Source organism: Olleya sp. UBA1516 (assembly GCF_002323495.1).
Classification (GTDB): Bacteria; Bacteroidota; Bacteroidia; order Flavobacteriales; family Flavobacteriaceae; genus Olleya.
Genome location: NZ_DCQO01000020.1, coordinates 173,821 through 231,491, shown reverse-complemented (window position 1 = coordinate 231,491; position 57,671 = coordinate 173,821). Strand labels below are relative to the sequence as shown.

Below are 57,671 nucleotides of genomic sequence, written 5' to 3'. Positions count from 1 at the left end.
ATTCATCTAAATTAAAATCTTCAATTTGCTTTAGTATTTGAGCTAAACAGATACCACCACTTGAAGGAGGTGACATGGATATAATATTTAAATTATCGTATTCAAATGTAATAGGTTTACGCCATATGGCTTGATAACTTGCTAAGTCGTCAACCGTAATTACGCCACCATTAGCTTGTATAAAGCTTGCTAATTTTTTAGCGGTTTTACCTTTATAAAATTCGTCACGACCATTTATCATTATGGCTTCAAGTGTTTTTGCTAAGTTTGGTTGTTTAATGGTGTCTTTTGCTATCCAATTTTTTGTGAATAATATTTCGCTTTTATTGACTGCTAAAAAAGCTTCTTTTTTTTCTTCTAATACAGCTTGATCTTTTTGTGAGACCACAAAACCACGATTTGCTAAATCAATGACAGGCTGCATAATGTCTTGTATAGGTAAAGAACCAAATTTTTCGTGCACTTCAAATAATCCTGCGATTGTACCAGGCACACCAACAGCAAGTCCACCTTGAGTACTTAGATTAGGAATAACATTTCCTAAACTGTCTAAATACATATTTTTGGTTGCTAGCTTTGGTGCCTTTTCGCGATAATCCAATGCGCCAATCCTACCATCCTCCAACCGATAAACCATAAAACCACCACCACCAATATTGCCAGCATAAGGGTAGCAAACAGCTAATGCTAAATCTGTAGCTATCATGGCGTCAAAGACATTTCCACCTTGTTTTAAAATAGCAGTTCCAATTTTAGATGCTTCTTCTCTTGCTGAAACAACCATAGCCTGTTTGGTAATTAATCCACGTTTGTTGTTGTTTTTACAACTAAAAAAAGTAATACAAATTACAAAAAGTATGGCTAAATTTTTCATTGGTCCTTAGTTTGTAAAGTCTTTAATGTTTGTTTGGTAAAAGTGATAAGCTCATCAAAAAAGCTAGTAAATTCTGTTTCAAATTCGTTGTAAAATTCTTCTAATTCATTGACAGCTAAATTCATTTTAGAACGGTTTTTAGTACGTCTATTCATGCCTTCCAATACTTTTGTTATTCCCTCAATGGACGCATAGCTTAGCAGCCAATTGTCTGCTAAAAGATGAGGCATCATTTTTTGAATTCGGGAAGGTAAGATTTCAAAATTATTTTCAAGCGTATCGTAAAAGTCATCTACATAGTCTGCTAAAGGCACGTCTGAGTATTTTGGCCAGTTTTTTGCTAAATAATGGTCGTATAAAATATCGACTATCACACCAGAATAATGTCCATAATTTTTGTGTAGTCGTTTTGTGCTTTTTCTTACTGTAGGATGTGCATCAGTAAAAGTGTCGATTTGTCTATGTAATAAAATGCCAATTTGGATGTCTTGTGGGTAATCTTTATATTTTTTTCCTCTTATACCATCTGCTATAAAGTTACCAATGGTAATCATTTTGTCGTTTCCGGAAAGATAAATGTGTGCTAGAAAATTCATCTTATAAATATATGTATTTTTACCCTGTAAATTTTATAATTTGAAGCGATTACCCAATTTAGATGTATTACGGTTTGTGTTAGCCACATTGGTTGTGTTTTTTCATTTACCACAATTGTGTCGTAATCAAGGACTTCCGTACTTTTTGGATGCACCTATATTTAATCGAGGAGTAGAAGCAGTATATATGTTTTTTGTATTAAGTGGTTTTTTAATAATTAAAACTATTTATAGTAGTAAACAGCGCGATGCTTTTTCTATACGTAAATTTTACATGCGTCGTGTATTACGGATATTTCCGTTGTATTATTTGGTAGTCATTTTTGGTTTTGTGTTTTATTGGATTATTTTACCAGAATTAGAAATACCATTTGCAAATAATTATCCTTTATGGGATGGTTTATTAATGTCCATGTTTTTTTTACCCAATGTATTTGCTAAGCTTTACATGCCTGGAGGTATTTTGGAGGTGTTGTGGTCTATTGGTATTGAGGAGCAATTTTATATTATAGTTGCTCCAGCTTTATTTTTGGTAAATAAAAATAGGGTTTTACAATTTTTAATAGGACTAACGGGTTTGTACTTTTTAATATTTCATTTAAGCCTTTTTAGTGTTCTTAAAAGTTTTAAAATGGTTTTTTTCTTTTTGTTTTTTGGCGGAATTGTAGCAGTTTTAGAAGAAAAAAAGAAGCTTCAGTTTTTTAAAAATAATAAGATTTACCCAATAATAATAGGCGTTTTGGTATTGGTGTATTTTGTAACAGATATATTTCATTCAACAGACACTTATATATTTAACCTAATAACTATGGTGTTATTTGGGATGTTTATCCACACGATAGCGTATAATAATCTAGGTGTTAACATCCAAAATAAATCACTCAATTACTTGGGGCAAATATCTTATGGATTATATATGTTTCATGTAATCGCATTAAACGCTGTAGTTTTCTTATTTTTGAAGCTACAAATAGATACAATTTTTAATGACTGGTTAACAATAGTTTTAATTTATATGTTAACTTTTGCATTTACTATTATAATGGCACATCTGTCTTATAAATATTTTGAAACCTATTTTTTAAAATTAAAAAACAAATTTAGAGAATGACACTTATAAAATCTATATCAGGAATTAGAGGAACAATTGGAGGATCAGTTGGTGATAATTTAACACCAATAGATGCAGTAAAATTTGCATCAGCTTATGGTACTTGGCTAAAACAACAACGCGACAAAAAGGATTATAAAGTGGTCGTTGGTCGTGACGCACGTTTATCTGGAGACATGATTCAAAACTTGGTAATGAATACATTAGTAGGATTAGGTATTCAAGTTGTGGACTTAGGTTTATCAACAACACCAACAGTTGAGATTGCTGTGCCAATGGAACATGCAGATGGTGGGATAATATTGACTGCCAGTCATAATCCAAAACAATGGAATGCTTTAAAATTATTAAATGCTAAAGGTGAATTTTTAGATGGTGCAGAAGGACAGAAAATTTTAGAGATTGCAGAGTCTGATAGCATGACTTTTGCTGAAGTTGATGATTTAGGAGAGATTACTAAAAATGATGCTTATATAGACATACATATTGATGAGGTTTTAGAATTGGAATATGTAAACCAAAAAGCAATAGAAAACGCAAATTTTAAAGTAGTTGTGGATGGTGTAAATAGTACAGGAGGAATTGCAATACCTTTATTGTTGGAGCGTTTAGGTGTTGAGGCAGTAAAATTATATTGTGATCCAACAGGTCATTTTCCGCATAATCCAGAACCTTTAAAAGAGCATTTAGGAGATTTATCTAATGAAGTTAAAAAGCATAATGCCGATTTTGGAATTGTTGTCGATCCAGATGTTGATCGCTTAGCTTTTATGGATGAAAATGGCGAAATGTTTGGTGAAGAGTACACTTTAGTTGCATGTGCTGACTGGGTTTTAAGTCAAAATCCAGGTAATACGGTAAGCAATATGAGCTCAACCAGAGCGTTGCGTGATGTGACTGAAAAACATGGAGGTACATATGAAGCTTCTGCAGTTGGAGAGGTTAATGTAGTTACTTTAATGAAAAAAAATAATGCAGTTATTGGAGGAGAAGGTAATGGCGGAATTATATATCCAGATTCACATTATGGACGTGATGCATTAGTTGGTGTTGCTTTATTTTTAAGTTTGTTAGCCGAAAGAAAATTAAGTGTTAGTGAACTTAGAAAAACTTACACAAGCTATTTTATGAGTAAGAAAAAAATAGAATTAACGCCAACTTTGGATGTTGATGCTATTTTAAAAGCAATGGAAGATAAATACAGCAATGAAAATTTAACAACCATTGATGGTGTTAAAATAGACTTTGCAGAAAGTTGGGCACACTTACGAAAAAGTAACACAGAGCCAATTATTAGAATTTATACAGAAGCTAAAAGCCAAACAGAAGCAGATAGTCTAGCAGATAAAATTATTTCAGAAATCAAGGAAATTGCTAATATTTAGTATTTTTATTTAACAAGTAGTTAGTTATGCACGTTACAAAAGCCCAAAGAACAGAGAAATCAGAATTAGAAGCTTATTTTTCTAAATTTAGACAGCATATTGTAGGTATAAATCAAGAGTTTGAATCGCCTTATGGATTACAAAAAATGGTCTATACAGATTGGACAGCTTCTGGACGTTTATATAGACCAATTGAAGATAAACTATTAAATCAATTTGGACCTTTTGTAGCTAATACACATACCGAAACTACTGTCTCTGGAACAGCCATGACAAACGCCTATCATAAAGCTAGGCAGATTATTAAAGGACACGTTAATACTAATGCAGACGACGTTTTAATTGTAGCAGGAAACGGAATGACAAGTGTAGTCAATAAGTTTCAGCGTATTTTAGGATTAAAAATTCCAGAAAACTTAAAAAGATTTACAACTATTCCTGACGAGATTCGTCCTGTGGTATTTGTAACACATATGGAGCATCACTCTAACCACACATCTTGGTTAGAAACTATGGCTAAAGTGGAGGTTATTCCTGCAGGAGAAGATGGGTTATTTAGCTTGAGTAATCTTGAAATATTATTAGAACAATATAAAGATTATCCACTTAAAATAGCTTCAGTAATAGGAGGAAGTAATGTCACAGGAATTGAGACGCCTTACCATCAAATTGCAAAATTAATGCATAAAAATGGAGGTGTATGCTTTGTGGATTTTGCATGTTCTGCACCTTACGTAAATATTAATATGCATCCAGAAGATGAAGACGAAGCTTTAGATGCTATATTCTTTTCGCCTCACAAATTTTTAGGAGGTCCTGGTACTTCTGGTGTTTTAGTTTTTAATAAAAAACTATATAAAAACATGATACCTGATTGTCCAGGAGGAGGTACTGTTAGTTGGACAAATCCTTGGGGAGAACATAAATATATTGACAATATAGAAGATCGAGAAGATGGTGGTACTCCAGGTTTTTTACAAACTATAAAGACTGCTTTGGCCATAAAGTTAAAGGAGCAAATGGGAGTAAAAAATATGTTAGATAGAGAGCATGAGTTGCTAAACCAAGTATTTTCTAACTTGGATCATGTAGATAATATTAAAATATTAGCAGGAGATCAAAAAAAACGATTAGGAGTGGTTTCCTTTTACATCGATAATTTACATTTTAATTTAGGCGTAAAATTATTAAACGACAAATTCGGAATTCAAACACGTGGTGGTTGTAGTTGTGCAGGTACTTATGGCCATTATTTATTACATGTAGACCAAGAGCAATCACATAGTTTGGTAAATGAGATATCATTAGGTGATTTAATTCGTAAACCAGGTTGGATACGTATGTCAATACACCCAACAACAACCTGTAATGAAATAGATTATGTGTGCGAAAGTTTAATAGCTTTAGCAGAAAACCATGAAGAATGGGCTAAAGACTATGAATACAATAAAGCAAATAACGAGTTTATCCATAAAACGTTTGTGCCTAAAAACGATGTAAGAGTCAATGATTGGTTTCAGCTTTAATTAAAAAACGAATAAGATTTACTAAAATTAATCAGTTTGTCGTTAAAAAAAACACTCACAACTTTAAAAATTGTGAGTGTTTTTTTTATTTAAAATCCTCAGGAGTTTTATCACGATGTTTCCATCGTTTATGTGTCCATAAATAATATTGAGGTGCTTCGTGTATTTGTTTTTCTACTAATTTAAAAAAAGCATCAGTAATCTCGTAGTCTTTAAAGTCGTTTGGGTTTTCAGCTAGAGTTGTAAAAGTGGTTTGGTAGTAACCTCTTTTAATTCGTTTTACAGCAAAATATACAACAGCCATATCCAATTGCTTAGCTAAAAGTTCGGCTCCTGTATGAGCAGGTACGTTAATACCCATAAATTCTAACCAATGGTGAGCTTTCCAAGGTTTTGGGCTTTGGTCAGATACAAAACCATTAATAGTTAATTCACCATTATTTTTTGCACGTAATAAGGTGCTAAAGGTTTCTTTGGTGGTAATTAAATGAGAATTATATTTGGCTCTAATACGTTTAACTAGTTTGTCAAAATATTTATTTTCTAACTTTTTATATACTGCATAACCTTTGTGATTTACATGGTTTTGTAATATAAAAATCCATTCCCAACTTCCATAGTGCGCACACATTAACACAATACTTTTATTAGATATACTGTATTGATTAACTTCTTCAATGTTAGGAAAAGTCATGCGTTTCATCATTTGCTTTTCTGTAATAGTTAAAGACTTAATAGCCTCTACAACCATATCACATAAGTGATGATAGAATTTTTTTCTTATTTCTTTAATTTCGTCCTCAGACTTATCAGGGAAAACTAGGTTTAAATTCTCTTTAACCGTTTTTTTTCTGTAGCCAATGATGTAATAGATTAAAAAATATAAACCATCAGAAAATGCATATAAAAGCCTAAACGGAAGTATAGAAATTAACCATAAAAAAGGATAAATTAAAATATAAGCTAATAATTGCATGAATACTTGTTAATTTTGCGAGAGCAAATATATGCTATATTTGATATAAAGTTAAACTAGACAATGGGTAATTTAAATTTAATAACTATAATAATAATTGCAGCTAATGTTATTATCTCTTACAAAGGGTTTGAAGATTATAGTTTTTTTGAAAAATATAAATTTAATGTTGGTGCTATAAAAAGAGGTGAACAGTTTAGAATATTTAGTTCTGGATTTTTACATGTTAATCCACAGCACTTGCTGTTTAACATGATTACGCTTTACTTTTTTGCTTGGTTGGTCATTGCTAGGATTGGCGAAACTAAATTTATAATCATCTATTTAGTTAGTTTAGTAGCAGGAAGTTTACTGTCTTTAGTGTTTAATAAAGACAATTACCATTACAGTGCAGTTGGAGCTAGTGGAGCAGTAATGGGTGTTATTTATTCTGCTATTTTGTTTGATCCTTGGATGGAAATTAATTTTATAATTCCAGGTTGGGTTTTTGGTATAGGATATTTATTGTATTCTATTTACGGAATGAAAAAACAGATAGGTAACATTGGTCACGATGCCCATTTTGGAGGTGCTGTAGGAGGTTACGTTACAACGCTTATTATTGCACCTTGGTTGTTACAGACTGACTTGACAATGGTGTTGGTTTTAGCCATACCAATTGTAGTATTATTTGTTATGCAAAAATTAGGTAAAATTTAGTTAGTTAAAATTTCTGCAATCTTATCTTCTAAAGCTTTTCCGCGTAAGTTTTTAGCAATAATTTTTCCATCACCATCTAAAATGTATGTAGCAGGAATAGATCTTACACCATATGCTACAGCGATTGGTTCTTGCCATCCCTCTAAACTAGAGACGTGTTTCCAGGTTAATTGGTCTTGTGCAATTGCTTTTAACCAACGGTCTTCTTGTCCTTTTTTATCTAGAGATATTCCAACAATTTCTAAACCTTTGTCGTGGTATTGATTGTACATTCTAACTACATTTGGGTTTTCGCGTCTGCAAGGACCACACCAGCTAGCCCAAAAATCCAATACAATTACTTTAGCGTCAACATTATTTAAAGATAGGTCTTTGCCTTCAGGAGTTTTGGATGTAAATGTTGGAGCATAATCACCAATTTCGGTACCAAAAACAAGTGGTTTTGAAGGTTCTTGTTTACAAGAAAAACTTAATGTTGCAACTAGTAAAAGTAGTATGTATGGTTTCATGATTTAAATATTTCTTACAAATATAAAATATATAAATTGAATATTTTATGTCTATTTTTGCATTATGATTTATAACGATACAATTGTAGCATTAGCAACCGCTTCAGGAGCAGGAGCAGTAGCCATTATTAGGTTATCTGGTAAGGATGCTATAGCTATTGCAGACCGCTGTTTTGAGTCTGTAAAAAGTAATAAAACACTTTTAAACCAAAAAACACATACCATACATTTAGGGCATATTGTTGATGACAAGCGTACTATAGATCAAGTTTTGGTTTCGGTTTTTAAAAATCCAAACTCGTATACAGGTGAAGACGTTGTAGAGGTGTCTTGTCATGGTTCTATTTATATTCAGCAAGAAATTATTCAATTGTTTTTAAGAAATGGTTGTAGAATGGCTAATGCTGGAGAGTTTACTTTACGTTCATTTTTAAATGGGAAATTAGATTTAAGTCAAGCAGAAGCTGTGGCAGATTTAATTTCTAGTGATAATGAAGCGTCACATCAAATTGCGATGCAACAAATGCGTGGTGGTTTTTCTAGCGAAATAGCTAAATTAAGAGCAGAATTAATGAATTTTGCTTCGTTAATAGAATTAGAATTAGATTTTGCAGAAGAGGATGTGGAGTTTGCAGATCGTACGCAGTTTCAAGCTTTAGTTGAAAAAATCACCTTTGTTTTAAAACGATTGATAGACAGTTTTGCTGTAGGAAATGTTATTAAAAACGGTATTCCTGTTGCTATTGTAGGAGAACCAAATGTAGGAAAGTCAACCCTTTTAAATGCACTTTTAAATGAAGAAAGAGCAATTGTAAGCGATATTGCTGGTACAACTAGAGATACTATTGAAGACGAGTTAGTTATTGATGGTATAGGCTTTAGATTTATTGATACTGCAGGAATTAGAGAAACTAAGGATGTTGTTGAAAGTATTGGGATAAAGAAAACCTTTGAAAAAATGGAACAAGCCCAAGTGGTTGTGCTTCTATTTTCTGCTGAAGAGTTTAAAACAGAAAGTAAAAGATTAAAGGTAGAAATCGAAAAAATTAAAAATAGATTTCCATTAAAGCCACTTTTGATTATTGCCAATAAAGTTGATACTTTAAATTCGGAAGAATTAGATCGACTAAAGCTTCAGTTTGAAAATGTCCATTTACTATCCGCTAAATCTGGTATAGGAGTAGAGGAGTTAAAAGAGAAATTGATTGGTTTTGTAAATACAGGTGCGCTTCGTAATAACGAAACAATTGTGACAAATACAAGACACTATGACTCACTGTTAAAAGCTTTTGAAGAAATTCAGAAAGTAAAATATGGCCTAGAATCGGGCTTGTCAGGAGATTTATTAGCAATAGATATTAGACAAGCGCTGTACCATTTTGGCGAAATTACTGGTGAAATCACTAGTGATGATTTACTAGGTAATATTTTTGCTAATTTCTGTATTGGCAAATAAAGAAAGCTATCCAAAAAACACAATTTCTAAAAATGACAATTAACCAACTTCCAGGAACCTATAATATAATTGGTAGTAATCAAGATGTGGAAGGTGTAACCTATAAAGGTCAATTAAGCCTGACCTTAGACCAAAACAATCGAGTGGTAGCTAAATGGTTAATTAATAACAGTCAGGAACAGTTTGGTACAGGTTTTTTTAAAGATAATATTCTTGTTATAAATTTTAATTATAAAGGAGAGGATGACGCAATTTATAAAGGTGTTGTTGTTTATAAGTGTATTACTAATGATATATTAGAGGGATTTTGGTCTGAAAAACATGGTAATCCTTTATTTTTAGGTCAAGAACGATGCTTTAGAATAGTAACCAACAACCAATTAGTAAATTAAGTAGGTTATTATTAGGTTAAGTTTGTATTGTTGCACTTCAAATTCGGTAATAATTTAAATAACTGTAAATCAATAATTTGAAATTATTAATGTAGCTTGTTTTTGGTGCTTGTTATCCCTTGTTTGTAGTAAGATTGCAAAAAAACATTCGTGGTTTTAAATAAATTCATTTATCTTTTAAGTGTAAATTGTTGATTTTTAATTTTTAATTAATCAATGGATTGTCATATAATGTTTTAAGAGTAACAATATGTTTTTATGAGCGATACAAACACTAAATTAGTAGAACAATTACAGCATCTATATGGATTTTCTGATAATTTTATAGAGTCGCTTCAAGATGGATTAATAATAATAACGCCTAAAGGCGAAATTGTTTTAATAAATGATGCCTTATGTCGTTTAACAGGTTATGATAAAACAGAATTGGCAGGAGCCTTATTACCTTTCCCTTTTTGGCCTCCAGAGCTGCATGACGATTATAAATCGCTTTTTAATAAGCTTTCAAAAGAACATGTTAAACGAGAATTTAAAGTTATTTACATGCACAAAAACGGGAAACGCTTTCCTGTTACTGTCTTTTTTGCAAGCATAAAAAACAATCAAGATAAGGTCATAGCCTATATTGGCTTTATTCAAAATATAGAAGGTGTTGATTATAAAACATTAAATAATCAATCTGATAATCAAGAAGTTTTTACAATTTTAAATTATCGAAAAAAATATTTAGACTTAGTACTAGAGCGAAAAATAAATCAACAATTACAAATCACTTTAAATAATATATCTGATGGATTTGTCACTTTAGACGAAGATTTATGTTACACCTACATTAATGATAAAGCAATAGAATTAATAGGTAAAAAAGGAGTGGATTTAATTGGCGAAAACATATGGAAAGCATTTCCAGAGATCATAGGACACCCTTTTTACAAAACATGTTGCAAGGCACTTGAAACCCAAACAACACAATATTTTAGAGGACATTTTAAGCCTTATGAAAAATGGTATGATTGCCGATTTTATCCAACAGCTAAAGGAGGTGTAACTATTTATTTTCTAGATATTTCTGAACAAGAAAAAACAGAAGAATTATTAACTGAAAGCAAGAACGATTTAAATGCAATAATTAATAACATTGGTGATCCATTATTTGTAAAAGATGACCAAAGCTGTTTAATCTTAGTAAATGATGCCTTTTGTAAAATGTTTGATACTAATAGGGAATTTGTAATTGGTAAAACATTAGCCGAAGACGTTACAGAAGAAGAGCGAGAAGCTTTTTTAAAAGTAGATAAAGAAGTTTTAAAAACGGGAATTGAAAACATAAGTGAGGAAACCCTTACAGTTAAAAATAGTGATACTAGAACTATTTCTACAAGAAAAACAAGATATGTTGATACAAATGGAAGTAAATTTATAATTGGTACGATTAGGGATATTACTAATCGTAAAAAAACAGAAGTAGAATTAGATTTATATAGACATCAATTAGAAGAGCTTGTTAATAGTAGGACAGAAGAGATAAATATCAAAAATGCCGAATTACAGCGCATGAATAAACTATTTATTGGGCGAGAATTAAAAATGAAAGAACTAAAAAACAGAATTGGTAAACTAAAAGAGGAAAACGATAACTTAACTAAATAGTAATATCTTAACTGTTTTGATTCTTAATTATATATGAAGCGTACTCCATTTTATTCAATATTAAAAAAACCATTAGTTGCTGGTTTTGTAACGTTTGCATTATTATTGTTTTTAACACAATATATAACGTTTCAAAAATACTACATTAACGATAATAATCAGAAAAGAGAAATTACTAATCAAGTAAATTTAATTAAAGAAAAATTACAATCTTTAATTATGTTTAGTTATTCAGCAACTAAATCTCTTGCATATATAGTAGAAAGAAACGGAATTCCTGATGATTTTGATGATATAGCTGTAGAGTTGTTAAACCGTAGTAAATATTTTGATGTTGTAGAGTTAGTAGATCGTCAAGGATTTATAACCCATGTCTATCCATTAAAAGATAATAACGTTATTGGATATAATATTATAGATAGCAAGGAGGCTAGTAGTGGTGCTTTAGCAACAATTAAAAGAAACGATTTTTTTATAGCAGGACCAGTTAATCTTAAACAAGGAGGTGTTGGAATGGTCAGTCGTCAACCAATTATTATCGATTATAAATTTGCTGGGTTTTCTGCAGTGGTTACTAAATTATCAACTTTTTTTAAAGATTTAAGTATAGATCCTTCCAATAATAAGCAATACATCTATCAATTATCTAGAGTAAACCAAAAGACAGGAGAAGAGGACTATTTTTTAGATAATGATGTTTCTGGTTACAAAGCGTATGCTGTGCCAATAGAGATGACATTTGGCGAGTGGAAGCTGTATGTAATTCCCACAAAACATGATTTTAATACAGCAATTATTTTTGCTATCGTCGGGTTTTTATTAACCCTATTAAGCAGTTTTGGCGTATGGTACTTTGCAGGACGTTCAGAACGCATTCATAAATTAATTAACATCGAGCTTAAAAAGCAGAAGTCACAATTAACTAAAGTATATGAAACTAGTAGGAGACAAATTAAACAAAGTGAGTCTAACCTAAATAAAGCCCAACGTATAGCCAAACTAGGTAATTGGGAGCTTTGCCTAGAATCTAGCAAGCTTACTTGGTCTAAACAAATGTTTAGAATTTTTAAAAAAAACCCAAAACATTTTAAAGTTACACATCAAGCAATGTTGGATATTATACATCCAGAAGACAGGGATTTTGTATCCAAAACATATTCTGATTCACTAATAAATAAAGTACCATATCGTATCACTTACCGCTTAAAGTTAGAGGACGATCAAATTAAATATATAGATGAACAATGCGAAACCATTTATGATAAAAATCAAGTACCAGAAAAATCATTTGGAATAATTCAAGATGTCACAGCGCGAATAAAAAATGAAGAAGTGCTTAAAAAAAGCGAACTACTTTATCGTAGTTTAACCTCAAACGCTCCAATTGCAATATTTAACATAAATCATAAAGGCGAGTGTACCTATGTAAACGAACATTGGATTAAATTATCAGGTATTAGTTTTGAAGACGCTATGGGTCAAGGTTGGTTAGAAGCTTTTCATCCAGAGGATAAAAAAAAGGTGATTGCAGAATGGGAAAAGGCAATGACAACAAATATCAAATTTAAAACAGATCTTAGATTTAAAGATAATACAGGTAAAATTACATTTTTAACTGTAAAGGCTACAAAGCTTTTAGATGAAGAAAATAATGTTTTTGGATATATTGGTATAGCCTCAGACATTACAGAAAGAATAAATAATGAGAAAGAATTATTAAAATATAAAAACAATTTAGAAGAGTTAGTTAACGTCAGGACAGAAGAGCTTAATGACAGTAAAGATGCTTTACTAAACCTTCTTGAAGATCTAAATTTCCAATCCCTAGAGTTAGAAAAAGAAAAAGCTAAAGCACAATCTGCAGATCTAATGAAATCCGCATTTTTAGCCACAATGTCGCATGAGTTAAGGACACCAATGAACTCTATTATAGGATTTACAGGTATTTTACTAAAAGAGTTAGCTGGTCCATTAAATCCAGAACAAAAAAAGCAAATTAAAATGGTTAAAAATAGTGGAGAGCATCTACTAGGTTTAATTAACGATATTTTAGATATTTCTAAAATTGAAGCAGGTAAATTAAAAGTGACTTATAATAATTTTGATTACTTAGCTTCATTAGAAAATACAATTAACTTTTTGCAGCCTCAAGCTTCAGCAAAAGGAATTACTATTTTACCTCAAATTTCAACCTTAGATATCGTTTTAAATAGTGATGAGGTCAGAGTGGAACAAGTATTATTAAACCTAATGTCTAACGCTATAAAGTTTTCAAAAAAAGGAACCATAACAGTTAAAGTAGATATAAAAGACAATAATCTTATTACACAAGTTATCGATCAAGGTATTGGAATACATAAAAATGACATCAATAAACTGTTTGTGCCATTTACTCAGTTAGAAGGTGGTTTGGATAGACACCATGAAGGCACAGGTCTGGGCTTATCAATTAGTAAAAACTTAATTGAAAAACTAGGAGGTACAATATCTGTAGAAAGCACCTTAGGAGAAGGTAGTAATTTCACCTTTTCACTACCATTAAAGCCTTCTGGTAGTAAATAATACTGTCAAAAATTATTTTAAATACTAAAAAATAATATATTTATAAAGCTATTACCATTCTTAATCATCAAAGCCCATGATGCCTACTATTTTAATAATTGAAGATAACAAGCAAAACATGTATATGTTATCTTATTTACTTGAAAAAAATCAATACCAAGTCTTAAAAGCTTACAATGGATCTGAAGGATTAAAATTAGCAAACATAAATAATCCAGAAATAATATTGGTAGACATACAGTTGCCAGACATGGATGGTTATGCAATATGTGAGCAGCTAAGAAATAGTGATTTACCAAAAAATACCACAATCATAGCTGTAACCTCATATGCAATGGAAGGTGATAAAGAAAAAGCGATGCAAGTAGGAGCAGATGGTTATATAGAAAAACCCATAAATCCAGATACATTTATAAACCAAATGCAAGAAATGTATCTTGCAAAAAACCAGAAATAAATAGGTATGAAAACAATTTTGATAGTAGATGATGTTTTTGAAAATCTATATTTATTAAGGGTAATTCTTATACAAGCAGGATATAATGTGGTAGAAGCTAATGACGGTAAAGAAGCATTAGATAAATTAACCGAAAATAGGATAGACTTAATAATTTCTGACATATTAATGCCAGTAATGGATGGTTACATGTTTTGTCAAGCTTGCAAAAAAGATGAAAAATTAAAAGATATCCCGTTTGTATTTTATACCTCTACGTATACTGAAAAGGTAGATGAAGACTTTGCATTAAAATTAGGTGCAGCACGCTTTTTAAGAAAACCAACAGATCCAGATCACATAATAGCTTTAATAAAAAGACTTCTGGATACGTCAAACCAAAAAAATAAAGCAAAAAATAATACCGAGTTTACAGAAGAAGAAGTTTTAAAACTATATAGCAAACGACTTATAAGTAAATTAGAACAAAAAAATTTAGAATTAGAAAAAGAAATAACTGAGCGTAACAAAATAGAGTTAAAACTAACTAATGAAAACGCAATATTAGATTTAATTGCCAATAATACCTCAATTAAAAAGGTGTTTAATCACATTATACATAACTACCAATCCTTACGTCCAGAATTTTATTTATCCATTAGTTTACTTGAAGATGATAAGGAGCATTTAAGACTAATTTCTGCACCAAACTTGCCAAAAGACTACTGTGCTGCGATTAAAAATTTAAAAATTGGCGAGAATGTAGGATCTTGTGGTACGTCTGCATATTTAAAAAAACCAGTCATCGTATCTGATATAAGTACAGATCCGCTTTGGGATAGTTTTAGACATTTAGCAGTTAACCACGATTTAAAATCGTGTTGGTCAATTCCAATACTTTCTGAGAAAAATGAGGTTTTTGGTACCTTTGCAATTTATAGTAGCAGTGTAAAAACACCGACTTTTGAAAACATAAGAGAATTAAACTCTGCAGTAAGCTTAGCAAAAATGGCTATCGTAAAGTTTAATATGGCTGAAGAAGTAAAGAAAAAAGAAGAGTCTTATGAGTCTTTAGTTGAGCAGGCTACAGATGCAATCCTGACCTATACCTATGATGGAGTTATTCATAACTTTAATGAGACAACCTACACAACATTAGGGTATACTAAAAAAGAGTTTTTAAAATTAAAAATTCAAGATTTTATTATTGGAGATGTTATTCAAAATGATATTGTAAGAGACGCTATACTTAAAGGTGAAGCTGTTGTTTTTGATAGACAACTAATATGTAAAGATCAAACAATAATAGATGTAGAGATTTCGGCAAAACTTCAAAAAGATGGCAAAGTTCTAGCTATAGTTCGTGATGTCTCTGAACGTAAAAAAGCAGAAGCCAAATTATTAGAAAGCGAATATAATTTAAAGCAATCTCAAATAGTTGCTAATTTGGGGTCGTATGTTGTTGACTTAACAACAATGACTTGGGAAGGCACTGAGGTTTTGTATCAAATTATAGGCATTGATGAGTCCTATATTAAAACAATAGACAGTTGGGTTGATCTAATTCATACTGAAGATAAAGTAGAAGTGTTAAACTATTTTGACAGCTGCTTAAAAAACAATAAACGATTTAATAAAGAGTATCGCCTTATTCAGTTTAATTCCAAAAAAGAAATTTGGGTACATGGTATAGGTGAATTGTTATTTGATGACGACTCTAACCCTATCAAAATGATAGGGACTATGCAAAATATTACAAATCGAAAAAAAGTAGAATTAAAACTTCAGAAAAATGAAAAATCATTACTAGAAGCTCAAAAAATAGCCAAAATAGGAAGTTACTATTTAGATTTAGAAACCAATTTAGCTCATGTCTCGATAACCTTTAAGGAGATTGCTGGTTTAGAGCAAGAGGATACTATTTCTCGAAAGCTATGGAAGGACATTACGCATCCGGAAGATGCTAAAAAAAACAGTGAAGAAATTGATAAGTGTATAAAAACTGGAGGTGAATTTGATTTGGAATATAGGATTTATTCTCAAAACGATAATAAATTAAAATGGATACACGGTTTAGGAGAAGTGTCTTATCAAAACGGTAAAGCAAAAAGCTTTTTTGGAACCATCCAAGATATAACCGAGCGTAAAACAGCCGAAATCAAAATTCAAGAAAGTGAACACTCCTTGTCAACCGCTCAAAAAATAGCCAAAATAGGAAGTTTTAACCTAGACTTAATAAACTTAATCGCTAAAACCTCGGATACTTTTAATGAAATAGTTGAATATGAAACGGACAAAAAAATATCGTTTGATTTTTGGAAAAATATAGTGCATCCTGATGACAGAGCAATAATAAAAGACGCAGTAATAGAAAGTGAAAAATTAAATAAAAAGTTTGATTTAGAGTATAGAATTATTAGCACCAAAACCAGCCAGATAAAATGGATTCATGGTTTAGGAGAAATCTTTTACGTAGATGATATTCCAACAAGCTTTGTTGGAACAATCCAAGATATAACCGAACGTAAAAAAGCAGAAATAGATTTAAAAATAGCAAACGATTTTACTGAAAGTCTTGTAATGTCTATGCAAGAAGGTTTGCTAATGGTTAATCTTGATGGTACTATCATGAAGGTTAATGAGTCATTATGTGATCTATTAGGATATACCGAAGCGGAACTTCTTGGCATGGATTTACCTTACCCTTTCGCAAGGTCAGAGGATTATGAACTCATGATGGAGATTAAAGATAAAGTAGCAAAAGGCGAAGCTCCTTCATTTCAACTAGAATTTATCAGAAAAAATGGAACCAGGTTTATAGCCTCGTTTTTAGCAGGTATTATTTATAATAATCAAAATGAAGTTATTGCAATATTTGCCACTATAAAAGACATCTCTGAAGACCTAAAAATAAAAGAAACTTTAAAACAAATCGCTTTAAAATCCACGCAGAAAAAAGATGTTATATTAAAATTAGCAAGTCTCATTGGTGAAGATTTAGAGGCTTCCTTAAAAAAGATTGCTATTACATCTGCAGAAGCTTTGCAAGCAGATTTAGTAACCATTTGGGAGTATAAGACGGATAAAACAGAGTTAGTCAGTAAATTGTTTTACAATGCAGAAGATAAAATATTTGATAGTGAAGCATTATTAATTAAAAAAGAAAGCTTCCCCAATTATTTTGAAGCTTTCAAAGATAGGACTAGTATTAACATTAGTAATGTAAGATCTAATCCAATTACAAAAGCTTTTGCTAAACAATTTTTTGAGCCTCTTAATATTTCTTCAAGAATTGATGTTGTAATTTATGGTCAAAATGAACATTACGGTATTTTGAGTTTTGAAACTAAAGCCACTAATAGAACCTTTAATGCAGACGAAGAGAGTTTTGTAACGTCCATTGCTAGTATAATTTCTTTAATGGTAGAAGGTACGCAACGTAAAATTGCAGAAAATAAAATAGCTCTAGCCAATGAAAAACTATTAGAAGTCAATAAGGAGTTAAACGTTTTAAGAAACCAATTAGAGCAAGAAAACGTTTATTTACGTAACGAGCTTGATCTGGTTTTTAACTTTGAAGAGATGGTTTATGGTAGTGTAGAATTTAGTAATGTGTTAAACGAAATAGAAAAAGTTGCACCAACCAATGCTACAGTATTATTATTAGGAGAATCTGGTACAGGTAAAGAGTTGTTGGCTAGAGCTGTGCATAATATAAGTAACAGAAACAGCAAGCCATTAATTAAAGTTAATTGTTCTGCAATACCAAGAGAGTTAATTGAAAGCGAATTGTTTGGTCACAAAAAAGGGTCGTTTACTGGAGCCTTTAGTGACAAAATTGGTAAGTTTGAACTTGCGGATGGAGGTACATTATTTTTAGATGAAATTGGAGAACTACCATTAGACATGCAACCTAAAATTCTAAGATTTTTACAAGAAGGAGAAATTGAAGTCGTTGGTGGATTGGGTTCTAAAAAATTAGATGTACGCGTTATTGCAGCAACCAATAGAAACTTATTGGCAGAGATAGAGAAAAAGCAATTTAGAGAAGATTTATACTTTAGATTAAATGTATTTCCAATTGCGGTTCCAGCCTTAAGAGATCGTAAGGATGATATTCCATTGTTAGTAGAGCATTTTGTAGATAAATTTGGTAAAACTTATGAAAAACAGATCAAATATATATCTGATGATGCAATGTCCCAACTTAAAGCTTACAATTGGCCTGGAAATATTAGAGAGCTTGAAAACTTAATTGAGCGTGCATTAATACTATCTAATAGCGATACTTTAGTTATTCCTGGTTTTGAAACCACTAATCAAAAATCTAAGCAACGCATCAACAGTGTAGACCTAAATTTAGATACAGTTTTACGCAATCATATCTTACAAGTCTTAGAAGATTGTAAATGGAAAATTAGTGGATCTAACAGTGCTTCTGAAGCATTAGGATTAAAACCTAGCACATTACGCGATAAAATGAACAAATTAGGGATACTTAAGCCTAATTAAAATTAACGGTATTCCGTGAGTTGTCTGTTTACATAAAAGTAATACACGGAATACCGACACTTTATTTATTAGTAATAAATCTTTAAAAAATTATAAAACACTGTAAATCAGTGTTTTGTAATTTTTTTTTGCTCAAATATTATTTGTGGCATCCGTATTGGTTTAAACTTTACAAATCAATAGTTATGGACGATGATAAATTAATTGAAAATTTCAAATTTTGGGTAGATCAAGATGTGATCTATTGTAAAGTTTTGAATGATTTAACGGATTTAGATGATAGATATAAAGCAAAAGATATTGAGCATATATTTTTAAATAAAATATTTACTTTATCTAAAGATGTGCATATGCCAATTTTAATTGATTTAAAAGATTTAAATTTTTCTAATGCCATCAAAGCATTTACGTTTTTATCAAAAAATACATTAATTAAATCATTAGTGTTGTCTAAAACATTTTTAGTCAACTCCTATAAATTAAAAATGCTATTAAACATTCAAAGTTTTGTTTGTAATCCTTCACTTCCTGATGTAATTTTTAAAGATGATAAGTCAGCAATACAATATTGCATAGAGGATAACCGAACGTATAACTCATTAAACTAAAAAAACATGAAAAACATCCAAACAGTAGGACATGCTAAATTTTGGAAAGATGATAATAATATTATAAATCTTAAATTTAATAGTATTGAGGACTATTACATTTTTGATTTATCTGCAGCTAAAAAATATGCAAGTATTATAACGGATTTATGTAACGGTAGACCAATGTCTTTTATAATAGACTTAAGAGGGTTTCATGGCACATTTTCTACAGAGGCTGCAAACTTTATAGCTAAATCTAGTGACTTAATTAAATTAAGAATTTCTGAAGCATTTATATTAAATTCAATAGGAACCAAATTATTAATAGCGTCTTATAAAAGAATATACGATCCCTTAACACCTCACATAACTTGTAATGATATTGAGACAGCAACGCAATATTGTATTGAAAATAGCGACCTATACGATAAAGGTAGCTGATGTAAAACAAACTAATAATAACTAACTATTTTTTACTAATCCCTTAATAATCCCCAAACCTACTACTTATGAGAAAAAAATATGTTCTATCTCATTGTCTAATTATTTTTAACCTACTATGTGTTTATTCGCAAATTGTAAACGAAGGTGTTTTGCAAATTTCGAATGCAACAGATGTGTATTTTGAAAATGAATACACAAACAAAGTTAGTGCTACGCTAAGTACTAACGGTAACCTATACCTAAACAATAGTTTTATAAATAATGGAGTAACAACGTCCACTTCAGGGACAACCTATTTTAAAAGCAATACAAACCCATTATTAAGTATTTCTGGATCTTCAAATACAATCAACTTTAATAATCTAGAAGTAGATATTACAGCTGCAAATACTAAAGGATTGTCTGTTTCGGATGGATTTTTATTAAACATTTCTAATGGACTAAATTTGGTAAATGGAGATGTAAGACTAAATGGAGAGTCGCAATTAATACAATCGCACGTTGGATTAGACGCTAATGCAGTTTCCTTAGGAAAAATATTAGTGGATCAACAAGGGTATGCTTCGGCTTATAAATATAATTATTGGACGTCACCTATTAATAATGGCGGAACGTTTTCATTATTATCAGGTATGTATGATGGTACAGATGCTAACATTAATCCTTTTGCACCTTCACAAATAGCATTTATTTCTGGTTCTCCTTATAACGGTTTACCTGCAATCACTGATGTTTCAGGAGAAGTAACAACTCCATTATCCTTAAGTACAATGTGGTTATACAAGTACATACAAGGATCTGGATCGTATTATGACTGGGTAGCGTTAGATCAAAACAGTGCATTAAATCCAGGAGAGGGTTTCTCCATGAAAGGTTCTGGAGCTTCAGGAGCTGATCAAAATTACGTGTTTTATGGTGCGCCTAATAATGGAGAGTATACATTTTCTATTAATGCAGGAGAGGAGTCTTTAATAGGTAATCCATATCCATCTGCTTTAGATACTAACAAGTTTATTTTGGATAACGCTACGGTATTTGATGCATTATATTTTTGGGTTGATGGTGGATCAACATCACATATTTTATCTAATTATTTAGGTGGTTATGCTATTAGAAATTTAACAGGAGGAACTCCACCTTCAGTGTTTTCTACTTTAATAGGAGGATTGGGTTCTGCAGGAAGTATTACTGTGCCAAAAAGATATGCACCAATTGGTCAAGGCTTTTTTATTAAAGCATACGCGTCAGGATCTATAGTGTTTAATAACTCTCAAAGGGACTTTAAAAAAGAGTCAGAAGGAGAGGCTATTTTTTACAGAAATCAAAATGATCAAACAGAAAATCAAGATCAATTTATACGATTAGGTTATGAAGATCCAGAAGGGTTTCATAGGCAATTACTTCTTGGTTTTTTACCAAATTCTACTGCAGATGTAAATTATAATCCAGGTTATGATGCATTACTTAAAATATGCAGAGATGATGAAATGTTTTTTGTAATTGAACAAGATTTAGATAAAAAATATGCAATTCAAGGGGTTGATGCTTTTAGCGATACTATGGAGTTTCCTTTAGGCATATTAATATCAGAAACAGGATTGCATCAAATAATGATTGATGAGGTTGAAAATTTTCAACACACGATTTACTTAAAAGATAATATTCTAAATACAACACATAATTTATCTGATGCTAATTTTAATGTAAACCTGCCTATTGGTAATCACTTAGACAGATACTCTTTAGTATTTATGCCTCAAAACTCATTATCAACAACGGATCAGACGTTGTCTAATCTTACGGTGTTTTATGATGGAAACAAAAATGTAGTAGTTAATAATAAGGATAGAATGCAACTTAAAAACATAACGATATACAATGTTTTAGGGCAAGAAATTTTAAGGTTAAATGATAATATAAATAATTCCAACAGAGTGCAAATTCCTTTTAATCAAAGCCAAGGAATATATTTTGTAAAGGTTGTAACAACAACAGGTGAATTAACTCAAAAAATAATAAACTACTAATTATGAGTATATTAAAACTAAAAATCAGTATAGTGCTAATAGTAGTTTTTATTAGTGTAAATTTTCAGGCAGTAGCTCAAGTTGGGATCGGAACATTATCTCCAGATGCATCTGCTATGTTAGAGGTAAACTCAACAGAAAAAGGGATGTTAGCACCTAGAATGACCTCTGCGCAACGTATAGCAATTTCTAATCCAGCGGAAGGATTATTAGTGTTTGATACAGATATTAATGTGTTTTACTTTTATGATGGCAATGTTTGGACAGCTTTAAAAGCAGAAATCAAACGTAGTAATTATAAGTTAGTTAAAGACATTTCGGACTTAGCAGATGAATTAGTCTCAGGTGGAGGATCAAAATATGTATTAAACGAAAACTACTTGTACGAAATAAACGGAAATATCAACTTTGATTTTCCAGTCGATTTAAATGGTGCTTACGTTAGCGGTCGTGATACAGGTGAAGATGCATTAGTAAATAATTCTGGAGCAACTTTTTTTAGTGGCTCAAAAGGTGGACATTTTAAAGATATTGTCATTCGTGGTAATAACCAGCAAGTCTTTAATATTTCAGGATCTGGAACAGAAAATCTAATAGCCTACAGCTTAGTAATAGTAGGTGCTTCTTCTGTCGGAACATTTAATAATTTAAATACTTTTTACTTTGAAGTTTTACAAGTATTAGGGACTGGAGACGGTATATCAGCTTCAAATATTTCTAATTATTATATGGATAAAGTCTTTTGGACAGACGGAAATAGTGGAACATTTTTGAAGTTTTCAGGTATATTTAGTAACTTACAGATAGCCAATGGTCGCGTAGTCGTAGATTCTGGTGAAACAGGAATAGATGTAAGCAGTAACCCAACTATTAATATTTCTGCATCTATTGCACAAGTAAGTTTTACAGGAGGTGGTAGTAGGTTAAAAGGCTACACAGAAAACACGTACGCAGGCTATAAATTTAATAGCAATTGGGATGTAGACGCAACAGGTTTACAGTTAGAAACGGATGATGCCTCAATTGGAGATATACATTTAGAATCTCCTATTGGTAGTGGTTTTCAAACAGATTTTACATCAATAGGATCTGGAGTACCAACAAAATTAGAAGGCTTATCTTATTCTAATAACTTATTTAGATTTAGTGCGCCAATCAACAATAGATTGGTTTATGATGGAGTAAAAACTAGAAGTTTTCAGATTTCAAGTAGCATTTCCTTCCAAGGTGATAATAATAGTTCCATCTATATTTTTTACATAGCAAAAAACGGAGTTGTTCAAAACGATTCAAAAGTATACAGACAAGTAGGTAGTAATAACGATGTAGGAGCTGTATCTGTTGTTGGGTCTGTAAAGTTAGATCAAGGTGATTATATAGAAGTCTGGGCCGAACGTTATTCTGGTGCAGGAAGTCTACTGTTAGTCTCTTTAAATTTAATAATTAAATAGTTCAACGCGCTACAAATTCAATAATAAAACCGATTTCATAAAATTTTAAAAACTATAAATTATGGATATTTCAAAATTAAAATTAATAACACTTACACTAGCAATATTTGCAGGTGTATCAAGTGTGGCTATTTCCCAAGTTGGTATTGGTACTGTAAACCCAGAAGTATCGTCAATGTTAGATATATCATCCACAGATAAAGGGATGTTAGCACCAAGAATGACATCTGTGCAACGTATAGCAATTTCAAGTCCAGCTAATGGATTATTAGTATATGATACAACCGAAAATTCTTTTTATTTCTACAAATCTAGCGTTTGGTCTAAAATAGATTCAGCAAAACGAAGCATGCATAAATTAATTCAATCTGAAGCAGATTTAGCAGCAGAGCTTGCAGCAGGAGGAGGATCGACTTATCTTTTATCTACAGATACTTTGTACGAAATTAATGGTACAATTGCATTATTGCATCCAATTGATTTAAATAACGCGTACATCGTTGGGTTTGATACAAACGAAGATGTATTATCTAAAGCTGGAGGAACAATGTTTGTTGGATCTACAGGAGGAAGTATTAAAGGGATTTCTTTGACAGCTCCAGGTGGTACTATTTTTAATTTATCGGGAGCAAATACACAAAATTTGATTTTTAGGGATTGTGTAGTGTATGGTTCTGGATCTATTGGTACTGTTAGTGGTTTTGGATTAGCATTTGTAAGTATTGTTCAGTTTGTTGGAAACGGAGCAGGTATCATATACAATAATATTACCAACTTATTATTAAGTAATATGGGATGGTTGTCTTCAAATTCCGGTACTTATGAAACATTTACAGGGACCTTTAATATTATTCAAAAACAAGGTGGTTTTTCAGAGGTTAATGGCTCTGCTATAGGGATTGATGTTTCTAGCAATCCTGCGGTAAGTAATGGTGTTTTAACAGGAGTTAGTTTTAGCGGTACAAGTACTCAATACATTAAGCGTTATGGCACTGGATCGTATACAGGGTTTAATTTTAATAATGCATGGACAGTTGATTGTCCTGGTATACCAGTGGAGTCAGATCAAGTAGCTTCCGGTAATATTTATTTTAATGGAGCAATTACCTCAGGATTTTTACAATCAGTATCAAATAATCTTGAATTTAATTTAAGTGGTAATGGATCTTCTAATTCAACAACAGCGGTTAATTTATTAAGAATGTCTTCTCCGCAAAATAATAGACTACGATATTTAGGTAAAAAAACAAGAACTTTTCAAATAAGTGCATCATTATCAGTAAGAGGTGATATCTCTACTGGAGATTTTTATGGATTTTTTATTAAAAAAAATGGGGCAACGGGAACGACATTGGTAGAAACTAATACGCTTATGCGTGTAAATAACACTTCAGATATTAATAGTCTGTCTATTTCAGGAACAGTTGAGTTAGCTCCTAACGATTATATTGAGATTTGGGGACAGCGATTAGTAGGATCTGGTAGTACCTCAATATCTGTATTTTCTTTAAACCTTAATATCAAGTAATTTATTAATAGTAGTTTTTTAGTTAAGTTAGTAAGGCCTTCTGTTAGTTTTAACAGAAGGTTTTATGTTATTTGTAAATGTAATAACCAGTAATTTTAAGTCTATTATCGCTTAAGTAGTTGGTTGAAAAATTATTTTTTAATTAAATAATCAGGATAATTAATCCAAAAAAATATTGGCTTATCTTGCAGCGTTTTATTTGTAGTTAATACAAGTAATATAAAAAGTTATAAAAATGAATAATAATCGTAATAACGAGGATAAAGTCGTTCAAATTAATAAAGTAATAGATCATTACTTTGCGACTAATACAGATAAAGATTGGATACCAGCAAAAGATATCATGTCTGATTTAATAAAAGCAGGTGTTTTTGTAAAAGATCAAAAAAAAGGATTACCACTTAGAAAAATCCTGAGAGTATTAGATAAAGAGGACAACCTAAAAGCAATACCAAGGGTACATCCAGAACGTGCTGAAGCAGCTACCTATTGGTACTTTTTAAGAGAAGGTGCTACATTTCCGGAAAACGAAAATATTAGTACAGTTTCAAAAAAAGATGTTGCTAAAGCTAAACGCGAAAGTACAGACGAGTTTTACATCATTAATTTATGTGATGAGGTTTTAAAGGAAGAAGCATCACGTAAGCATACCTTTGCTTGGTTGTTTGGAGATATGCATAAAAAAGGTAAAACAAGAACATTGTTACCTGTAGCTGCTTTTTATAAAGACGCTAATTTAGTAATTGAATTTGCTGAAAAGAAAAATAAAACCGAAGCGCAATTAGAAAAATTAGAAGCGTTAACCACAAGTGGTATCACTAGAGGTCAACAAATAGAAAAGTATAATCACAGAAGAAAAGAAATGATTTCTAAAAAAGATATCAATTTAGTAACCATTGATTACACTTTATTTGAAACGGATAACAAAGGAAAATTAAAACGCAACACTACAGAGGATGTCGCATTACTTAAAAAAATCCTGAAAAATTATATTCAGTAAAAGCGGTTTTAAATAATACATTTAAAAAGGTCTAATCTAATACTTATAGGTTAGACCTTTTTTGTTTTCTGTTATTAATAGTTTTAATTCAAATCAAGTTTAAAAGTTAAAGTAGTATGTCAAATAAACAGTTTATTATATTTTTAGATGGTTGTTGTAATAAATAAAAAGTCACTACAAAATGTCAAATAGTATAATTGAGATTAAACGAATAAAGCAATACGCTAATAAAGCTAGAGCAATCGAAATTTATATAAATAACAAAAAAATAGACACTATTAGAGATGGAGAAACCAAATCTTTTCAAGTGGATCCTATTCAAAATGAAGTATATGCAAAAATTGATTGGTGCAAAACAAAACCAATTAAAATTAACACAAAAGAAAACGCTATATCAAAACTAGAATTAGGCTCAAATCTATCTGGCTTTAAATTATTGTTTGCTTTTTATTACGTGATTTTTAAAACGTCAGAATATCTATATTTAAAAAAAATAGAAGTTGATACTCAAAACGTAAATTAAATAATTGCTTTAAAATTAATGTCAATGAATACCACTGAAAAAGCATTAAAAGAACGTATTAAGGAGTTAACTTGTCTTTATGAGGTATCTTCAATAATAGGAAATGCAAACGAAGAGCTAATCGAAGATACTTTGCAAGCCATAGTGTTTAGTATCAAAAAAGGATTTCAGTATCCTAAAAAAACAAACATTCAGATTCACACTGAAAATAATAGCATTTCAACCGCTAATGCTATAAAAAGCACCATTAGTATTCAATCTAAAATAAAATTATTTAATGAAGAAAAAGGGCAGTTAATTGCCTATTTAAATCCAGAACAGTATTCCCAAAAGGATTTTTTAAACGAAGAGCAATTACTGTTAGATAATATAGCTTTAAAAATAGGAAGTTTTCTAGAACGTATCGAAATTCAGAAAAACGAAACATCTTTGAAACGTCAGATGGAACATGCAGACCGTTTAAGTATTTTAGGCGAAATAACAGCTGGAATAGCCCACGAGTTAAATACACCTTTGGCTAATATTTTAGGCTTTGCAGAGCTGCTAAAAGAGGATTTTAAAACAGATAAAAATGCCTCTCTGGATATAGATAAGATTATTAAAAACGCCATATTTTCTAGAGAAGTAGTTAAAAAATTAATGTTTTTTGCTTGCGAAATGCCTCAGGAAATGAAAGAAGTAAATTTGGTGCCTAACATTAAAAGTGCCATAAATTTATTAGATGCTACTTTTAGAAAAGAAGAGGTCAAATACATTGTTAAAATAGAAGAAGAAAACTTATTACTGCGCGCAGATCCAATACAATTAACCCAAATTATTTTTAATCTTCTAATTAATGCTATTTATTTTTCACCTAAACAAGGGTTGGTCACTATTGAGGCTAAAACCAGTAAAAAAGCAATTGTTTTAAAAATTAAAGATGAAGGTAAAGGTGTTAATCAAGCAGATTTAGATAAAATTTTTCAACCCTTTTTTACCACCAAACCTATAGGTGACGGTTCTGGATTAGGACTAAGTGTTGTCCATGGTATTGTGGCATCGCATAAAGGAACTATTACCGCAAAAAATAATAAAAATAAAGGCGTTACCTTTACCATAACACTCCCAAAATAATATTTTCTAATGCAATTACGTAAAGAAAACATACTTATAGTTGACGACGATATTAATATACTTGAGTTATTACAACGTCATTTACAATCTTGGAATTATCATGTGTTTAAAGCGGTTTCTGTTAAAGAAGCGGTTAGTATTTTAAGGGATTCGACTATAGATTTATTAATTACCGATCTAAAAATGCCCGAGTTGGATGGCTCAGAGCTTATTAAATTTGTGTCAGAGCATTATCCTAAATTACCTAAATTAGTGGTTACAGGTTATCCCTCGGTTCAGGATTCGTTGGCAGCCATAAAATCAGGTGTAGTAGATTATTTAACCAAACCATTTACTAAAGACGAGCTTAAAATGGCGTTGGATAAATATTTGGTAAATGCAGATAATCTAGCACAATCATCTAAAAATTCAGTAATTAATAATAATAAGCCTTACGGCGAAATTATAGGTCATTCCGACAAAATTAATACTGTAATTCAAGTTATTGAACGTGTTAAAAACAACAAAGCAACAGTTTTTATTAAAGGTGAAAGCGGTACAGGTAAGGAGCTTGTCGCACGTGCCATCCATTATCAAGGTAAGTTTTCTAAAGCGCCTTTTGTTGCAGTAAATTGTGGTGGAATACCAGAAAATTTACTTGAAGCAGAGCTATTTGGATATTTAAAAGGTGCGTTTACAGGAGCAGAAACTAATCGCGAAGGTTTTTTTCAAGCAGCAAATGGAGGTACTATTTTTCTAGACGAAATTGGTAATGCTTCATTAACTGTGCAATCTAGATTACTACGTGTTTTACAAGAAAAAGAAGTGGTAAAAGTAGGATCTACAAAAGCTGAAAAAGTAGATTTACGTATAATTGCGGCAACCAATAGTGATTTACGAGACATGATTCAAAAACAAAATTTTAGGGAAGATTTGTATTACAGATTAACAGTGGTAGAGATAGATGTGGCTCCTTTAAGACAGCGCAAAGACGATATTAAATTATTGGTTGACAAGTTTTTATTTAAATATGGCGTCGAGTATAAAGATGGTTATGTAAAAATAACTGCAGATGCTTTAAAAATATTAGAGCGTTACGATTGGCCAGGAAATATTAGAGAACTTGAAAACATTATACAACGTGCAGTGATATTAAGCGATAAAACCGTTGACGTTAGTCATTTACCAGAGCATTTAAAGTATGCAATACAACACACTTCAGACACCTTACAACCTTTAAAAGTTATTGAAAAGCAATACATAAAAAAAGTATTAAGAGCTACTGGAAACAATAAAACTAAAGCTGCCAAAATTCTTCAAATAGACAGAAAAACAATTCGTCAAAAATTATCTGAATAAGCTTTTTAAAACTGGTGCAATTTTACCCAGTTGGGGAATTATGTACCACTCGTTATTTTATATTTTAAACTATATTATTCTATAAACCCTTTATTTTAAAGGGTTTTTTGCATTTGTAGCAGTAAGTGCATTTCCTTTGGCACAAGCATTGCAAATTGGTGTATAATCGATTATAAATTTTACACCTATGAGTCATTTTAATATTTGCCCAGATTGTATCCATCGCAATTCTTGCGTATTGACAACCCAAAAAGATAACGTTTGGTCTTGTAGCGAGTTTGATGCCTTTAAACCAAACCAACCAACTTTACAACAAGTAAAACAACCAGAACAAGAGTTAGTTTTAGTTTAATCATTTAATAATAAAAGCTATGTTTTTCAACACAATAGTTTCAGTATTTGGCAGTAAAAATTCTTTAGAAAAAAAATCTAATAAAAGCCAAGCTAGAGATAAGTATATCTCACAAAAATATCACGAAAGATCAATAATCAATCGCTATTTCAAATAAAATAATAAACACTTTACAATGACAACAGTAACAGCAGATTTGAAAAAAGTAACAAAAAAAGTACCTGTAAGAGGTATGATGGATAATGTAATGGAGCAGTTTAACAGTGCTGCAGACCATATTAATTTACATCCAAATATTAGAAAAATATTAAGCATTACTAACAACGAGATTTTAGTCAACTTTCCGGTAAAAATGGATAATGGAGACGTCGAGATTTTTACAGGTTATAGAGTGCAACATAATAATGCATTAGGACCATATAAAGGAGGTTTACGTTACCATCCAACAGTGGATATTGATGCTGCTAGAGCATTAGCGATGTGGATGACCTGGAAAACATCATTAGCAGGTTTGCCATATGGTGGAGGTAAAGGTGGTATTAAAATAGATCCTTCAAAATATTCGCAATCAGAGTTAGAGCGTATTACACGACGTTTTACGTTTGCGTTAGCGGATAATATTGGGCCAGAGCATGATATTCCTGCTCCAGATGTTAACACTAGTAGTCAAACTATGGCATGGATTGCAGATACTTACATGAGTACGCGTCCACCAGCAGAACGTACTGCAAATCAACATGTAGTAACAGGTAAGCCTGATGCAAGTGGCGGATTAGAAGGACGTGACAGAGCAACAGGTTATGGTGTGTATTTGTCCATTAAATTTTGGGCAGAAAAAAGCAATACTAGTTTAGTTGGTAAAAAGTTTATTGTTCAGGGATTTGGTAATGTTGGCTACTGGGCAGCTCATTTTTTAGAAAAAGATGGTGCAAAATTAGTAGCAGTACAAGATGCTTCTGGAAGTATTCAAAATCAAAATGGTATCAAGGTTGAAGACTTATTTAAATACAGTCAAATTAACGATGGTAGTATTGTAAACTTTCCAGACTCTAAAACAGTAGATAGCAATAAGTTTTTTGCTTTGGATTGTGATATCTGTATTCCTGCTGCCTTAGGAAACCAAATTACTAAAGAAAATGCACCAAAAATTAAAGCAAAATTAATTGCAGAAGGTGCTAATGGACCAACAAATGTTGAAGGCGAAAAGATTTTATTAGAAAGAGGTATTACAATTATACCTGATATTTTATGTAATTCTGGAGGTGTTGTAGGTAGTTATTTTGAGTGGTTACAAAACCGAAATGGAGAGATTTGGCAATTGGACGAGGTGATGGCCAAATTGGATAAAAAAATGAATGAATCTTTTAATAAAGTGTTTGATTATGCTATAAATGAAACTGTGGATTTACGTACAGCTGCATTTTGTATAGCCATACAACGTATAGAAAAAGCATACATACAAAGAGGGATTTTTCCTTGATTTTAAAACAAAGAAGATGAAGTACGGAAGTTTAATATTAGAAAAAAAAGAGTATGTGTACCTAAAACGCATACTCAATATTTCGGGTTATGGAGATGATACAAGCGTCACTAAATCTTTAGTAAAGTTATCAGAAGAGTTAAAGACTGCACAAATTGTAAATGACGACCAAGTACCAGAGGATATAGTACGTTTTAATAGTATAGTGACTATAGCGTCGGATAATGGTTGGGAAAAAGAATTACAAGTGGTTATACCAATGGACAAAAACGTGGCACTTAACAAAGTGTCCGTTTTAGCTCCAATGGGAGCAGCGCTTTTAGGCTATTCTAAAAATGATACAATTGATTGGGATTTTCCTGGTGGAGCACAAAAAATTAAGATTATTGATGTCCAAAAGCAAGAGAATTTAAAAGGTGTTGATATAAATATTTAAAACAGATTATTATGAAAACAGAAAACATACAAATTTTTGATCATGATACTAATGTAGATGTGACACATAAAATTAATACAATGGAGCTAGACAATTGGATTAATCATTTAAAGTACATAAAAAAAGAACTGTCTAACCTTATCAATATTTGTAAAAACGAATTAAAAGATAAGTTAGATGACAAAAGTGTAGCAAATAAATTTGAGAAAAAAGAGATAGAAAACGAAACGCTTTTAAACGCCTTAAATACCTATTCTAAATCAAGGTTAAATATCATCGAGTGTGAAGACACGCAATGTGATATGATATACATCACAGAGCATGAAAGTTATAGACGCAGCTACCTGTATCATTTAGATAAATACAGAAGACTTAAGGACGAGTTTTTTAATAAAGTACAAGGTAAATTCACGCTTTTAAAAGTTAATTAATAATTGAATACAGCTTCAGCCTATAAAATAGAGACGCACAGACGCGTGTGCTTAGTTAAAGATTGTAAGGAGGCCAATCATTGGATTTCTGTACTAGAATTAGCGGTTAAAGAGTTTGAACATTTTTATGTTATAGAAAAACAACTAATAAAAAATATAGAGACATCTAATAATATGTTGGCTTTACGCAGAAAATTTACCTTAAGCATGGCTGATTTTTGCAAATATGAACAAGAGATTATAAATGAAATAGAATACGGAAAGACAGAATATAATGATAGTCGTGCCAAGGTGCACGAATTAAAAAGGCAGCAGTATATCCAAATTTTAAAAGAGCTTCATGACTTTAGAATTAGGTTTTATACTATGCTAGCAAGGTATAAAAGGTAGCTAAAGTAACGGTAGTTATTTAAACGTTAACTCAGTTAAAAGTATAGGCTAAATATTAATTTAAAATGTAATAAGATGAAAAAAATATTGATTCCAACAGATTTTACTTTAAATAGTTTTCAAACTATAGATTATGTTATAAAACTATTTAAAAACGAAACCTGCGACTTTTATTTTTTAAATACTTATTCATACAATGTTAATGGTTTAGATGCTATACAAATGCTTCAAGCAGACGACGATTGGTTTGATAAGCCTAAACAGAATGCACTAAAGCAATTAGGTAAACTAGTTGAGCGCTACACTTTAAATTGTACAGCATTAAATCATCAGTTTTTTGCAATATCTGACTGTTCTGATTTAGTATTAAGCATTCAAAAAAACATTAAACAGTTAAGTATAGATCTGGTTATTTTGACAAGTAAAAAGGAACAAAATCTAGGAAAAATAACACAAAATATAGTCGAAAAAATTAGATGTTGTCCAGTATTAATAGTGCCTCCACATGCTTCAGCAAGTAATAAGATTAATATAACTATTGCCTCAGATTTTAAACAGCAAATAAATACGCGTCAAATAGACAAGTTTTTAAATATTTTAGAAAACACCAATTTAGAAATTACAGTTTTAATCTTAGCAAAACAAAATGCTATAAGCGATTGCGCATCTAACAATTTAGAGACTATGCTAGGATATCTAAAAGAAATTTCAGGACATACAGCAACATTACACTACACAGCGTCTTCTTATAATTTAAAGGCTTATGCGCAATCGCATTTAGATGGTATTATGTGTATAATTGATAAAAAACCGCATTTATTAAGAAAAATGGGAGTGTTTAAATCAGACATTTTTTCAACTTTAAAACAACTGCATACTAACACTGTGTTAACTGTTCACCAATAAAAATTTTGTTATGAGTAACCGAAAATTTAATGGTCTTATCATTGTAATTACAATCATAATTATTACAATATTATCTTTAATGGTACCACCACCAATTATGTAAAAGCAATTTTAATAGCACATAAGCAAAAGTATAGTTTAATTACGTAGTATAATTTAACCATACAAAGTTGTATATTGCTTAATGCTTAAATTTAATCCTAATAATTGGTATAACTTTAGTAAACCCTTAGTTTTACTAGGTTTGTTTATGTTGTTTGCAAAATCTGTAGCACAAGATTTACCTCCTATACAATATTTTTCTCCCAAACAATACCATGCCGAAAATCAAAATTGGGAAATTACCCAATGTAAGAGCAAACATATTTATGTCGCAAATTCTAAAGGATTATTAGAGTTTAATGGTTCAGAATGGATTTTATATCCATCACCAAATCAAACCATTATAAGATCTGTTAATGTTGTTAGTGATAAGGTGTATACAGGTAGTTATATGGAGTTTGGTTATTGGACCAGAACAGATGTTGGCGATTTAAAATACACCTCACTTTCTAAAAAAATTAGAAGTACTTTATTGGAGGACGAGCAATTTTGGAAAATAACTCATTTAGATGATTGGATATTGTTTCAATCGCTCAGTCGCATTTATATTTATAACACTAAAACCGATAAATTTAATATTACAGAATCTAAAGCTGGTATAATCAAGATGTTTAAGGTTGATAATAGCATTTATTATCAGGATAGAATAGAAGGATTATTAAAATTAGAAAATGGACAACCTAAAGCTATTTTACAATCTAATTATTTTAAAAATAAGATAATAGCTGGTGTTTATACATTAAAAAACAATTTGCTTGTTGTTACTCAAAACCATGGGATTGTAACAATAAAAAACAATACAGTACAAGACTGGAATGCTAATTTAAACTCACAATTAAAAGATTATCGCATATACAGTAGCCTGCAATTAAATGACGATAGCTTAACTCTAGGGACTATCTCTAACGGAATTATACAAATTGATGCTAACGGTAATATTTTTCAAAAAATTAGCCAAGCCAATGGATTAGGCAATAATACTGTATTGTCAATATTTCAGGATATAGAAAGTAATATTTGGCTAGCTTTAGACAATGGTATAAACTGTGTAAATATTAACTCTCCTTTCAGAATATTTAACGATGATCATGGTGTTTTGGGTACTGTTTATACCTCTTTAATTTATGACAATACGTTGTATTTAGGTACTAATCAAGGATTGTTTTATAAAAAAGCAGATCAAACAGCGTTTAAACCTGTAGTCAATACTAATGGTCAAGTATGGAGTCTTAAAATTATTGATAACCAATTGTTTTGCGGTCATAATTCTGGCACATTTATAATTAATAACAATGTAGCAAATCGTATTGCATCAGTGGAAGGTACTTGGGATATTAAAACAATTAGTGATAATCCAAACTTATTAATACAGGGTAATTATAATGGTCTTAATATTTTAGAAAAAAAAGCAGGTTTTTGGCAATTTAGAAACAAGATTGAAGGATTTAATAATTCGTCTAGATTTTTTGTATTTTCTAAAAAGGATGAAATATTAGTAAATCATGAGTACAAAGGTGTTTTTAAAATTAAAATAGATTCGGATTACAGAACTACAACACAAATTTCTAAAATTGAAACTTTAGAAAAAGGCTTATTTTCTTCATTAACAACAAGTAACAACACGTTGTATTATGCAACAGATAAAGGTGTTTTTAAAAAGCACCTAGAGGATAATACATTTGTTAAAGACACTGTTTTAAGCAAAATTTATAAAACGCAAGGCTATTCTTCGGGTAAAATTATTACAGATCAGGCAAATAATGCACTATGGTTAATTACTAAAAAAGGGATTAATTACGTAAGTCCAGGTAAATTAAGCACAACGCCAGATATTTCCTTTATAGCGTTGCCAAGTTCGCTTAGGGAAGGTTTATCAGGTTACGAAAGCATCTTTAACCTAAAACCTAATTTATATCTATTTGGGACTTCTAAAGGTTATATAACTTTAAATCTTTCTAAAATAAAACCTAAAACGTATCAAGTTGAAATTAATACAATAAATAAAACACCGCTTCAAAAGTCTAAACAGTTAATTAGCTTAAAAGATGAAATTATTTTTAAAAATAAAGAGAATAACATCGAAATTAAATACAGTGTTGCAGAGTATGATAAATATTTAGAAGCTGAATATTCGCATAAACTAGATGGGTTATATAATGATTGGAGTAGTTGGAATACTAATGCAGAAGTATTATATAAAAATTTACCCTATGGCGAATACACTTTTATTGTAAAAGCCAGAGTAGGAGGTGTAGAGGTGACTAATCAAGATAGTTTTACATTTACAATAGATAAGCCTTGGTTTTTATCCAACATTATGATAATGGTCTATTGTGTGATAGGTTTCATTAGTATTCTTTTAATAAATTATTTTTATAAACTGTATTACAGAAAGCAAAAAGAAAAACTAGTCCTAAAATCAAAACGTGAGTTAGAGCTTAAAGATTTAGAGACTAAACAACAATTAATGGCTTTAAATAATGATAAATTAAGACAAGAAATTGACAATAAAAACCGAGAATTAGCAATTTCTACCATGAGCTTGATTAAAAAGAACGAATTTTTAAATACAATCAAAAGCGAGCTAAATGAAAAAGTAGAGAGTGCTAATCTAAAATCTGTAATTAGGATTATTGATAAAAATATTAATAATAAAGATGACTGGAATTTGTTTGAAGAAGCATTTAATAATGCAGATAAAGATTTTCTTAAAAAGGTAAAAACCAAACATCCAGCATTGACATCTAACGATTTAAGATTGTGTGCTTATCTAAGATTAAATTTATCATCAAAAGAGATTGCTCCTTTACTTAATATATCTCCAAGAAGTGTAGAGGTCAAACGATATCGTTTGCGTAAAAAGATGGAATTAGAGCATGATGTTAATTTGACAGACTACATCTTAAGTATTTAATAACACTACAATTAGTTAAAATACCTATACATTACCACAACAAATCTATTTTTACTTGTAATAATGGGCTTTCATAATATAAATGTTAAAATAAGGTTAATGCTTGTTTTTAATGAGATTTAGATAATTAAACCAACTTTTTTTTGTGATGTATGTTTTTTGTTGCGGTTAAAATTATCAAATCAGCATTATATCTGCATAAATTTGATAAAAGCACAAAAACTTTTAAACATGAAAAAAACTTTTTTCTCCTTTTTGTTATTCTTAATGACTTTCTCTGCCTTTGCTCAGGAGTATATATTAACAGGAAATGTAACTAGTCAACAGGATGGATTACCTATTCCTATGGTTAATATACTAGTTAAAAATACAACCAATGGTGTAACCACAGATTTTGATGGTAATTATACTATTAATAACGTATCTAAAAATTCAACTTTAGTTTTTTCCTATATAGGTTATAAAACAAAAGAGGTAGTAATAACTAATGGTAATCCAGTTAATGTGCAACTAACTGAAGATGTTGAGGCACTAGAAGAAGTGGTTATTATAGGGTATGGTTCTCAAAAACGTAAAGAAGTAACAGGAGCAGTATCAACGGTTTCTAGTGAAACTATTGAAGCACTTAAACCTACACGTATAGAACAAGCCTTACAAGGTCAAGTAGCTGGAGTTAATATTACATCACAATCTGGTGCTCCAGGTAGTGCATCTAATATTAGAATCAGAGGTATATCCACTAATGGTGACAATAGACCACTTATTTTAGTAGATGGTAATGTTATTGAAGATTTAAGTGTTGTAAATCCAGGTGATATAGAAAGTTATACGGTACTTAAGGATGCCACAGCAGGTATCTATGGTGTAAGAGCTGCCAACGGAGTTATTTTAATTACTACTAAAACTGGTCGCAAAAATAAACCAATGACATTTCAGTATGATTCGTATGTTGGTTTTCAACAAACGACTAGAAAAATACCATTACTAAATGCTACAGAGTATGCTTTAATTAAAAACGAAGCTGCTGCAGCTAGCGGAAGTACTTTACCTTTTCCTGATACATTTGGATTAAATAAAGGAACAGATTGGCAAGACGAGGTATTTGAAACTGCACCAATATTTAACAATGCTATTACTGCAAGTGGTGGTACTGAAAAATCTACCTACTCTTTTGGAGCGTCTTTATTAACTCAAGATGGTATTATAGGAGGTAGTAAAGCTAATTTTACGCGTTACACAACACGTGCTAATTATGGATTAGAGATTATTAAAGGTTTAAACTTAAAAGCTAATCTTATTTATACTGGAACATTAAGAAAAGCGTTACCTGAAGGTGGCTTAGGATCTGTTTTATTTAATGCAGTTAACTTTGCACCAACTGATGCGCCAAGAGACGATAATGGAAATTATACGTCCTCAGCTAATTATCCAATTGAGGTGGTAAATCCATTAAAGCAAATCGAAAATACATTTAATAGAACAAAAGTTGATAAACTAAGTGGTGTTTTTGGGTTAAACTATAAGTTTATAAATGGCTTTAGTGCAGAAGCTAACTACCAATGGAACTACTCAGAAGTTAGAACAAGAGGTCTTAACCCTATAGTAGAATATGGAAATGGTTCTGTATTTGATAATACCGAAAATTTACAATTCACAGAAGGTATAAACTTTTTTAGAGATTATACGTTTGATGCTTTTGTTAATTATGAAACATCTTTAAATGATGAGACTCATAATATTCAAGCAACATTAGGGACGTCAATTTTTAAATCAACAGGAGATTATTACTTGACTATTGGAGACAATATGCCTGAAAACACTGTATTTAGCGATGCTGATATTAATGATGCAACTACAATAACAGACCCTTACGCTCAAATAAGTAATCGTTTTTTCGATTCTAGATTATTATCCTATTTTGGAAGATTGCAATATAACTACAAAGGAAAATACTTATTCTCTGCAGTAGTTAGACGTGATGGTTCGACAGCATTTGGACCAGAAAATAAATTCGGAATTTTCCCTTCAGGTTCAATTGGTTGGGTTGTCTCTGACGAAAACTTTTTATCCAGTAGCAATACCATTGATTTCTTAAAACTTAGAAGTTCATATGGTGTTTTAGGAAATGATAGGATTCCTGGTTTTAGATTTGAATCATTATTAGATGGTGAAGGTGTTTATGTTTTAGATGATGCATTAGCGCTTGGTACTGCAGTTGGTGCGATATCTAATCCAGAAATTAAATGGGAAGAGCAAAAAGCATTTGATATAGGTTTTGAAACAAGATTATTTAACAACAAAATAGATATTACTGCAGATTATTTTAAGCGAACTACAGAAAACTTATTACTTCCTGTTGAAAGTTCGTTAATTTTAGGAGGAGCTGCTCCAGGATCAGGTAATCCTATTGTAAACGCTGGAACAGTAGAAAATAGTGGATTAGAGTTTGCAATATCTTACAAAGATCAATTATCAGATAACTTCAAGTTTAATGTAAGTTATAATATCTCAACTTTAAATAATAATGTAGTTGAAGTCAATAATAGCATAGGTTATGAAGTTGGAGGAAGCTTTGGTATTGGTCAAGCCAATCCACCTTCTAGAATGCAAGTAGGACAGCCAATAGGTGTGTTTTATGGAATGCAAACCAATGGAATTTTTCAAAACCAAGCCGAAGTTGATGCACATCCTTCACAATTAGACTTAGGTGCTAACGCACAACCTGGTGATTTAAGATTTGTGGATGTTAACCAAGATGGAGTTATTGATGCAGACGACAGAACATTTATAGGTAACCCAATTCCGGATGTTACAATGGGTTTAAATTTGACTTTTGATTATAAAAACTTTGATTTTCAAACTTATTTCTTTGCGTCAGTAGGTAATGATATTGTAAGAAACTATGATAGAAACAGCGCCAAAACTAATCTTACAAGTTATGTTTTAGATAGATGGACTGGACCAGGAACATCAAACACAGATCCTAGAGTAACAAATAGCGCAACTTCTAATAGTGTATTTTCAGATTATTTTGTTGAAGACGGTTCATTCATCAGAGCTCAAAATGTACAATTAGGATACACATTTAATCAAGATAAATTACAAAATATAGGATTGGATAATATCAGGGTTTATGCGTCTGTAAGTAATGCTTTTACATTAACAAAATATAGAGGTTTTGACCCAACGACATCAAATGGAGCTTCAATTGGAGGCGGAATTGATAGTGGTTTTTACCCAAACCCAAGAACATTTTTAATCGGAACAAACGTAAAATTTTAAACAATGAAAAAAATAAAATATATAATCGTCTTTTTAGTTTCGACTTTTACAGTAATATCGTGTAGTGATGATTTTGTGGATGTCGCTTCTCAAAATGAAAGTTCAGAAAACTACTTTAATTCAGAGCAAGATTACCAAGATGCTTTAATTGGTGCTTATGATTTATTACAATCAACCTATTTAAATGTTATGTTAGGCGAAATCGCTTCAGATAATACTTTAGCTGGTGGTGAAAGTGCTACAGATGTACCTGGAATACAGCAAATTGATGATATGATTCACACTGCTAATAACGAACAGTTACGCTCAATTTGGGGCTGGATGTTTGCAGGTGTTAATCGTACAAATTACATCTTAGAGTTTCAGGACAAAATAGACTTTAGCGGAAAAGAAAATGTTTTAGCACAAGCTAGATTTTTAAGAGCCTATTACTATTTTGAATTAGTAAAATGGTTTGGAGATGTGCCTTTAGTAGTTGATCAACGTTTCTTGTTTGGAGATCAATTTGAAGTGGACCGTACACCTAAAGCATTAGTTTATGCGCAAATTGAATTAGACTTAATGTATGCAGCAGATAATTTGCCATATACGCAAACACAATTAGGACGCGTAACTAAAGGTGCAGCTGAAGCATTATTGGGTAAAGTATACTTATATCAAAATAAATTTGGAGCTGCTGCTCTTGTTTTAGAAGACTTAATAAATTTTGGACCTCATGATTTAGTAGCAGATTACACAACCATTTTTGAAAACGATAATGAGAATAGTATCGAGTCTGTTTTTGAAGTGCAATATGCAGATTTAGAAGGTGCAGGCTTTGGTTGTTTACAGTGTAGTGAAGGTAATGTGGCTGTTGGTTTTAACGGAATCCGTAATTATAATGGACCATTGTTTGATTCTGGTTTTAGTTTTAATGTGCCAACTCAAGAAGCTGTGGATGCTTTTGAGAGTGATGATCCAAGATTAGACACTGCAATCTTAGATATTAATGCTTGGGCTACTGCAACAGGAGCAACTTTTGGAACAGGTAATGAGCACACAGGGTATTATAACAGAAAATATATAGCGCGTCAAGGCGATTCTAATATTGGTGATCAAAACTTGACCAACCCTAATAATTACAGAGCCATTAGGTATGCAGATGTATTATTAATGGCTGCAGAAGCTTTAAATAGAGGATCTATAGCAGATGACAGAGCTCAAAATTATCTAAATCAAGTTAGACAACGCGCATTTGGAGATATGGATCACAACATTACAGCAACAGGTAGTGCCTTAACAGATGCTATTTACCAAGAACGTCGTGTGGAATTAGTAGGTGAAGGACATCGTTTTTTCGATTTAGTTAGAACAGGTCGTGCAGCTTCAGAAATTGATGGTTTTACGACAGGTAAACATGAGGTTTTTCCTATACCACAAATAGAAATAGAGTTAACAGGTAATCGTTGGACACAAAATTCTGGTTATTAAAAAAATAAATATGAAAATTAAAACACAACATAGCATGAAAAATTTTAAGTACATCCTTAGTTTATTCATAGTAGTAGCTTCTGTAATTGGTTGCTCTCAAGATGATGATTTACCAGATGTTAGTGCATTACCAGCACCAACTAATGTTGCAGCAGTAATTAGTATTGCTCAAGATAATTCTGGTTTAGTTACCATTACTCCAACAGGAGAAAATGTGGCTAATTTTAGAGTTAATTATGGTGATGACTCAGGTACAGATTCAGGACTTTTAAATCCTGGTCAAAGTACTCAAAATACGTATTTAGAAGGAACTTACGACATCGTAATTGCTGCTTCAGGTATAAATGGTAAAACAACTACTGTTGCACAAACTATCGTAGTGTCATTTCAAGCACCAGAAAACTTAGTAGTTACCATAGAGAATGACCCAACAGTGTCTAGACAAGTAAACGTAACTGCTACAGCAGATTTTGCAGTGTCTTATCAGGTAGAATTTGGAGATGCAGCAGCAACGGTTTTAACATCTAATATTGGTGACCTAACATCATTTGTATATGATGCAGCTGGGACTTACACAATTACAGTAACAGCTAATAGTGGGTCTGTAGATACTATTTCGTACACAGAAGAATTTGAAGTAACAGAAATATTAGCTCCTTTAACGCCAGCTCCAACGCCTCCTAACAGAGACGCTAGTGATGTAGTTTCTATTTTTAGTGATGCGTATGCTAATATTACTTTAAACGAATTACCTACGGATTGGTCTGCTTCTGGATTTGAGGCTACTACTGTAGATAGTGATAATGCTTGGAGATTAACCAATTTAGACTTTATTGGTATGGTAAGTAACTATGATAACGGAGTAGATGTTTCAGCTATGGAAATGTTACATATCGATTATTGGGTACCTTCAGGAACAGAAAACGAATTATTAGTTAAAATTGTTAATACTATTGATGGTGGTGAGGATGTCGAATCTTTAGGAGCAACCGTTGGTGGTTCTTGGCAAAGTATTGATATTGACATGACAGGTTTTGATGGCGGAAATTTAGCCAACACTCAAAAAATCACACAAATCTTAATTGATGCAGATGTTGTTGCAGATATAGTTTATATAGACAACTTTTACTTTTATAAGCAAAGTGCTTCTACTGGAACATTTGACGATGGATTGTTAATTAATGGTGATTTTGAAAATGGAAGCGAGGCTTGGATAATTGGTGTAGATGATGCAGCTCTTGCTCCTGTGGTAACTAATAGTGGTAATACTTACTACTCTGTAGATGTTACTTCTGCAGGAAACTCATACGATGTCAATTTAAGTCAAAAAGTAGAGATTATTCAAGGTAATACTTACACACTTACTTTTAATGCATGGTCAGATGTAAATAGAGCTATTGTTGCAGGAATTGGTTTAAGTGCAGACCCTTGGTCTAATGATTCTCAATCAGTAGACATTACAACGACTAGCACGACATATTCTTTAACACTTAGTGCAGCAGATTTTGGAGCTATTGATGCTCGTGTAATTTTTGATTTAGGTGCAGAAGTAGGTATGGTTAATATTGATAATGTATCATTAATTATAGGCACAGGTAACACTGTCGTTAATGGTGATTTTGAAAATGGAAGTGATTCTTGGATAATAGGTGTTGATGATGCGTCTGTAATACCAGTGGTTACAGTAGCAGGTAATACATATTATTCAGTAGATGTTGCAACAGCAGGAAATTCTTATGACGTAAATCTTAGTCAAAAGCTAGAAATTATTCAGGGTAATACTTACACATTAACTTTTGATGCTTGGTCAGATGTAGATAGAGCAATTATTGCTGGTATTGGTTTAAGTGCTGACCCTTGGTCTAATGCTACACAAACCGTTGATATTACTACAACAAAAACAACTTATACATTGACTTTGGTAGCTACGGATTTTGGAGCACCAGATGCTCGTGTTCTTTTTGATTTAGGAGCACAAATAGGTATGGTTAATATTGACGATGTTTCTTTATCAAGCAACTAATTAATTATCTATGCTTTATTTATAGCAGTTAATATTAAAAAATAGAAAATGAAAAATAAATTTAAAATAATAGCATTCATTCTTGTAACAGCCTTGTTTATAGGTTGCCAAGAAGAAGATCAGACTTTCGGAAACATTGTCGCACCATCTAATATTGTTATTGTACCAGAAATAGTAGGTCAAGATGCAACTAATCCAAATGGAAATGGTAGTGGTGTGGTTAACTTTACAGCAACAGCAGATAATGCATTAAGTTATAAATTCAGTTTTGGTAATGCAGAGCAAAATGCGCCTTCAGGAGTAACATCGTATACCTATTCAAATTTAGGAGTTAATACGTACACAGTAGTAGTGGTAGCTTATGGTACAGGTGGTGTTTCTTCAACAGCTACTATAGATATTGATGTTTTAGCAACTTACGCTCCTCCAGCAGATTTATTAAATGCATTGGTTGGTGATGGTTCTAAAACGTGGCGAATTAAGTCAGAAAAGCAAGCACATTTTGGTCTTGGACCAGTTGGAGGTGAGGTTGCTGCAGAGTGGTATGCAGCTGGTCCTGGAGAGAAAGCAACTACAGGAATGTATGATGATCGTTATGTTTTTAATGCAGATGGTACATTTACACACATCGTAAATAGCACTAATGACGATCCTTCAGTGGATGTAACAGGTACTGTTTTTGGAAGAGAACCTTTAATTACAGAATTAGGTCCACACAGCGAGACACCTGTTGGAGCAGATATAGAAAACTATCCATATCAAGATTATTCAGAAAACTGGGTAATTACAGCACCTGGAGGAGCAGAAACAATAAACATTACAGGCTTAGGTTTTATTGGATACTATACAGGTGGTAATCATAAATATGAAATCTTTAGTCGTGATATACCTAACGAGTTTACTATTAGAACAACAGATGGTAACAGCGAGTTTGATTGGTGGTTTATAATAACTTCTGAAGAGGAAGGAGCTACCACAGGATTCGAAACTATTTATACAGATTTAGTTTGGTCAGACGAGTTTGACACCAATGGAGCACCAAACCCAGCAAATTGGACTTACGATTTAGGTAATGGTACTGATGGTTGGGGTAATCAAGAGGCGCAAAGCTATACCAACAATTTAGAAAACGCAGAAGTAGCAGATGGTATGTTAAAAATTACAGCAATCTCAACAGGAAGTGGCTATACTTCTGCAAGATTAAAATCAGAAGGTCTTTATGATTTTACTTATGGTCGTGTAGAGGTTAGAGCAAAGCTTCCAACAGGTGGAGGAACTTGGCCTGCAATTTGGATGTTAGGTGCTAATTATCAAACTAATGCTTGGCCAGCTTGTGGCGAAATTGATATTATGGAACATAAAGGTAATGCACAAAATACCATACATGGTACATTACATTATCCAGAAGCTTTTGCAGGTAGTGCAGATGGTAGTACAACGGTTGTAGATGCTGTTGCTGATCAATTTCACAATTATACAGTAGAGTGGACTCCAGATGTAATAAAAATATTGGTAGATGATACAGTATATCATACCTATACAAATACTAGTGCTTCACCTTTTAATAGTGAATTTTTCCTAATTCTAAATGTAGCAATGGGAGGAACCTTTGGTGGAGACATAGATCCAGCATTTACACAATCGTCTATGGAAATTGAATATGTTAGAGTTTATCAATAAATATGAAAAAAATAAAGTATTATGTATTAGTCTTAGCTAGTTTTCTCATTACATCATGTAAAAATGATAATGAGAAAAACTTAGCTTTAAAAAGCAATACGACCTCTAAAAATTCGGATATCGAAACTAAAGTATCAGATTTGCTTGCCAAAATGACTTTAGAAGAAAAAATAGGTCAAATGAACCAGTATAATGGATTTTGGGATGTAACAGGTCCTGTTCCTGAAAATGGAGACCAAGCTAAAAAATACGAACATTTAAGAAAAGGATATGTTGGTTCCATGCTTAACGTTAGAGGTGTCAAGGACGTAAGAGCTGTGCAAAAAATTGCAGTAGAAGAAACGCGTTTAGGGATTCCTTTAATCATTGGTTTTGATGTAATTCATGGCTATGAAACATTAAGTCCTATTCCATTAGCAGAATCAGCAAGTTGGGATTTAGAAGCGATTAAAAAATCTTCAGAAGTTGCAGCTAAGGAAGCGTCTGCTGCAGGTATAAACTGGACATTTGCACCAATGGTGGACATATCTAGAGATGCACGTTGGGGACGCGTTATGGAAGGTGCAGGAGAGGATACTTATTTAGGGTCTAAAATTGCAATTGCTAGGGTAAAAGGGTTTCAAAGTGACGACCTATCTTCTCATTTTTCAATTGCAGCATGTGCTAAACACTTTGCAGCTTATGGGTTTGCAGAGGCTGGACGTGATTACAATACAGCAGACATAGGGACTTCCACGTTAAACAATATTATTTTACCACCTTTTAAAGCTGCTAAAGATGCAGGTGTGAGAACGTTTATGAATTCGTTTAACGAGCTTAACGGTATTCCTGCAACTGGAGACAAATATTTACAACGCGATATATTAAAAGGAAAATGGGGTTTTGATGGTTTTATGGTTTCAGATTGGGGATCAATTACAGAAATGATTGCTCATGGTTATGCTAAAGATGGTAAACAAGCTGCCCAATTAGCAGTTAATGCAGGTTCTGATATGGATATGGAATCTTATTTGTATGTAGAAGAACTTGCAGGTTTAGTAAACGAAGGTAAAGTAGATATCAAGCTTATTGATGATGCTGTAAGCCGAATTTTACGCGTGAAATTTGAGTTGGGTCTATTTGATGATCCTTATAAATATTTGGATGAAACTAGAGAAAAACAAGTCATTGGAAGCCAGGAAATTCAGGATGCAGTTTTAGATATGGCTAAAAAGTCCATTGTACTACTTAAAAATGAAAACAACCTTTTACCATTAAAAAAAGAAGGTCAAAAAATAGCAGTTATTGGTGCTTTGGCTACAGATAAAACAAGTCCATTAGGAAGTTGGCGTATAGCTGCTAAGGATAGCACAGCTGTTTCTGTTTTAGAGGGATTAAATCAATATTCAGGAAACACAATTACCTATTCCAAAGGAGCAGATGTCGCTTTAGGTAAAACCGAATTTGCGATTGAAGTAAACATAAACACCACTGATAAAAGTGAGTTTGATGCAGCTATTAAAAACGCAAAGCAAGCAGATGTAGTTATTATGGTTTTAGGAGAACATGGTTATCAAAGTGGTGAAGGTAGAAGTCGTACAGACTTAGGCTTACCAGGTGTCCAACAACAGTTACTTGAAGCGGTTTATAAAGTTAACAAAAACATAGTTTTAGTTTTAAACAATGGAAGACCTTTAACTGTTACTTGGGCAGATAATAATATTCCTGCAATTGTAGAGGCATGGCAATTAGGTACACAAAGTGGTAACGCTATTGCTCAAGTATTGTATGGCGATTATAATCCAAGTGGTAAATTACCAATGACTTTTCCTAGACACGTTGGTCAAGTGCCAATTTATTACAATTACAAAAGTACAGGTAGGCCTACTTTACCAGGTAAGGACGTGGTGTTTTGGTCACATTATCAAGACGAAACAAATGATCCATTATATGTTTTTGGACATGGTTTAAGTTATACCACGTTTAAGTATAGTAATTTAAAAATTAGTAATACCTTTTCTGATGATGAAACCATAAAAGTTTCTGTAGACTTAACTAATACAGGTAAATTTAAGGGTAAAGAGGTCGTACAGCTATATTTAAAGGATTTATTTGCTAGCGTAACAAGACCAATTAAAGAATTAAAAGGGTTTGAATTAGTTGAATTAAATCCAAATGAAACCAAAACTATTCAATTAATTTTGACTAAAGCAGAGCTTGGTTTTTACAATAATCAAGGTGAGTTTAACGTCGAAACTGGAGATTTTGAAGTCCATATTGGAGGAAGCTCTAAAACTGTTTTAACAGACACATTTAAATTATGATAAAAGTATTTAAATTAGTAGTAGTCGCATTGCTTTGTTTGGCTTGTAAAGAAGAAAACAAGGTAGTAGCTAAGCTTGGCACAAAGTTAGACAACAACAATCAAGTGTTTAGCTTTATTGATCAATTTGATGGGACGCTATTAAACGATGCTAGTTGGAATTACGATTTAGGAGATGGTTGTCCAAACTTATGTGGTTGGGGAAACAACGAAAGACAAATTTACACTAAAGAAAATATTACAGTAAAGGACGGAAAACTAGTAATCAAAGCAACCAAGGATTCGGTTGGGTATTATTCTGGTAAAATAACAACTAAAGACAAAATTGAATTTCAATATGGTACAGTAGAGGTTAGCGCTAAACTGCCAAAAGGATCAGGATTATGGCCTGCATTTTGGATGTTAGGTAATGATATTGATACTAATACTTGGCCAGCTTGCGGTGAAATTGATATTTTAGAATATGTAGGTAAGGCTCCACATCAAATTCATACGACTTTACATACGCCTGATAGTTATGGTAAGTCTTTTAATACAAAAATTACAACAATAAAAGATATTGAGGAAGGATTTCATAATTATAAAACACAATGGACTAAAGACTCTATTTCATTTTATATAGATGATAATTTAGTGTACACCTTTTCGCCAGAAATTAAAAATGAAAAAACCTGGCCTTTTGATAAACCTTTTTACTTAATAATAAACCTTGCAATTGGAGGTAACTTTGGAGGTCCAGAAGTGGATGATTCCATTTTTCCACAAGAGTTTATTATTGATTATGTAAAGGTTTCAGGTTTAAATTAAAATAATAGTGGATTGATAGTTTAAATTACCTTAAATAAAAAAAGGACGTCGTTATTGACATCCTTTTTTTTATAATTTGATTTTTATTTTACTCCACACGTTTTAAAGCCTGCTCATCTTCAATTTTGATTTGTTTTCCTTTAGTACTAATTAAACCTTCCTTTTTAAATTGAGACAAAATCCTAATAGCACTCTCTGTTGCTGTACCAACAATACTAGCATAATCATCTCTAGATAGCGTTAAGGCTAAATAACCATCTGCATCATTATCAAATTTGTTTTTTACGTACAATAAAGTTTCTGCTAAACGTTGCTTTACTGTTTTTTGAGCCATATCCACAAGACTATCATCTGCATCTCTTAAATCCTGAGCCATTCGTTTTAAAAGATCCATAGAAAAGTTTACATTTTTCTGTAAATCCTCTAATATTTCTTGTTTGGGTATAAAACAAATTTGCATATCATTTAAGGCAACAGCAGTTAAGTTAGAACTTTCATTACTAACCAAGGAGCGTTGTCCCATCATACCACCTTTTACAGATAGCTTTACGACTTGATCTTTACCATTTTCACTTAATTTAGTGAGCTTACAAACGCCTTCCCTAATGCAATAAATACCATTTAAAGCTTCGCCTTCTCTAAAAATTATGTCACCTTTTTTTACTACTCGTCCAGTTTTGCAAGCAGATACTCGCACCAATTCATCTCTAGTTAGTGTGTTTAAACTATTAAATTGCCTGACAATACATTGTTCACATTTACTCATACCTAATTTTGTTGCAGTATACCAAAAGTATACAATACCTGATATGACAAATATCATATAATAATTGATGTCAAAGTGTAACCTTTGTTACAGGTAAAAGAGCAAATTATGGAATCAAAAGTATGTTATCATTGTGGCGATAATTGTACAGATACAACAATACTAATAGAGGATAAACCCTTTTGTTGTCAAGGTTGTAAAACAGTTTATGAAATACTGTCCGAAAGCGACTTAACGTGTTACTACGACTTGCAATCGTCTCCAGGAGCAATACCAAAGGAGATAGAGGGGAAGTACGATTTTTTATCGCAAGATAAAATTATAGAAAAGTTAGTAGCGTTTGACGATGGTAAAACTCAAATAGTTACACTTTATATTCCGCATATTCATTGCAGTTCGTGTATATGGATTTTAGAAAATCTTAATAAACTTAATCCAGCAATTTCTTTATCACAAGTCAATTTTGGTAAAAAAACAGTACGCGTTTCATATAATACCACAGCATTTTCACTAAAACAATTGGTCCTTCTATTAAGCTCAGTTGGATATGAGCCTTACATTAGTTTGGACGATTATAAAACAGGACAAGAAAACGTCAATCGTAGTTTAATTTATAAATTAGGTGTTGCAGGTTTTGCTTTTGGAAATGTGATGTTTCTATCATTTCCTGAATATTTTGAGGTAAACGAGTTTTGGTTGGAGCAATACAAGCATGTCTTTAGATGGATTATGTTTGCTTTTTCATTACCAGTTGTGTTTTATGCAGCTCAAGATTATTTTATTTCGGCTTTTAAAGCCATCAAAACAAGAATATTAAATATAGATATTCCTATTGCATTAGGTGTTGTTGTTTTGTTTTTAAGAAGTACTGCCGAAATCATTTTTGACATAGGTTCTGGTTTTTTTGATAGTTTAACAGGATTAGTTTTCTTTTTATTATTAGGAAAGTTTTTTCAGCAAAAAACCTATTCGTTTTTGTCTTTTGAGCGCGATTACAAGTCGTATTTTCCAATAGCGGTTACTAAAATTTTTAATAATGAAGAAGTGCCAGTTCAGGTATATGACATAAAAAAAGGCGATCGATTATTAATTAGAAATCACGAGTTAATTCCTGTCGATGGTATATTAATTAATGGGAACGCAAGAATAGATTACAGCTTTGTAACAGGTGAGTCTGAAACGGTTAAGAAAATTTCTGGCGACAAGTTATTTGCTGGTGGTAAACAAACCTCTGGTGTCATAGAAATGGAGGCCATAAAATCTGTAGAACAAAGTTACCTGACACAATTATGGAGTAACGATGTTTTTAGTAAAAATAAAGAGGATGGTTTTACAACCCTAACCAATGCGATTAGTAAACGTTTTACAATTGCTGTTTTAAGTATTGCCTTTATAGCTACAGCATATTGGATGTTTGCGGATAGCAGTAAAGCTTTAAATGTCTTTACAGCAGTATTAATTATAGCTTGTCCATGCGCAATTGCTTTAGCAGCTCCTTTTACTTTTGGTAATTTGTTACGCATTTTTGGAAAAAAGAAATTTTACCTTAAAAACGCTTCTGTTTTAGAACAATTAGCACATATCGATACTGTTATTTTTGATAAAACAGGAACCATTACGTCTAATAAAAAAAGTGATGCAAAATATGAAGGTGTGCCATTAAGTTTAGATGAGGAAGTATTATTAAAAAACACATTAAGAGGCTCAAACCATCCTTTAAGTAGAGGGTTGTATGATATTTTAAAAGATAATGATATTGTAACCTTAGATTATTTTGAAGAACATTTAGGGCAAGGTATTGAGGCGTCTCATGCGACCCAAAATATAAAAATTGGTTCGGCTAAATTTGTAGGTTTTAACAACGATAGTACAGTTTTAAATACTGCAGTACATATTAGTACAAATAAAGGTTACAAAGGAAAATATACATTTTATAATAGTTACCGTAAAGGCTTGTCTAAGTTGTTTAACAAACTTAAAAAGCACTTTGACTTAGTGATTTTGTCTGGAGATAATGAAGGTGAATTAGAAAACCTTAAAAAGCTTCTGCCTGCTAAAACAAAAATGCTATTCAATCAGAAGCCAGATGATAAGTTAGAGTATATTAAATACCATCAATCAGAAGGTGCAAAAGTATTGATGGTTGGAGACGGTTTAAACGATGCTGGTGCTTTGGCACAAAGTAATGTTGGAATAGCAATTTCAGAAAACGTTAATGTGTTTTCCCCTGCTTGTGATGCTATATTGGATGCTACAAAGTTTAACCAATTGTATCAATATATAAAGGCTTCTAAAAGTGCTATAAAGATTATAAAATGGAGTTTTTTATTATCATTATTCTACAATGTTATTGGTTTGTATTTTGCAGTAACAGGACAGCTAGCTCCTGTAATTGCAGCTATTTTAATGCCTTTAAGCTCGATTAGTATAGTCATATTTACAACACTTGCAACCAATTGGGTTGGACGTAAAATAAAGTAGAGTTTATTTCAATTTTGGCTAAATTTAATTACGTGTTGCAAGTTTTTCGCGAAAGCGAAAAAAAATCTTAAGAAAATCTTAAAAAAAATTTAAATTTAGCTTCAAAACTTGGTTAAACATGATAAATGTCATCTTTTAAACAAGCCTACTAAATTACTTTTGTAGCATAACTTCTAATAGGTATGAGTGTTATATATATTTTACTAACAGTAAGCATAATTATCGCGATTGTGTTTTTTACAGCGTTTATAATGGCTGTTAAAAATGGACAATTTGATGATGGTTACACACCATCTGTAAGAATGCTTTTTGAAGACGAATTGGTTAAAACGCCAGTCAAAACAATAAAAAAAACTAAAATCAAAAATAAGACTAATCACAATTAATTATGGAAATGCAGCAATTTTATTACGATAACAAGATTGTTAAAAAGTTTCTTTACGCTACTATACTCTGGGGAGTTGTTGGTATGCTTGTAGGACTCCTTTTAGCGTTTATGTTTTTATTCCCAAATATGACAGATGGGATTTCATGGCTTAGCTTTGGTCGTTTAAGACCATTACACACCAATGCGGTGATTTTCGCGTTTGTGGGTAACGCTATATTTGCAGGAGTGTATTACTCGACACAACGTTTACTTAAAGCTAGAATGTTTAGCGACTTGTTAAGTAATATTAATTTTTGGGGATGGCAATTAATAATTGTTGGAGCTGCCATTACGTTACCTTTAGGTTATTCGACATCTAAAGAGTATGCCGAGTTAGAATGGCCTTTTGATATTGCTATTGCCTTAATTTGGGTTGCTTTTGGTGCTAACCTTATTGGTACAATGTTAAAGCGTCGTCAACGTCACTTATATGTTGCTATCTGGTTTTACATCGCTACGTTTGTTACTGTTGCAGTATTACATATTTTTAATAGTTTAGAGTTACCTGTTAGTTTAACAGGTATGAAAAGTTACTCGGTTTACGCAGGTGTACAAGATGCCTTAGTACAATGGTGGTATGGACATAATGCGGTTGCCTTTTTCTTAACAACACCGTTTTTAGGTTTGATGTATTACTTTGTACCTAAAGCTGCTAATAGACCTGTGTATTCATACAGACTATCTATTGTACACTTTTGGTCGTTAATCTTTATTTATATTTGGGCTGGACCACACCATTTATTATACACAGCTTTACCAGAATGGGCTCAAAATTTAGGAGTTGCATTTTCTGTAATGTTATTAATGCCTTCTTGGGGAGGAATGATAAATGGATTATTAACCCTTCGTGGTGCTTGGGATAAAGTACGTGTTGATCCAGTACTTAAATTTATGGTAGTTGCAATTACTGGTTATGGTATGGCAACATTTGAAGGTCCAATGTTATCCCTTAAAAACGTAAATGCAATTGCACACTTTACAGATTGGATTATTGCACACGTACACGTTGGAGCATTAGCGTGGAATGGGTTTTTAACATTTGGTATGATTTACTATTTAGTACCAAAATTATTTAAAACAAAATTATACTCATTAGCATTAGCAAATCTACATTTTTGGATAGGAACTTTAGGTATTATTATGTATGCCTTACCAATGTATGTAGCAGGTTTTACACAAGCTAGTATGTGGAAGCAGTTTAATCCTGATGGAAACTTAAAATATGGTAACTTTTTAGAAACTGTGTCAGAGATTATACCAATGTATTGGATGCGTGCAATAGGTGGTACGTTATACTTAACAGGAATGTTAATCTTAGTTTTTAACGTTATTGCAACTATTAGAAAAGGTAGTGTTGTTGAGGATGAATTAGCAGAAGCAGCTGCGTTACAACGTGTATCTAAAAAACGTGTATCTGGAGAAGGATGGCACACATGGTTAGAGCGTAAGCCAATAAGATTAACTATTGGAGCAACTATAGCTATTTTAATTGGAGGTATTGTGCAAATTGTACCAACAATTATGGTTAAATCTAATATACCAACTATTAGTAGTGTTAAACCATACTCTCCATTAGAGTTAGAAGGTCGTGATATATATATACGTGAAGGTTGTGTTGGATGTCACTCACAAATGGTTAGACCATTTAGAAGTGAAGTAGAGCGATACGGAGAATATAGTAAAGCAGGAGAGTTTGTATATGACCATCCATTTTTATGGGGAAGTAAGCGTACAGGTCCAGATTTACATCGAGTAGGTGGTAAGTATAACGACAACTGGCACTTTAACCATATGTATGATCCACAAAGTACCTCTTCAGGTTCTATTATGCCAGCTTACAAGTGGCTGATTGATAATACTTTAGATAAATCTCAAATTGAGGCTAAGATGGAAGTTATGGTAAAACTAGGTGTACCATATTCAGAAGAAGATATTGCAAATGCACAAGCGCAAATGTTAGAACAAGGAACGCAAATTGAAAAAAATCTTTATAGTGATCCTGATTTTGCAAAAGCTTATGAAGATAGCAAGAAAAACGGAGGAGCAGATTTTGTTGAAATGCGTAATCGTGAAATTGTAGCTGTTATAGCTTACTTACAACGTTTAGGTACAGATATAAAAGTAGACACAGTAGAAGAAACAACAGTACAAAAATAGAACGTCATGTTAAAATTTGTAAAAAATCATTTAGACAGTATTGCAGGTGTAGAGATATATCCAATATTTTCATTACTTATATTCTTTGGTTTTTTTGTAGTCCTTTTTTGGTGGGTAATTACCGCCAAAAAAGACTACATCACCACTGTAAGTAATTTACCATTAGACTTAGATAACCAAAACGAAACCGAATTATGAGACATTTAATTCCATCATACGTCAGAGTACCAGCTGTATTCTTTATTATTTTTGGATTAGTAGAGTTTTTTGTAGACTCAGGAGACAAACCAGCTTTTTTAGAGTATCCAATAATCATGTTATTTTTATTACTTGTATTAGTAATACTAATTGCAATAGAAGGGATTGTAGGCTCTATTGAAAACGTACTATTTCAAAGTTTAGATGAAGCAGGTAAACAACGCTATATAGCTAGTCAAACTAAAGTCCCTCAATTTACTAAGTTAAAGGCTGTTTATGCTAAACTTAAAGGTGATGAAAAACCAATCGAGGAAGAGCACGAAATTATTTTAGACCATAACTACGATGGTATTAAAGAGCTAGATAATAACTTACCACCATGGTGGTTATACTCATGGTATGCATCTATGGTATTTGCTGTAATTTACTTGTTTAATTTTCATGTTACAGGATCATCAGACACACAATATGAAGAGTTAGATAATGAGTATGCACAAGCAAAAATTGAAATTGAAGCATACAAAAAAACTGCTAAAAACTTAGTGGATGTTAATTCAGTAGTACTATTAACAGATGCTTTAGACTTACAAAACGGTAAAAAAATATTTACAGAAAACTGTATCGCTTGTCACATGGCAGATGGTGGAGGAGGAATTGGACCAAACCTAACAGATAAGCATTGGATTTTGGGTGGAAGCATAAAAAATGTATTCCAGACAATCTCTGAAGGTGGACGTTCTGGTAAAGGTATGGTGTCTTGGAAAAAAGATTTAAAACCAGTAGAAATGGCACAAGTAGCAAGTTATGTGTTGTCTTTACAAGGTACAACGCCTGCTAATCCTAAAGAGGCAGAAGGAGATCTTTGGCAACCAGAAGGTGCAGAAGATTTGCAAATACCAGCAGAAATAAAAGATACAGACGTTTTAGAAGTAGAGAAATCTGTTTCAATGAACAATTAATACATATACAATGGAAGCTCCAGATAACGAGAGTTTTAGAGACTCAATAGCAACTATAAACGAAGACGGTAAACGTGCTTGGGTATTTCCAAAAAAGCCAAGCGGAAAGTTTTACGATTATAGGAAAATAGTAAGTTATGTTCTTTTAGCCTTTTTATTTGCAGCTCCATTTGTTAAAATTAATGGTAACCAGTTTTTACTATTTAATGTATTAGAAAGACGTTTTAATATTTTTGGTTTTCCGTTTTGGCCTCAAGATTTTCACCTATTTGTAATCTCAATGATTATTGGTGTTATCTTCATTACTGTATTTACAGTTGCATTTGGTCGTATATTTTGTGGATGGATTTGTCCACAAACCATTTTTTTAGAAATGGTTTTTAGACGTATCGAATACTGGATTGATGGTGATAGAGGTGCTCAAATGAAATTAAAGAGAACCAAATGGACACCAGAAAAAATCAGAAAACGTGTTTTAAAACATACCATTTTTGTTATCATTTCCTTTTTAATAGCTAATGTCTTTTTAGCTTATTTAATAGGTAGTGATAAATTATTAAATTACATAACAGAAGGACCATTTAAGCATTTAAGTACTTTATTTCCGTTGCTAATTTTTACAGGATTATTTTACTTTGTATTTTCTTGGTTTAGAGAGCAAGTTTGTATAATCGCTTGTCCTTATGGACGTTTACAAGGTGTATTATTAGACAATCAATCTATTATTGTTGCCTATGACCATAAACGTGGAGAAGGTGAGAATGGACGTAAAAAGTTTAGAAAAAACGAAGATAGAGAAGCACTTGGTCATGGAGACTGTATCGATTGTATGCAATGTGTACATGTATGTCCAACAGGAATTGATATTAGAAACGGTACACAATTAGAGTGTGTAAACTGTACCGCTTGTATAGACGAGTGTGATGATATAATGGAAAAAGTAGGCTTGCCTAAAGGACTTATACGTTATGCAAGTGAAAATAATATTGAAAAGAAAGAACCTTTTAAATTTACATTAAGACTTAAAGCCTATGTTGTTGTCTTATTTATATTAACAGGTGTTTTAATTGCAATGTTACAGTTACGAAACGATGTAGAAGCACGTGTTTTAAGGCTGCCAGGTCAATTATTCGAGCATAAAGCTGATAATATAATAAGTAATGTTTTTACCTATAAACTTGTAAATAAAACAACTCAGGCTATTGATAATGTAAACTTTAAACTTAAAAAGTATAAAGGAACCATTAAGTTAGTATCTACAGATAATAGCTTTATAGTACCAGCACAAGGTTTGGCTGAAGGAACTTTATTTATAGAGCTTGATCAAAGTGCTTTAAAAGAGGATAAAACTAAGCTAACCATAGAGGTGTATAGTGATACAAAATTAATCGAAACTACAACAGTTAACTTCTTAGGACCTAGAAGCTACAATTAAACAGATTAGAAAATGAAATTAAATTGGGGAACAGGAGTAGTGATAGCATTTATACTATTTATAAGCTTTATAATGTATTTTGTTATAGCCATGAATACAGATAGAAATCTGGATCATGATTTGGTTAATGATAATTACTACAAACAAGAATTAGAGTATCAAAACGATATTAATAAAGAGAAAAAATCTAAAGAGCTTGACTCTAAAATAACCTGGAAAAAAACACCAGAAGGTATGCTAATTAGTTTTCCTTCAGAGTTAGACTTCAGTAATATTAAAGGTAAAGTGTTCCTATATAGACCATCTAACAAACAACTAGACTTCGAAACCACAATTTTGTTGTCTAATCACAATTTGCTCATACCTGACAAACGTATGTTAGATGGTCGTTGGAACATTAAAATAGATTGGAATTACAAAGGTACAAATTACATGTATAAACAAGACGTCTTGTATTAATGTTACTTACAGCGCTCATATTTGGTTTATTAGGAAGTTTTCACTGCGTAGGTATGTGTGGTCCTATTGCTTTTATGCTGCCTGTAGATAGAAGTAATTCTTTTAAAAAAATAACTCAAATTACGGCTTATCATTTTGGACGTATATTAGCTTATAGCATCATTGGTTTAATATTTGGTGTCATTGGTAAAAGCTTATATATTTTTGGATTACAACAAAAATTATCTATCGTAATAGGAGTTTTAATGATAGTGGTAATCCTTTTTCCATATAAAAAATTAGGACAAAATTATATAGTTAAGCCTATTTATAAAGCAGTTGGCTTTGTAAAAAAACAAATGGGTCAAGCCTTAAAAAAGAAAACAGCAGACACCTTTTTAACCATAGGATTTTTAAATGGTTTTTTACCATGTGGTTTAGTTTATATGGCAGTTTTTGGAGCTATAGCTGCAGGTAATGCTTGGCAAGGCAGTTTGTACATGGCTTTTTTTGGTTTAGGTACCATCCCATTAATGACTACAGCAATTTATTTAGGTAAATTTTTAAACGCACAAGTCAAACAACGCATCCAAAAAGCAATTCCAGTATTTGTAATAGTAATTGGTGCTTTATTTATTTTGCGTGGACTAGGATTAGGTATTCCATATATCTCTCCAAGTCCAGTGGTACAGATGGTTAATAGTGCAATTGATTGCCGTTAATAAAACGTTTAAATTTATCGATTTCGCGGAAATTAAGCCAAGCCAACTTAAACTTAATTTCATAAATAATATTAACTATTATTTTGTAAATTACAATACGCTAATTAATTTAATATCAGTTTTATAATGCAGAATGTTTTATTACTTACAGACTTTTCAGAAAGCTCAAAAAATGCTATAGATTATACATTACAATTACTGAAATCTAAAACCGTACAGTTTCATTTAGTATATATACATAAAGCATCAGCATTTACATCTGCAGATTTAATGACTACTGGTAATGCCAACTTATATGCTTCCATAGTAAAGTCACCTAAAGAAGATTTAGAGGATTTAGCTACAGCACTTCATTTAAAATATAAAAACGATAGACACGCATTTTTAACTCATATTGATTACGATGTATTTACAGATGCAGTCAATCAAATAATCACACAAAATGCTATAGATTTAGTCGTAATGGGAACAAATGGTGTGACTGGAGCAGATGAGGTTGTTTTTGGAAGTCATACTTTACATGTTATACGTAATGTATCTTGTCCAACATTAGTTGTGCCTAAACACTTTAAGTTTTCTAAACCAGAAACGGTTTTACTTCCGTTAGATGATAAGGATATTTTAAACGAAAAAAGAGTGCAACAAATCGTGAACCTAGTGGACAAGAGTACAAGTAAATATCATGTTTTACGAATAACCGAAACTGCAACTTCAGACCAAGAAGATTTAAAATTATTAAACGAACTATTGCACACAAATAATTTTATTTATCATCAAGTTATTAGTGTACCTATGCATCATGTAGTGGATACTTA

General features: G+C 31.7%; 46 protein-coding genes (2 of these 46 only partly in view). 41 read left to right on the top strand and 5 right to left on the bottom strand.

The genetic code is table 11. The features are described 5' to 3' along the window. Together ggt and B2989_RS13360 are read right to left on the bottom strand one after the other, a co-directional pair. Window positions 1-874, bottom strand: the 5' portion of a protein-coding gene (gene ggt, locus B2989_RS13365; protein WP_292949334.1) for a gamma-glutamyltransferase. 806 nt of this gene lie to the left of the window's left edge; only the first 874 of its 1,680 coding nucleotides appear in the window; its start codon is at window positions 872-874; its stop codon lies off the left edge, out of view. Continuing rightward, a complete protein-coding gene (locus B2989_RS13360; RefSeq protein WP_292949331.1) occupies window positions 871-1,470 on the bottom strand; it encodes an acyl carrier protein phosphodiesterase in 600 nt (199 codons plus the stop codon). The genes ggt and B2989_RS13360 overlap by 4 nt, the downstream gene beginning before the upstream one ends. Before the next feature lie 40 nt (window positions 1,471-1,510). Between B2989_RS13360 and B2989_RS13355 the strand changes: the two genes are divergently transcribed. From B2989_RS13355 to B2989_RS13345, 3 genes are read left to right on the top strand one after another with little or no spacing between them, the layout of a single operon-like run. Beyond that, window positions 1,511-2,581, top strand: a complete 1,071-nt coding sequence (locus B2989_RS13355; RefSeq protein WP_292949328.1) for an acyltransferase family protein — start codon at window positions 1,511-1,513, stop codon at window positions 2,579-2,581. Beyond that, window positions 2,578-3,966, top strand: a complete 1,389-nt coding sequence (gene glmM / locus B2989_RS13350; RefSeq protein WP_292949326.1) for a phosphoglucosamine mutase — start codon at window positions 2,578-2,580, stop codon at window positions 3,964-3,966. Before B2989_RS13355 ends, glmM begins: the two co-directional genes overlap by 4 nt. 26 nt (window positions 3,967-3,992) lie before the next feature. Further along, a complete protein-coding gene (locus B2989_RS13345) occupies window positions 3,993-5,492 on the top strand; it encodes an aminotransferase class V-fold PLP-dependent enzyme (RefSeq protein WP_292949324.1) in 1,500 nt (499 codons plus the stop codon). 85 nt (window positions 5,493-5,577) lie between these two features. Here the strand turns inward: B2989_RS13345 and B2989_RS13340 are convergent, their stop codons facing one another. Then, window positions 5,578-6,468: a lysophospholipid acyltransferase family protein gene (locus B2989_RS13340; protein WP_292949323.1), complete on the bottom strand. Its 891-nt coding sequence runs from the start codon at window positions 6,466-6,468 to the stop codon at window positions 5,578-5,580. Window positions 6,469-6,531: 63 nt separating this feature from the next. On the opposite strand from B2989_RS13340, the gene B2989_RS13335 reads away from it, so the two are divergent. After that, window positions 6,532-7,167 carry a rhomboid family intramembrane serine protease gene (locus B2989_RS13335; protein ID WP_145001277.1) on the top strand — a complete coding sequence of 212 codons (636 nt, stop codon included), beginning with the start codon at window positions 6,532-6,534 and terminating at the stop codon, window positions 7,165-7,167. Here the strand turns inward: B2989_RS13335 and B2989_RS13330 are convergent. After that, on the bottom strand, window positions 7,164-7,676 hold the full coding sequence (locus B2989_RS13330; protein ID WP_292949322.1) for a peroxiredoxin family protein: 513 nt from the start codon (window positions 7,674-7,676) through the stop codon (window positions 7,164-7,166). The two genes, B2989_RS13335 and B2989_RS13330, sit on opposite strands and share 4 nt — an antisense overlap. Before the next feature lie 64 nt (window positions 7,677-7,740). Here B2989_RS13330 and mnmE point away from each other — a divergent pair, with 64 nt between their 5' ends. The 28 genes from mnmE (at window position 7,741) to B2989_RS13190 (ending at window position 47,273) form a co-directional block, all read left to right on the top strand. Beyond that, window positions 7,741-9,132 (top strand): tRNA uridine-5-carboxymethylaminomethyl(34) synthesis GTPase MnmE, encoded by a 1,392-nt coding sequence (gene mnmE / locus B2989_RS13325; protein ID WP_292949321.1) that lies wholly within the window; start codon window positions 7,741-7,743, stop codon window positions 9,130-9,132. 32 nt (window positions 9,133-9,164) lie between these two features. Beyond that, window positions 9,165-9,524 (top strand): hypothetical protein, encoded by a 360-nt coding sequence (locus tag B2989_RS13320; protein ID WP_145001313.1) that lies wholly within the window; start codon window positions 9,165-9,167, stop codon window positions 9,522-9,524. Window positions 9,525-9,782: 258 nt separating this feature from the next. Continuing rightward, a complete protein-coding gene (locus B2989_RS13315; RefSeq protein ID WP_292949320.1) occupies window positions 9,783-11,174 on the top strand; it encodes a PAS domain-containing protein in 1,392 nt (463 codons plus the stop codon). Between the two features lie 33 nt (window positions 11,175-11,207). Next, the gene (locus B2989_RS13310) at window positions 11,208-13,736 is read left to right on the top strand and encodes an ATP-binding protein (RefSeq protein ID WP_292949318.1); all 2,529 of its coding nucleotides are present in this window, start codon (window positions 11,208-11,210) and stop codon (window positions 13,734-13,736) included. A 76-nt stretch (window positions 13,737-13,812) separates the two neighbouring features. Then, window positions 13,813-14,193, top strand: a complete 381-nt coding sequence (locus B2989_RS13305) for a response regulator (protein ID WP_145001319.1) — start codon at window positions 13,813-13,815, stop codon at window positions 14,191-14,193. Between the two features lie 6 nt (window positions 14,194-14,199). Then, window positions 14,200-18,684 (top strand): sigma 54-interacting transcriptional regulator, encoded by a 4,485-nt coding sequence (locus B2989_RS13300; RefSeq protein WP_292949317.1) that lies wholly within the window; start codon window positions 14,200-14,202, stop codon window positions 18,682-18,684. Window positions 18,685-18,869: 185 nt separating this feature from the next. Then, window positions 18,870-19,292, top strand: coding sequence for a hypothetical protein (locus B2989_RS13295; RefSeq protein WP_292949315.1), 423 nt, complete (start codon window positions 18,870-18,872; stop codon window positions 19,290-19,292). Between the two features lie 6 nt (window positions 19,293-19,298). Next, the gene (locus B2989_RS13290; RefSeq protein ID WP_292949313.1) at window positions 19,299-19,715 is read left to right on the top strand and encodes a hypothetical protein; all 417 of its coding nucleotides are present in this window, start codon (window positions 19,299-19,301) and stop codon (window positions 19,713-19,715) included. Between the two features lie 68 nt (window positions 19,716-19,783). Then, the gene (locus B2989_RS13285; protein WP_292949311.1) at window positions 19,784-21,745 is read left to right on the top strand and encodes a T9SS type A sorting domain-containing protein; all 1,962 of its coding nucleotides are present in this window, start codon (window positions 19,784-19,786) and stop codon (window positions 21,743-21,745) included. A 2-nt stretch (window positions 21,746-21,747) separates the two neighbouring features. Further along, a complete protein-coding gene (locus tag B2989_RS13280) occupies window positions 21,748-23,196 on the top strand; it encodes a cell wall anchor protein (protein ID WP_292949310.1) in 1,449 nt (482 codons plus the stop codon). Window positions 23,197-23,257: 61 nt separating this feature from the next. Continuing rightward, window positions 23,258-24,724, top strand: coding sequence for a hypothetical protein (locus B2989_RS13275; RefSeq protein ID WP_292949309.1), 1,467 nt, complete (start codon window positions 23,258-23,260; stop codon window positions 24,722-24,724). A gap of 235 nt (window positions 24,725-24,959) precedes the next feature. After that, window positions 24,960-25,724, top strand: coding sequence for a hypothetical protein (locus B2989_RS13270; RefSeq protein WP_292949308.1), 765 nt, complete (start codon window positions 24,960-24,962; stop codon window positions 25,722-25,724). Window positions 25,725-25,905: 181 nt separating this feature from the next. Next, entirely contained in the window at window positions 25,906-26,247 is a 342-nt protein-coding gene (locus B2989_RS13265) for a hypothetical protein (RefSeq protein ID WP_292949305.1), read from the top strand. Between the two features lie 24 nt (window positions 26,248-26,271). Beyond that, the gene (locus B2989_RS13260) at window positions 26,272-27,360 is read left to right on the top strand and encodes a sensor histidine kinase (RefSeq protein ID WP_292949302.1); all 1,089 of its coding nucleotides are present in this window, start codon (window positions 26,272-26,274) and stop codon (window positions 27,358-27,360) included. A 9-nt stretch (window positions 27,361-27,369) separates the two neighbouring features. Next, entirely contained in the window at window positions 27,370-28,698 is a 1,329-nt protein-coding gene (locus tag B2989_RS13255) for a sigma-54-dependent transcriptional regulator (protein ID WP_292949300.1), read from the top strand. A gap of 187 nt (window positions 28,699-28,885) precedes the next feature. Next, window positions 28,886-29,050: a hypothetical protein gene (locus B2989_RS13250; RefSeq protein WP_292949298.1), complete on the top strand. Its 165-nt coding sequence runs from the start codon at window positions 28,886-28,888 to the stop codon at window positions 29,048-29,050. Window positions 29,051-29,225: 175 nt separating this feature from the next. Then, complete coding sequence (locus B2989_RS13245) at window positions 29,226-30,530, top strand: Glu/Leu/Phe/Val family dehydrogenase (RefSeq protein ID WP_292949296.1); 1,305 nt, start codon at window positions 29,226-29,228, stop codon at window positions 30,528-30,530. Window positions 30,531-30,546: 16 nt separating this feature from the next. After that, complete coding sequence (locus tag B2989_RS13240) at window positions 30,547-30,966, top strand: GreA/GreB family elongation factor (RefSeq protein WP_145001342.1); 420 nt, start codon at window positions 30,547-30,549, stop codon at window positions 30,964-30,966. Between the two features lie 11 nt (window positions 30,967-30,977). Continuing rightward, entirely contained in the window at window positions 30,978-31,397 is a 420-nt protein-coding gene (locus B2989_RS13235) for a hypothetical protein (RefSeq protein WP_292949293.1), read from the top strand. A 3-nt stretch (window positions 31,398-31,400) separates the two neighbouring features. After that, on the top strand, window positions 31,401-31,787 hold the full coding sequence (locus B2989_RS13230) for a hypothetical protein (RefSeq protein WP_292949291.1): 387 nt from the start codon (window positions 31,401-31,403) through the stop codon (window positions 31,785-31,787). A gap of 75 nt (window positions 31,788-31,862) precedes the next feature. After that, window positions 31,863-32,693 (top strand): universal stress protein, encoded by an 831-nt coding sequence (locus B2989_RS13225; protein WP_292949288.1) that lies wholly within the window; start codon window positions 31,863-31,865, stop codon window positions 32,691-32,693. A gap of 184 nt (window positions 32,694-32,877) precedes the next feature. After that, entirely contained in the window at window positions 32,878-35,709 is a 2,832-nt protein-coding gene (locus B2989_RS13220; RefSeq protein WP_292949286.1) for a helix-turn-helix and ligand-binding sensor domain-containing protein, read from the top strand. Between the two features lie 231 nt (window positions 35,710-35,940). Beyond that, window positions 35,941-38,991, top strand: a complete 3,051-nt coding sequence (locus B2989_RS13215) for a SusC/RagA family TonB-linked outer membrane protein (protein WP_292949284.1) — start codon at window positions 35,941-35,943, stop codon at window positions 38,989-38,991. Window positions 38,992-38,994: 3 nt separating this feature from the next. Then, window positions 38,995-40,461: a RagB/SusD family nutrient uptake outer membrane protein gene (locus tag B2989_RS13210; protein ID WP_292949281.1), complete on the top strand. Its 1,467-nt coding sequence runs from the start codon at window positions 38,995-38,997 to the stop codon at window positions 40,459-40,461. A 10-nt stretch (window positions 40,462-40,471) separates the two neighbouring features. After that, window positions 40,472-42,484: a carbohydrate binding domain-containing protein gene (locus B2989_RS13205; RefSeq protein WP_292949278.1), complete on the top strand. Its 2,013-nt coding sequence runs from the start codon at window positions 40,472-40,474 to the stop codon at window positions 42,482-42,484. Between the two features lie 48 nt (window positions 42,485-42,532). After that, the gene (locus B2989_RS13200; RefSeq protein WP_292949275.1) at window positions 42,533-44,164 is read left to right on the top strand and encodes a glycoside hydrolase family 16 protein; all 1,632 of its coding nucleotides are present in this window, start codon (window positions 42,533-42,535) and stop codon (window positions 44,162-44,164) included. Window positions 44,165-44,166: 2 nt separating this feature from the next. Continuing rightward, window positions 44,167-46,467: a beta-glucosidase BglX gene (gene bglX, locus B2989_RS13195; protein WP_292949272.1), complete on the top strand. Its 2,301-nt coding sequence runs from the start codon at window positions 44,167-44,169 to the stop codon at window positions 46,465-46,467. Beyond that, on the top strand, window positions 46,464-47,273 hold the full coding sequence (locus B2989_RS13190) for a glycoside hydrolase family 16 protein (RefSeq protein WP_292949269.1): 810 nt from the start codon (window positions 46,464-46,466) through the stop codon (window positions 47,271-47,273). The genes bglX and B2989_RS13190 overlap by 4 nt, the downstream gene beginning before the upstream one ends. Before the next feature lie 88 nt (window positions 47,274-47,361). Here B2989_RS13190 and B2989_RS13185 read toward each other — a convergent pair whose 3' ends face one another. Next, entirely contained in the window at window positions 47,362-48,096 is a 735-nt protein-coding gene (locus B2989_RS13185; protein WP_348661475.1) for a Crp/Fnr family transcriptional regulator, read from the bottom strand. 51 nt (window positions 48,097-48,147) lie between these two features. On the opposite strand from B2989_RS13185, the gene B2989_RS13180 reads away from it, so the two are divergent. From B2989_RS13180 to B2989_RS13140, 9 genes are all read left to right on the top strand, one after another. Next, the gene (locus B2989_RS13180; RefSeq protein WP_292949266.1) at window positions 48,148-50,520 is read left to right on the top strand and encodes a heavy metal translocating P-type ATPase; all 2,373 of its coding nucleotides are present in this window, start codon (window positions 48,148-48,150) and stop codon (window positions 50,518-50,520) included. 182 nt (window positions 50,521-50,702) lie between these two features. Next, complete coding sequence (gene ccoS / locus B2989_RS13175) at window positions 50,703-50,906, top strand: cbb3-type cytochrome oxidase assembly protein CcoS (RefSeq protein WP_145001363.1); 204 nt, start codon at window positions 50,703-50,705, stop codon at window positions 50,904-50,906. Window positions 50,907-50,908: 2 nt separating this feature from the next. Beyond that, window positions 50,909-53,104 (top strand): cytochrome-c oxidase, cbb3-type subunit I, encoded by a 2,196-nt coding sequence (gene ccoN, locus B2989_RS13170; RefSeq protein ID WP_292949261.1) that lies wholly within the window; start codon window positions 50,909-50,911, stop codon window positions 53,102-53,104. 6 nt (window positions 53,105-53,110) lie between these two features. Continuing rightward, a complete protein-coding gene (locus B2989_RS13165; RefSeq protein ID WP_145001367.1) occupies window positions 53,111-53,302 on the top strand; it encodes a CcoQ/FixQ family Cbb3-type cytochrome c oxidase assembly chaperone in 192 nt (63 codons plus the stop codon). Continuing rightward, window positions 53,299-54,261 (top strand): cbb3-type cytochrome c oxidase N-terminal domain-containing protein, encoded by a 963-nt coding sequence (locus B2989_RS13160; protein WP_292949257.1) that lies wholly within the window; start codon window positions 53,299-53,301, stop codon window positions 54,259-54,261. Before B2989_RS13165 ends, B2989_RS13160 begins: the two co-directional genes overlap by 4 nt. A 10-nt stretch (window positions 54,262-54,271) precedes the next feature. After that, on the top strand, window positions 54,272-55,696 hold the full coding sequence (gene ccoG / locus B2989_RS13155; protein WP_292949255.1) for a cytochrome c oxidase accessory protein CcoG: 1,425 nt from the start codon (window positions 54,272-54,274) through the stop codon (window positions 55,694-55,696). Window positions 55,697-55,708: 12 nt separating this feature from the next. After that, window positions 55,709-56,155 (top strand): FixH family protein, encoded by a 447-nt coding sequence (locus B2989_RS13150; RefSeq protein WP_292949253.1) that lies wholly within the window; start codon window positions 55,709-55,711, stop codon window positions 56,153-56,155. After that, window positions 56,155-56,856 carry a sulfite exporter TauE/SafE family protein gene (locus tag B2989_RS13145; RefSeq protein ID WP_292949251.1) on the top strand — a complete coding sequence of 234 codons (702 nt, stop codon included), beginning with the start codon at window positions 56,155-56,157 and terminating at the stop codon, window positions 56,854-56,856. The genes B2989_RS13150 and B2989_RS13145 overlap by 1 nt, the downstream gene beginning before the upstream one ends. A gap of 126 nt (window positions 56,857-56,982) precedes the next feature. Continuing rightward, window positions 56,983-57,671: the 5' portion of a universal stress protein gene (locus B2989_RS13140; RefSeq protein WP_292949249.1), read on the top strand. It continues 136 nt past the right edge of the window; the window shows 689 of its 825 coding nt (coding positions 1-689); it begins with the start codon at window positions 56,983-56,985; its stop codon lies beyond the right edge, outside the window.

What these genes read in the sequence shown, in the direction of transcription:
- B2989_RS13360 (WP_292949331.1), bottom strand. Translation starts at nt 1,470, where the DNA reads ATGAATTTTCTAGCACACATTTATCTTTCCGGAAACGACAAAATGATT.
- glmM (WP_292949326.1), top strand. Translation starts at nt 2,578, where the DNA reads ATGACACTTATAAAATCTATATCAGGAATTAGAGGAACAATTGGAGGA.
- B2989_RS13345 (WP_292949324.1), top strand. Translation starts at nt 3,993, where the DNA reads ATGCACGTTACAAAAGCCCAAAGAACAGAGAAATCAGAATTAGAAGCT.
- B2989_RS13340 (WP_292949323.1), bottom strand. Translation starts at nt 6,468, where the DNA reads ATGCAATTATTAGCTTATATTTTAATTTATCCTTTTTTATGGTTAATT.
- B2989_RS13335 (WP_145001277.1), top strand. Translation starts at nt 6,532, where the DNA reads ATGGGTAATTTAAATTTAATAACTATAATAATAATTGCAGCTAATGTT.
- B2989_RS13330 (WP_292949322.1), bottom strand. Translation starts at nt 7,676, where the DNA reads ATGAAACCATACATACTACTTTTACTAGTTGCAACATTAAGTTTTTCT.
- mnmE (WP_292949321.1), top strand. Translation starts at nt 7,741, where the DNA reads ATGATTTATAACGATACAATTGTAGCATTAGCAACCGCTTCAGGAGCA.
- B2989_RS13320 (WP_145001313.1), top strand. Translation starts at nt 9,165, where the DNA reads ATGACAATTAACCAACTTCCAGGAACCTATAATATAATTGGTAGTAAT.
- B2989_RS13315 (WP_292949320.1), top strand. Translation starts at nt 9,783, where the DNA reads ATGAGCGATACAAACACTAAATTAGTAGAACAATTACAGCATCTATAT.
- B2989_RS13310 (WP_292949318.1), top strand. Translation starts at nt 11,208, where the DNA reads ATGAAGCGTACTCCATTTTATTCAATATTAAAAAAACCATTAGTTGCT.
- B2989_RS13305 (WP_145001319.1), top strand. Translation starts at nt 13,813, where the DNA reads ATGATGCCTACTATTTTAATAATTGAAGATAACAAGCAAAACATGTAT.
- B2989_RS13300 (WP_292949317.1), top strand. Translation starts at nt 14,200, where the DNA reads ATGAAAACAATTTTGATAGTAGATGATGTTTTTGAAAATCTATATTTA.
- B2989_RS13295 (WP_292949315.1), top strand. Translation starts at nt 18,870, where the DNA reads ATGGACGATGATAAATTAATTGAAAATTTCAAATTTTGGGTAGATCAA.
- B2989_RS13290 (WP_292949313.1), top strand. Translation starts at nt 19,299, where the DNA reads ATGAAAAACATCCAAACAGTAGGACATGCTAAATTTTGGAAAGATGAT.
- B2989_RS13285 (WP_292949311.1), top strand. Translation starts at nt 19,784, where the DNA reads ATGAGAAAAAAATATGTTCTATCTCATTGTCTAATTATTTTTAACCTA.
- B2989_RS13280 (WP_292949310.1), top strand. Translation starts at nt 21,748, where the DNA reads ATGAGTATATTAAAACTAAAAATCAGTATAGTGCTAATAGTAGTTTTT.
- B2989_RS13275 (WP_292949309.1), top strand. Translation starts at nt 23,258, where the DNA reads ATGGATATTTCAAAATTAAAATTAATAACACTTACACTAGCAATATTT.
- B2989_RS13270 (WP_292949308.1), top strand. Translation starts at nt 24,960, where the DNA reads ATGAATAATAATCGTAATAACGAGGATAAAGTCGTTCAAATTAATAAA.
- B2989_RS13265 (WP_292949305.1), top strand. Translation starts at nt 25,906, where the DNA reads ATGTCAAATAGTATAATTGAGATTAAACGAATAAAGCAATACGCTAAT.
- B2989_RS13260 (WP_292949302.1), top strand. Translation starts at nt 26,272, where the DNA reads ATGAATACCACTGAAAAAGCATTAAAAGAACGTATTAAGGAGTTAACT.
- B2989_RS13255 (WP_292949300.1), top strand. Translation starts at nt 27,370, where the DNA reads ATGCAATTACGTAAAGAAAACATACTTATAGTTGACGACGATATTAAT.
- B2989_RS13250 (WP_292949298.1), top strand. Translation starts at nt 28,886, where the DNA reads ATGAGTCATTTTAATATTTGCCCAGATTGTATCCATCGCAATTCTTGC.
- B2989_RS13245 (WP_292949296.1), top strand. Translation starts at nt 29,226, where the DNA reads ATGACAACAGTAACAGCAGATTTGAAAAAAGTAACAAAAAAAGTACCT.
- B2989_RS13240 (WP_145001342.1), top strand. Translation starts at nt 30,547, where the DNA reads ATGAAGTACGGAAGTTTAATATTAGAAAAAAAAGAGTATGTGTACCTA.
- B2989_RS13235 (WP_292949293.1), top strand. Translation starts at nt 30,978, where the DNA reads ATGAAAACAGAAAACATACAAATTTTTGATCATGATACTAATGTAGAT.
- B2989_RS13225 (WP_292949288.1), top strand. Translation starts at nt 31,863, where the DNA reads ATGAAAAAAATATTGATTCCAACAGATTTTACTTTAAATAGTTTTCAA.
- B2989_RS13220 (WP_292949286.1), top strand. Translation starts at nt 32,878, where the DNA reads ATGCTTAAATTTAATCCTAATAATTGGTATAACTTTAGTAAACCCTTA.
- B2989_RS13215 (WP_292949284.1), top strand. Translation starts at nt 35,941, where the DNA reads ATGAAAAAAACTTTTTTCTCCTTTTTGTTATTCTTAATGACTTTCTCT.
- B2989_RS13210 (WP_292949281.1), top strand. Translation starts at nt 38,995, where the DNA reads ATGAAAAAAATAAAATATATAATCGTCTTTTTAGTTTCGACTTTTACA.
- B2989_RS13205 (WP_292949278.1), top strand. Translation starts at nt 40,472, where the DNA reads ATGAAAATTAAAACACAACATAGCATGAAAAATTTTAAGTACATCCTT.
- B2989_RS13200 (WP_292949275.1), top strand. Translation starts at nt 42,533, where the DNA reads ATGAAAAATAAATTTAAAATAATAGCATTCATTCTTGTAACAGCCTTG.
- bglX (WP_292949272.1), top strand. Translation starts at nt 44,167, where the DNA reads ATGAAAAAAATAAAGTATTATGTATTAGTCTTAGCTAGTTTTCTCATT.
- B2989_RS13190 (WP_292949269.1), top strand. Translation starts at nt 46,464, where the DNA reads ATGATAAAAGTATTTAAATTAGTAGTAGTCGCATTGCTTTGTTTGGCT.
- B2989_RS13185 (WP_348661475.1), bottom strand. Translation starts at nt 48,096, where the DNA reads ATGATATTTGTCATATCAGGTATTGTATACTTTTGGTATACTGCAACA.
- B2989_RS13180 (WP_292949266.1), top strand. Translation starts at nt 48,148, where the DNA reads ATGGAATCAAAAGTATGTTATCATTGTGGCGATAATTGTACAGATACA.
- ccoS (WP_145001363.1), top strand. Translation starts at nt 50,703, where the DNA reads ATGAGTGTTATATATATTTTACTAACAGTAAGCATAATTATCGCGATT.
- ccoN (WP_292949261.1), top strand. Translation starts at nt 50,909, where the DNA reads ATGGAAATGCAGCAATTTTATTACGATAACAAGATTGTTAAAAAGTTT.
- B2989_RS13165 (WP_145001367.1), top strand. Translation starts at nt 53,111, where the DNA reads ATGTTAAAATTTGTAAAAAATCATTTAGACAGTATTGCAGGTGTAGAG.
- B2989_RS13160 (WP_292949257.1), top strand. Translation starts at nt 53,299, where the DNA reads ATGAGACATTTAATTCCATCATACGTCAGAGTACCAGCTGTATTCTTT.
- ccoG (WP_292949255.1), top strand. Translation starts at nt 54,272, where the DNA reads ATGGAAGCTCCAGATAACGAGAGTTTTAGAGACTCAATAGCAACTATA.
- B2989_RS13150 (WP_292949253.1), top strand. Translation starts at nt 55,709, where the DNA reads ATGAAATTAAATTGGGGAACAGGAGTAGTGATAGCATTTATACTATTT.
- B2989_RS13145 (WP_292949251.1), top strand. Translation starts at nt 56,155, where the DNA reads ATGTTACTTACAGCGCTCATATTTGGTTTATTAGGAAGTTTTCACTGC.